The following is a 55570-nucleotide window of genomic DNA, read 5'->3' as shown; positions in this document are numbered from 1 at the left end:
GGAGCAGGGCCCGCCGGAGCCGGAAGGCTGGGGCTTCGGGCTGGGCTTTGCGGTGCTGCGCGATGCCGCCGCCAGTGGCACGCCGCAGCGCGTGGGCACCTGGCGCTGGGGCGGTGCCTATGGCCACAGCTGGTTCGTCGATCCTGCCCGCGGCCTGAGCGTGGTGGCGCTGACCAACACCCTGTACGAAGGCATGGATGGCGCGTTTGTAGATGAACTGCGCGATGCGGTCTACGCCGATCTGGAGGGCATCCGATGAGCGGCCATGCGATCGATGCCGCCAGCCCGTCTGGGGAGGCCACGCGCCTACCGTGGGCCGGACTGCTGGCCCTGGCCGGTGGTGGCTTCATCACGCTGTTGACCGAGACCCTGCCGGCCGGCGTGCTGCGGCCGATGGGCGACAGCCTGGGCGTGAGCGATGCGATGGTGGGCCAGCTGGTGAGCGTGTACGCATTGGGTTCGGTGATGGCCGCACTGCCGATGACCGCGCTGACCCAGCGCCTGCCGCGGCGGCCCTTGTTGCTGGCGGCGATCGCCGGTTTCGTGGTGGTCAATACGCTGACCGCGTTGAGCAGCAGCTATCCGCTGATCCTGGCAGCGCGCTTCCTGGCCGGTGTGAGTGGGGGCCTGCTGTGGTCGCTGGTGGCCGGATACGCGGCGCGCATGGTGGTGCCGTCGCTGCAGGGGCGGGCGATCGCGGTGGCGATGGTGGGTTCGCCGCTGGCACTGTCGCTGGGGGTGCCTGCCGGCACGTTGCTGGGCCAGCAGATCGGCTGGCGCTGGGTGTTCGCACTGATGAGCGTACTGGGCGTGCTGCTGCTGGCTTACGCACGCTGGGCGCTGCCGGCGCTGCCTTCCGCAGGTGCTGGGCAGCGCACGTCGCTGGGCATGGTGTGGCGCATGCCGGGTGTGCGCAGTGCACTGCTGGTGATGATGCTGTACGTGCTGGCGCACAACGTGCTGTACACCTACATCGAACCGCTGGCGGTGGAGGCCGGCGCGGGTGCCTGGCTGGATCGTCTGTTGCTGGCATTCGGCGTGGCGGCGATTGCCGGCATCGGCATTGCCGGTTGGGGCGTGGATCGCCACCTGCGCGCGCTGGTGTGGGCGGCGGTGATCGGCTTCCTCCTGCCGGTGGTTGCCCTGCTGGTGTGGCCGGGCGTGGCCAACGCGCTGCTGCTGGCAACGATCCTGTGGGGCGTGGCGTTCGGCGCCGTGCCGACGCTGTTCCAGACTGCATTGGCGCGCCGAGCGGGGGCGGCTGCGGACCTGGCGCAGTCGATGCTGGTGACCGGCTGGAATCTGGCCATTGCCGCTGGTGGCGTGGCCGGTGGCGTGATGCTGCAGGCCAGTGGTGCGCGCCTGCTGGGATGGCTGCCGTTGCTGCTGCTGGCGGTGTGTGCGGCGTGGCTGCTGGCGCGGCCGAAAGCGTGGCTGTAGACGTCGATCACCAGGGACGGGGTGCTGGCCGTCGGCCGGCACCCTTGCAGCCGAGCGTGGACTCGGCTCCACAGGAAGGTACGTCTAGTCAGCGGCCTCACGTTCGATCGGCACGCTTCGCGGATTCTGCATGTGCTCCCGCGCGGCGCCGTACTGCTGCTGCCGCTTGTGATGGAAGGCCACGAATTCATCGCGTGGCAACGGCCGCGAGAACAGCCAGCCCTGCCCGAACTCCACGTGCCGGCTGTGCAGGTAGGCCAGCTGCGCTTCGGTTTCCACGCCTTCGGCCACGACCCACAGCCCAAGTTCCTTGGCCATGTCGATGATGTGCGGCGTGACCGGGCTGGTCGCGCTTTCGGTGCCGATGGCATCGATGAAGGATTTGTCGATCTTCAGCGCATCCAGCGGCAGCTGCTCCAGGTACTGCAGGCTGGAGAAGCCGACGCCGAAGTCATCGATGGCCACGCTGTGACCGGCACGGCGGGCGGCAGCCAACATGGTGCGGGCGCGATCCAGATCGAGGAAGCCGCGCTCGGTGGCCTCCATCCAGATCTGCTGCGGCAGGATGCCGCTGCCGGCCATGTGCTTGGAGATCATCTTCAGTGCGCGGCCGCTGCTGAGGTCTTCGGCAGCCAGGTTGATCGCGATGTGCGCGCTGCGATCGGCCACCAGCAGTTCACGCATGTCACGCACCACGTTCTCGATCACCAGGTCGGTGACGTCGGCGATCATCCCGGCCTCTTCGGCCAGCGGGATGAACAGATCCGGCCGCACCTGGGTGCCATCCGGGCGCTGCCAGCGCACCAGGGCTTCGGCACCGACGCAGATGCCGGTGTCCAGTTCGATGATCGGCTGATAATGCAGGTACAGCTCGCGGCGCCGGATGGCCGTGGCCAGCTCACCCCGCAACGACAGGCGGCGTCGCGACAGCCAGATCACCAGGCCGGCACCGGCGGCGGCCAGCAACAGGCCCAGCGGAACGTACAACCAGGCCTGCTGGCGGAAGGTAGCGGCCAACGCGGTGCGCGGCGTGGTGGTGATCGCCAGCCATTCCTCGTTGCGCGCGGTGGCGTACAGCGTGTTCTGGTCCAGGCCTTCGCTGGGATTGCGCAGCAGTGCCTGCAGCAGTGCCGGGTCCATGCCCGGCTGCTGGGCCAGCAGCCGGCCATCGGGGCTGGCCAGCGCCAGCCGCACGTGCGGATCGACGATGAGGTCGACGAAGCGGCGCGGGTCGACCAGCGCGTCATAGGAGCCATACAGGATGGCCAGCATCTGGCGACGCCCGCTGGCCGCGGGGCGGACGTCCACGGCGATGCCGGCACCGTCGCTGGTGACATGGTCCGCTTTCGGCTGGTCCACATCGGACAGGAACGGCCCCCAGGACGTGCAGCGCAGCTTGCCATTCTCGAAGTAGCCCAGCTGGTCCACCGAGGGTGTGGTCATCACCAGGGTCTGCATGCGCCGGATGTGCTCGGCGCTGCAGGCGACGTATGCCCCGGCCTCGGCCGACTTCAACGCCGCCAACGCCTCCTGGTAGGACTGGTCGGATCGGCGCAGGGTGCGGCTGGCGATGTCACGCAGGCGCTGCTGTTCGACGCTGATCGCGCGGTCCCAGGTGGCATAGGCCATGACCGCGATCGGCACGGCGGCCGCCAGCAGGGCCAGCGCGGTCCCACCGATGATGACGCGCAGCCGGCTCATGGCCGGGGCTCCAGCGAGGCAGGCAGGGCAGGGCGCATGGTCGGGCCGGTCCTTGGGCAGGTGCGGCTATCTGAGCATGGCGCCGGGCCGGGCGGAATGGGATCAATACGGTATTCGGTCACATTGTGGTGAAAGCGGCTGGCTTTGACGCAATTGGGCCATCAGGCGCTGGCGCTCCGGGCCCTGGAGGACTACCGTCGGACGCCTCGCCCGCCCCTTTCTGCGCCCATGACCGAGCCCGCAACGCCCCCCGAGCACCTGCGCCGCAGCCTGTCCAATCGCCACCTGCAACTGATCGCCATCGGCGGTGCCATCGGCACCGGCCTGTTCATGGGCTCGGGCAAGACCATCAGCCTGGCCGGGCCGTCCATCGTCTTCGTGTATCTGATCATCGGCGCGATGCTGTTCTTCGTGATGCGCGCGATGGGCGAGCTGCTGTTGTCGAACCTGCAGTACAAATCCTTCATCGATTTCTCCACCGACCTGCTCGGCCCGTGGGCCGGATTCTTCTGCGGGTGGACCTACTGGTTCTGCTGGATCGTCACCGCCATCGCCGACGTGATCGCGATCGCCGCCTACGCACAGTTCTGGTTCCCCGGGCTTGAAGCCTGGAAACCGGCGCTGGCCTGCGTGATGCTGCTGCTGGCGCTGAACCTGGTGACGGTGAAGCTGTTCGGCGAAATGGAATTCTGGTTCGCGCTGATCAAGATCGTGGCGATCTGCGCGCTGATCATCACCGGTGCCGGGCTGGTGGCGTGGGGCTTCACCTCGCCCAGCGGCCACACCGCCTCGCTGTCGAATCTGTGGAATGACGGTGGCATGTTCCCGATGGGCCTGGTCGGCTTCTTCGCCGGCTTCCAGATTGCGGTGTTCGCCTTCGTCGGTATCGAGCTGGTCGGCACCACCGCCGCCGAAACCGCCGACCCCGAGCGCAACCTGCCCAAGGCGATCAACTCGATTCCGGTGCGCATCATCATCTTCTACGTGCTGGCGCTGATCGCGATCATGGCGGTCACCCCGTGGCGCCAGGTGGTGCCGGACAAGAGCCCGTTCGTGCAGTTGTTCGTACTGGCCGGCATTCCCGCCGCCGCCAGCCTGATCAACTTCGTGGTGCTGACCTCGGCGACGTCCTCGGCCAACAGCGGCATTTTCTCCACCAGCCGCATGCTGTACGGCCTGGCCGAAGAGGGCCACGCTCCGCGCGGGCTGTCGAAATTGTCGCGCGCGGCAGTACCAGCCCGCGGCCTGCTGTTTTCGTGCCTGTGCCTGCTGGGCGGCACGCTGCTGATCTACCTGATTCCCAACCTGGTGACCGCCTTCACCCTGGTGACGACGCTGGCGACGGTGCTGTTCATCTTCGTCTGGTCGCTGATCCTGGTGGCCTACATGGCCTATCGCCGCCGTTATCCGGAGCGCCATGCTGCATCGATCTTCAAGATGCCCGGCGGTGTCGCCATGTGCTGGGCCTGCCTGGTGTTCTTCGCCGGCGTACTGGTATTGCTGAGCCTCCAGGGCGATACCCGCCAGGCGTTGGTCGCCAGCCCGGTGTGGTTCGTGCTGCTGGGCGTGGGGTATTGGGTGCGAAACAGGACCGCGAAATGATCCAACGTCTTCGTTCCACCAATTGATCCATCGCCTCCGGTGTTTCATCCACGCATGGCGTGGATCTACTGTCACCAACCCTCAACAGCCCAGTGCTGCTCTGGATGTTGACGTTGCCTCTGCAGGAGCAGGGCGCAGCCCTGCCACTCCCCCATTCACCCAGTGTTAGCGGCCGCGGCCGGATCATCCGGCCGCCATGACCCACCGCCCCCTCCTGCTCGTGCTGTTGCTGCTGCCCGGCCTGTGGCCCGGGATGGCCAGCGCGCGCACGGTCTACCGCTGCGTGCAGGGCAACACCGTCAGCCTGGCCACCGCACCGGAGCCGGGATCGCGGTGCACGCCGAAGGAGATCGACGACAACGCCATCCAGACCCCGAACCTGTGGGGCAACATGGGGGTGTTCAGCGGCGTGCTGTACGAGCGCGAGCAGGACGGCGCGCTGGTCTATTCCACCCGCAACCTGCCCGGCTCGCGGGTATTCCTGAAATTCACCGTGGCCACGCCGCCGGGCGAACCGGCCCACGAGGGACTGGGCAAGGTCGGCAAGCCGCAGCTGGCGCAGCACGCAAAGCAATTCAAGGCCGCGGCGAAGGCGACCGGTGTCGACGACGCTTGGCTGCGCGCGATCGCCCACGCCGAAAGCAACTTCGATGCGTTGGCGGTGTCGAGCAAGGGCGCACAGGGCGTGATGCAGCTGATGCCCGATACCGCGCAGGAATACGGGGTAAGCGATCCGTTCTCACCGCAGCAGTCCATCAATGGCGGTGCGCGTTACATGCGCACGCTGCTGCGCCGCTACAACGGCGACCGGCCGCTGGCGGCGGCCGCCTACAACGCCGGCATCGGCGCGGTCACTCGCTACAAAGGGGTGCCGCCGTATTCCGAAACCCTGGCCTACGTCGACAAGGTGATGGCCCTGTACGCCCGCTACCGCGAGGCGATGGGCATCCGTGCCGAGGTGCCGGCGAAGTAGTACCTACTCGAAGGGAAACAACGCATACCGACGGCGCACGCCGACGTCCTCGATCGCCGCCTGCACGTCGTCGCGCTGCAGCACCTGCAGCAGGCGCGCGTGGCGCTCGGCGGCCAATGGCCACAAGGGAATCTGACCATACTGCTGCACCTCCCGCAGGCAGGCCTGGCGGGTCTGCGGATCGCGCAGGCGCGCGATGAGATCGTTGGCCGCTTCCTCCAAACGACCCTGGGCCAGCATTGCGTGCAGGTACTGCTGGCGATCGTTGCCCGTGCGCCCGGCAATGGCGGCGGTGGCGCGCGCTACGCCTTGCGCGTCATGCAGCTGCTGGTAGGCAATGACCCGGACCAGGTCGGCCACGCTTTCGCCATAGGGGCTGGCCCCTTTCAGGTCGGCCAGCAGCGCCAGTGCCTGCGCCGGTTGCTGGGCATCGGCCAGCCAGAGCGCCAGGTTCAACTGCTGGCTGACCGCCGGTTGGCCGCCGACACCGAAGGACATGGCCCGCCGCAGCGTGGCCAGCGCCGCCTCGGTCTGGCCCAGGCGCCGTTGGGCCTCGGCGCGGGTGTTGAGCATCCAGGCCACCAGATCGGTCGCCTCGGGATCGTACAGGTAGTCTTCCGGCGTGGCCGTGGCCCATGCCGCGCTGGCCTCAAGCACGCCCGGGTGGTCGCCAGCCAGCAGCAACGCGCTGACCAGCGGCTGCACATGGGGCAGGTCCGCTGGATGGGCCTGGGCCGCATCGCGCAGCCGGTCCACGTGGCGGGCCAGCGCCGCCTCGACGGACAGCGGATCGGTGCGGGCCGCCATCGCGGCATCGAAGCGGCGATCGATATCCAGATACAGCAGCGGCTCCGGTTGGTCGATGCGGGCGACGGTGCGCTGCAGGGCATCGGCGTGGCCGCTCTCCACCTGCAGTTCGGTCAGCCACACCCACAGCTGCTGGGGATCCTGCTGATTTTCGGTCCAGCGGGCCTCGAACAGCGCCAGCAGCAGCGGCTGCAACGCCGCATCGTTGTCGCGCAACGCCTGGGTGAGATAACGCACCAGGGCGGGCGAGAAGCGCGTACCGGCCTCATCGGCGGTCATCGCCAGCGCCTCGCGCACGGCGCGCGCGGATTCCACGGGGCGATCGGCACGTGCGAAGGCCAACACACGGATGTCCAGCGGGAAGGTCAGGTCAGGGCTGAAGTCCTGCGCCTGCTGCAACAGGCGCAGTGCGTCCTCGGTCCGCCCTTCTTCGATCGCCAGCCATGCCGCAAGCCCGGCAGCCTGGCCCTGCAGAGCATTGCTGCTGCGAGCCAGCCGTGGATCGTGCAGTACGCGTTGCAACAGCGCTTGCACACCAACGCTGTCGCCTCGCCGCGCAGCCTCCCACGCCGCGTCCAGCTGCGTATCCAGCGTGGCCTCGGGCATCGCGCCGGTCAGTTTCGGTGCGGGCAGGGTGGCCGCTGCGGCAGCCGGCGCGATCACCAGGCACAGCAACAGCAACGGCAACAGGAGCCTGGCAGATGGACAACGCTGCATGCGGGTCACCCTTCCATGGAATGTGCTGATTGAAGCTCGATTGCCGCGCCGGTACAAGCGCCAGGGTCGATATGGCCGCAGGCGTGGTGCTGTACCTGCGATTGTCCGGTTGCCGTGGCGATGCTCAGCGCGAGGTCGAGGTGCTGACCAGGTCGTAGCGCTCGATGCGGCCAAATCGTGCGACCTCGGCCTGCACGTCCGCGCGCTGCTTGAGCGCACGCCAGCCTGCATCGACGCGCACATCGCCCGGCAGCGAGGGATAGGTGCGCAGGTCCTGCAGGCTCGCCAGGGTCTCGCCGCGCTCGACCGGCGATCGCAGCTGTTCAATCAGCACCGCAGCGGCACCGTCCAGGTCGCCTTCCTCCAGCAGCATCTCGCGATGGAACAGGCGGGCGTCATCACGCTGGGCGAGGATCACCACGCGCGCAGCGTCCACGGCCTTGGCGTCGCCACGCTCGCGGGCGGCGGCGAACTGCAGCAGCGCTTGAGCCGCCTTGCCATAGCCGGCCAGTCCCGGTAGGTCATTCACCGCGCGGGCGGCGTCCTGCATGCGGCCCAGTGAGCTGAGCACGAAGCCGACATTCATCTGGTGCTCGATGCCATCCGGGCCGAGCGCACCAATCCGTTCAGCCTGCTTGGCCATGGCCAGCGCCTCGTCGTTGCGGCCCAACCGGCGCAGCGCGGTGAGGCGGCTGTTGAGCAGCCACGCCACCCATTCCGCTTCGGCCGCTCCCGGCGATTCACCCTCGGCCGCCGCGCGGGCCATGCCATCGGTCAGTGCCAGCACCTCCGCGTTGCGATCGAGCATCAGCAGGGTGGTGCTGAATTCGGCCATACGTGCGTCTAGCGCCCGGTCGAGCAGGCCGGAAACACGCAGCTGATCGAGGTGGCGCTGCGCGGCCTGCACAGGATCGAAGCGGGCGTCACTGCGATCCACGTAGCGGTCGAAGCGCGTGTCACTGCGCAGGCGGATGATCTCGGCCGGGCTGTCAATGCGGGCCAGGGTGGTGGGAACGTCGTCGCCGCGCCCATTGTCGGCCTGCAGCGTGGCCAGCGTCAGCCACAGGCCGGTCGGTTCCAGGCCACCACTCTTCCAGCCATTGTCGAACAGTGCCTTCAGCAGCTGCAGGCGTTGTTGTGGCTGATCGCGCAGGCGGTACTGCAGGTAGTTGATGGCATGCTGATCGACCGGCAACGGCGCATCGGCATGCTTGAGTGCGTTCACCAGGAATTTCGTTGCGGCCGTTGGCTGGTTGTCCGACAACTCCACCGATACCTGGGTGAGCAGGACCTGTGCATCTTCCGGCAGGGCGTCCTGGGCCCGCTGCAGGTAGCGACGGGCCAGCGCCGGCTTTTTCTGCATCAGCGCGGTCCAGCCGGCGACCTGCGAGGCGCGGCCGCGATGCTCGGCATCGAAGTCGTCCAGCAGCGGATCTTCCATCAGCTGCTCCATGCTGATCAGCGCGCCGAGTGTATTGCCGCTGCGCGCCTGCTGGATGGCTTCATCCCAGCGCGTGGCGTAGGCCGCGTGCACGGCATCAGCGGTGATGGACGGCTTCTGCGGCGCTACCGTGATCGATGCGCGGGCGGGAGCACCGGCCAGTGCCGCCAGCAGCAGAACGGCGAGGGGGACGAGGCGGGGCATGGAGGATCTCCATCCGTGGGAACAACATTGAACCCGCTGCGGCTGGCCAGAACAAGCGCGAGGAATGGAACTCTGGCAGTTGAACGCACGATTGGCCGTGGCGGATCACGCGCGCAGCGTCTATTGTCGGTGCCTCTTCAGGCAGCAGGCAGGGCGGTGCAGCGCGATGGCACGGTGGCAATGGATGGCGGCAGGGGTCGCGTTGGCAACAGCGGTGGCATTGGCCGCAACCTGGTGGGACACACCGCTGCACACGCCGTCTGAACCTGTGGGCCCGGTCCCCACGCCGCTGGCATGGACCGCGCAGATCGAGCCGCTGGCCGGTGATGGCCATCCCGGAGACCGCGATGGTGCATCCTCGCAGGCCCGCTTCGCCGATCCGTATGCGCTGCTGCGCACCGCCGATGGCAGCGTCTATTTCACCGATGCCGGTGACAACAACCGGATCCGCCGTCGCTTGCCCGATGGCCGCGTTGAAACCGTGGCCGGGCAGGGCGAGGGGCGCGTTGATGGCCCGGCGCTGCAAGCGAGCTTCAATACGCCCTCGGGCATTGCTGCCGATGCCCAGGGCAACCTTTACGTGGCTGACACCGGCAATCACGCGATCCGTCGCATCGGCACTGACGGCCAGGTGAGCACGCTGGCTGGCGGCGAACAGGGCTTTGCCGATGGCCCCCCCGCGCGGGCACGCTTCGATGCACCGATGGGCATTGCGGTGGACGCGCAGGGCCAGGTCTACGTGGCCGACACCTACAACGACCGCATCCGGGTGATCGGCACCGATGGCACCGTGCGCACCGTGGCCGGTGGTGCGCGCCCGGGCTTCGCCGATGGCGTGGGTGCCGACGCGCGCTTCGATACCCCGGTTGCGCTGGCCTTCGATGCGCAGGGTGCGCTGCTGGTGGCCGATCTGTTCAACAACGCGGTGCGCCGGGTCGGCGTCGATGGCACGGTCAGCACTCTGCTCGGTGCCGGCGGCGTGATCAATGGGCCGCTGTCACTGGCGACCACGCATGACGGCGTGCTGTACGTGGGTGACCTCGATGGCCGCATCGTGCAGGTGACGCCGCAGGGCCATCAGATCGCGCTGATCGGCAACGGCCGCCTGCCGCGGCTGGCCCGCCCCAGTGGCCTGGCGATGGATGCCGATGGCAGCGTGCTGGTGGCTGATGCGGCCAGCTATCGCCTGCACCGCCTGCGTCCGCTGCCGGTGGGCGAACTTCCGGCGCCGGCGCTGGTCGGCCCCGCCGCCGATGCCGCGTTGCCGAAGACGGGTGGACGTTGGCCGCTGGCTCCGCAGGACGGTTGGCACGAAGTGGTCGGCACGCTGGGCGAAGTGCGGGGCAACTTCAAGGGCGAGAGCCGCCACCACCTGCACGGCGGCTTCGACGTGCGTGGTGATGTCGGCCAGACCGTGCTGGCGATCGCCGAGGGCAAGATCAGCAGCCCGATGGCGGCGTGGAGCCTGGGCGAGCAGGCCGAGGGCCTGGCGGTGGATCGCCTCAAGTACATCCATATGCGGGTGGGCCGCACCCCGCGCGATGAACCGTTCGACGCACGCTGGCAGGCGCTGTATGACGAGCAGGGCAAGCTGGAGCGGATGCGCGTGCGGCGCGGCACCCGCATCCATGTCGGCGACCGGCTGGGCAGCATCAACAACCAGGCGCATGTGCACCTGGCGGTGGGCAGCGGTGGCTTCGAGACCAATGCCGTGGCGCTGGGCTTCCACAACTACGCCGACCACTTCGCGCCGCGTATCACCGATGTCGCCCTGCTGGACGACAACGACCAGCCGATGACCGCCGGCAGCGATGGCGTGGTGATGGTGGCGCGCCAGGGACGCGGCGTGCAGATCGTGGTCGAGGCCTGGGACCAGGTTGACAACAACCTGCCGCGACGCCGCCTGGGCATGTACCAGGTGGGCTTCCAGATCCTCGGGGCCGGCGGGCAACCGTTGCAGGGCTACGAGCAGCCGCGCTGGAACATCGTGTTCAACCGCATGCCACCGCAGAAGGAGGCGGTGCGGGTGGCCTACGCCCCGGACAGTGGCATCACCGTGCACGGCAGTGCGGTGACCCGCTTCCGCTACCTGGCCACCAACACCGTGCGCGATGGCCTGATGGAGACCGGCCGCTGGCAGCCGGCGGCGCTACCGCCGGGCGAGTACATCGTGCGTGCCAGCGTGCGCGACTACAGCGGCAACGAAGGTGTGGGCCCGCGCGAGATCAGAGTCCGGCTGCTGCCATAGCAGCGGCCGGGGCGCCGCAGCGTTCGCGCTCGGCGTCCATGTCTTCCAGCGGCCGTACTTCGATGCTGCCGAAGCGTGCCCACGGGAAGTCGCGCGCGATGCGCATGGCTTCGTCGCGGTCGCGGGCAACGATCAGGTTGAAGCCGGCCAGCAGTTCGCGGGTTTCAGCGAATGGACCATCGAGCACGCGGCTGTGGCCATCACGCACGCGCAGGGTCTGCGCGGTCTCGACCGGCTGCAGTTTCTGCGCCGCCAGCAGGGTGCCTTCGGCCTGCAGCTTGTCGGCGTGCGCCAGACAGTCGCGCATCAGCGTGTTGAATTCTTCGCTGGGCAGGGCCTGCAGCAGGGCAGGCTCGATATAGATCAGAAGCAGGTACTGCTGCATGGCACGGTCCTGGCGGGGGCGGGGTGCCCATGATGGCGCAGGTCTGCGCGTGGGCATGTTGCAGCGCGGGAGGCGCACCTCCGGCAGGAGGCGGCGAACGGCGGAGCCCCTCCGTGGTGGAAGCCGAAGCAGAGTTCATGAGGTTGGCCAGGTGGGTAGACGGGGCGGGGGACGCCGTAAACCCATCCCTGGGGGCTTGGCCGCGGCATCCATGCCGCGGACACCCCCGCCCCGCCTACCCACCCGGCCTTGGACAGGTTCCTGGGTCATCCACCACGGAACATCAAGAACAAAGGCAAACGCGGGTCGCTTCGCTCGCAAAGCCGAGGCCGCCAGCCAACCGCCGTTGCTGTTGCTTTTGCTTCTGCTTCTGCCTTTTCTCTTGATCTTCCCGTGGTGGTTCGGCCACCGGAATCTGTCTGGGGCCGGTCGGGTGGGGTTGGCGGGGTATCCGCGCCATGGATGGCGCGGCTAAGCCCCCATGGATGGGTTCACGGCGTCCCCGCCAATCCCACCCGACCGGCCCACCCACAGGAAACCAGCTTTCAGCGACCAACCCACCCCACCACGGAGGGGCTCCGCCGTTCGCCGCCTCCCGCCGAAGGCGCGCTCTCCGCGGAAGGAAAAAATTTCCAACAGACGTGTCGATTCCCAGCCCCCTGGTTCGTTGTACCCAGTGAAGGGCACGCACCACGCGTCCCCACGGGAGACTGCAATGAAAGTGATGGTGATCGTGAAGGCCAACGCCGACTCCGAAGCCGGCCGCATGCCCAGCCAGCAGGAACTGGCCGAAATGGGCGCATTCAACGAACAACTGGTGGCCGCCGGCATCATGCTGGCCGGTGAAGGCCTGCACGCCACCCAGCGTGGCCGCCGCATTCACTTCGGCAGCGGCGCACCCGCGGTCGAGGCCGGTCCGTTCGGCCCCGCAAGCGAGCAGATCGCCGGCTTCTGGTTGTGGGACGTGCGTTCGCTGGAGGAAGCCGTCGAGTGGGCCAGCCGCGCGCCATTCGGCAGCGGCGGCGCGCTGGAGCTGCGCCCGCTGATTTCCGCTGAAGACTTCGGCGAAGCCTTCACTCCCGAATTACAGCAGCAGGAACAGCGTCTGCGTGCACAGCTGGAAGGCTGATCGCGTTCTCTCCCGCCGGGCGCGGCCCGGCGCTACCGCCCTGATGTACACAACGGAGTATTGCCATGCGACTGATTCCCTTCCTCGGCTTCAGCGGCCAGGCCCACGAGGCGATGGCGTTCTATGCCAAGGCACTCGGTGGCCAGGTCACCTCGGAAATGAAGTACCGCGACATGCCGCCGTCTGATGGCATGCCCGGTTGCAACGAGATGCCGGCGCAAACGCTGGACCACGTTGCACACAGCCAGCTGGAAATCGGCAACGCCATCGTGATGGCGGCCGACGGCCCTGGCGGCGGCGAGGGTGGCTCGACCACCATCAACGTTGACGTTGACAGCATCGAAGAGGCCGAGCGCGTGTTCGCTGCGCTGGCCGAAGGCGGCCAGGTACAGATGCCGATCGCTGAAACCTTCTGGGCACATCGCTGGGGCATGTTGATCGACCGCTACGGCAAGCCGTGGATGGTCAACTGCATGAAGCAGCCCTGATCCCCTCTTTTTTCATCCACAAGGAGCTTCACCGATGAGTGCACCGCAACCGCAGATGATCTTCGTCAACCTGCCCGTGCAGGACCTGAACGCATCCAAGGCCTTCTTCGCCGCGTTGGGCTACAGCTTCAACCCGACCTTCACCAACGACGATGCCGCCTGCATGGTCATCAGCGAGAGCATCTTCGTGATGCTGCTGACCCAGCCGTTCTTCAAGCAGTTCACCACCAAGCCGATTGCCGATGCACACAGCCACACCGAGGTGATCACATGCCTGTCGGCGGACAGCCGCAAGGCGGTGGACGTGATGGTGGACAAGGCGCTGGCCGCGGGCGCCAGCGAGCCGCAGCCGGCACGCGACTACGGTTTCATGTACCAGCGCGGCTTCCAGGACCTGGATGGCCATCTGTGGGAAATCGCGCACATGGATGGTGAGCCGGGCTGAGCGCCGCATCGCGCTTGTGCCGGGGGGGCGTGCATGCTGTGATCCGCACATGCACGATCCCGCACTGACGCAGCGTCTGGAAACCCTCTGGCGGATGGAGTCGCCGGTGTTGATCGCGCGCCTGGCGCGGCTGCTCGGCGGTGACGTCGGCCGCGCCGAGGAGCTTGCCCAGGACACCTGGCTGGCCGCGCTGGAGCGCTGGCCGGCGCAGGGCATCCCGGACAATCCCGGAGCCTGGCTGATGACCACCGCGCGCAACCGTGCCATCGATGTGCTGCGCCAGCACCAGCGCGTGGCGCAGCAGCACGCGCAATGGGGCGAGGAACTGCATCCGGCTGCGTTGCCGGCGCCGGATGACAGCCAGGCGCTGGAGGATGACCTGGGTGATGACCTGCTGCGGCTGATGTTCGTGGCGTGCCATCCGGTGCTGCCGGCCGATGCGCGGGTGGCCCTCACGCTGCGCCTGCTCGGCGGCCTGACCACGGTGGAGATCGCGCGCGCGTTCCTGCAGCCGGAGCCGACCATCGCCCAGCGTATCGTGCGCGCCAAGCGCACCCTGGCGCAGAAGCAGGTGCCCTATGAGGTGCCGCGCGCGGAGGCGATGCCCGAGCGCTTGGCCTCGGTGCTGGAGGCGATCTATCTGGTGTTCAACGAAGGGTATGCGGCCAGCGCAGGCGATGACTGGATGCGCCCGGCACTGTGCGAGGAAGCGCTGCGGCTGGCACGCATCCTCGCCCACCGCTTGCCGGTACCGCCGGTGCTGGGCCTGCTGGCCTTGATGGAATTACAGGCATCGCGGGCGGCGGCACGGGTTGATGCGCGCGGCGCGCCGGTACTGCTCGACCAGCAGAACCGGGCGCAGTGGGACTGGCTGCAGATCGATCGCGGGCAGCAGGTGCTGGCCCGCGCGCTGGCAGCCGGTGGCGGCCAGGACCCCTACGTGCTTCAGGCACGCATCGCGGCCTGCCACGCCGGCGCACGCCGCGCCGACGCCACCGACTGGCCGCGTATCGCCACGCTCTATGCTCAGCTGCTGCAGGTGCTCCCTTCGCCGGTGGTGGCGTTGAACCGGGTGGTGGCGATCCTGCGCAGCGAAGGTGCCTTCGCGGCATGGGCGCAGCTGCAACCCCTGCTGGACGACGCGCGGTTGCGCGACTACGCACCGTTGCAGGTGGTGCGTGGGGAGCTGTTGCAGGCGATGGGGCGTGAGCAGGACGCACGTGACGCCTTTGCCGAAGCCGCCAGACTCAGTCAAAACCAGGCGGAGCGTGGCCTGCTACGGAAGCGGGCCGGTTTGCCCTCCACGGAATAGCCCTGCGAACGCAGCACTTGTCGGCGGGCCCGTGAGCGGCTATGTTTCGCGCCCAGCGGACGCATGAGCGTCCGCGTTTCGTGCGTATTGACCGAGGAGCGGTTGGATGTATTCAAGGACGAAGAGCGCATCGCGCGCTTTTGCGCGCCTGCTTGCCTGTGCCCTGAGCCTGGCCGTATGGCCGATGATGGCCCACGCCGCAGACAAATCACAGCAGGCTTACTGGGCCGGTTTCGCCTACACCGCGGATGCTGCTGCTGTGCAGGCGACCACGCCGCATGCGCATGCCGTGCTGGAAAAGCGCGGCCTGGTTCCGCTCAATCAGACCCTGGCGCAGTCGCTCAAGCGCCGTGCGCCGGCCCACCTGCAGCTGATCGACCAGCCGGTGGCGATGCTGGACGGCACCACCAGCGCCACCGTGCTGGCCGCTGCGCTGGACCGCGAACTGGTCTCGGTCGAGCCGATCGGCGATCAGTACAAGGTGCTGGTGGAAGTGGCGCTGCAGGCGCTGTTCTTCGACTTCCGCGAGCGCCAGGTGATTGCCTCCTATCCGCTCACCCTGCAGCGCATCGACGTGCAGGACTACCGTCCGGACAACGACGATATCGACGCGATCGTTGCCGATCTGCTGTACGGCGGCGCCGATACCAGCCTGTCGCAGGTACTCGCGGGCAGCCTGGCGCAGGCCCGGCTGCCCGACGCCGCCGTGCGTCGCTTGCAGGTGGGGGGGGTGACCTTGTCCGACGCGGTGCGCGCCAAGCTGCCCGACCCGACATGGGAAGCGCCGCTGCGCGCCACCCTGGCCCATGAGCTGTCCAAGACGGTGTCGTCCAACACCGGCGTCGGCCTGCTGCCGCCGGCCTCCGGGCAGGCGATCGGTGGCGCGATGGCGGCCCGCTTTGCCGATGGCAAGGTCTACCAGCTGAAGATTCCCGAACCCGACTACGTCATCCACCTGCAGGTCGATGCACTGAAGAACGGCGTGATTGAAGAAACCCCGGCGATGAAGACGATGCTGTTCGGCGCCTTCTTCACCGCCAAGGTGACCGAGCCGTTCTCCGGCAAGGTCTATTTCGAACAGCCGCTGCGCAAGGGTGCCACCAAGGTGGTGCCGGCCACGCAGTGGCGGGTCGACCAGTGGTCGGCCAGCTACGAAACCCTGCTGGCGGGCTTCGATGCCTTCGCCGGCGCTGCCGCCAAGCGCGCCGATTCGCGCGCCTGGCTGGACGAACAGAAGCCGGGCGGCCGCCCGTTGCAGCAGCAGACCCAAGCCCTCCAGGAGTTGATCAAGTCATGTCGTTGATGCGTACCATCCTGCTCATCCTCATCGCGCTGGTGGTGGCCTCGCCGGTCGCTGCGCAGACCGCGAGTTCGCGTGGTACCGGCTCGGCCAGCTACGGCCTGCGCCTGAGTGCCGATACCCGTGCCCAGGCCCTGAACAAGGCCAAGGTCAATGCCCTGGAGGCGTACATCGCCGAAACCGGCGCGGCCAAGCTGCGCCTGTTCGAAGCACGCCGCGCCGAGTTCATCGGTGAAATCGACCGCTATGTGCTCAGCGCGGTGCAGCTGTCGGACACCGAGGACAAGAAGGCCAAGACCTACAGCGTCACCGTCCGTGCCGAGATCAACACCACCCTGCTGCAGACCAAGCTGGATGCCGGTTCGGCCGTGGCCGGTGCCACTGCAGCCCAGCGCTCGCTGCTGACCTTCCTGTTCATGGCGCGCTCGCAGGACACTGTGCAGTCGTTCCAGGACAAGGAGTACCGACGCGTCGACGCCAGCAGCAGCTACAGCGAGAACACCCGCGAAGGCGACAGCTTCCGTGGCAATTCGGTCAGCACCAACGGCAGCATCAACCAGAACGGTTCGGTGTCGGTTACCAGCGGTGGCAGCACCACCGCGCGCGCCGACAACATCAGCTGGAAGGTGGCCAACGCCGCCGAGGTCAACACAGCGATGACCGGTGCCTTCAGCGCCGCAGGCTACGAAGTGGTTGAAGCCGAATACGTGGAAGGCGAGTCGCGCGGCCTGCTCAGCATCGAGCGTATCCGCAAGGACTTCAGCACCGGCAACGACCTGGCCCCGGCGACCCTGCGTGACACCGCCAATGGCATCCGCGCCGCCAACATCCCTTACATTGCCGTAGGCACGCTCGACGTCGGCATGCGCGATCGCGATCCGGCCAGTGGCAACACCCGCGTGTTCGTCACCGTCACCGGCAAGGTGCTGGACGTGACCGGTCGCTTCCCGCGCACCGTGTCGTCGGTCGGCCCGGTGCAGTTCTCCGGCACCGGCCCGAATGAAACCGTGGCCCGTACCAATGCGCTGCAGCTGGCTGCCGAGAAGGCCGCCCAGCAGATGATCAACGAGCTGAACGTCAAGGCGGTCCGCTGATCCCTGGCCGTTTCCGCCGGGCATGGCCCGGCGCTACCACCGTGTTTCCACGCGCCGCACCGCGGCCGTCTCTCCCAAAGGACTTCTCATGATCCGCAATACCGCTCTTGTCCTGGCCATCGCGGCCGCCACCCTGTCGATGCCGGCCCACGCCGGCCTGGGCAAGCTGAAGGATCTGGCCGGCTCCACCTCCGGTTCTTCCAGCAGCAGCGCCTCCAGCGCTGCCGCGCCGAACGAAGCCGCGCAGGAAGCACTGGTGCGCCGTTTCGTCACCTCGCAGTCGCACTCGCTGCAGGCCCAGACCTCGTTCGCCCGCGCCTTCGGCCTGGCCGAGCAGGTGCAGCTGCTGGAAGCCGAGCGCCAGGCGCTGTCGTCGGGTTCGGTCAGCGTTGATGCGATGAAGAAGTCGGTCTCGGTCAGCGAAGCCGCCCAGGCCGCGATCAACGAGCGCCAGGCCGCGCAGCCGGAACTCAATGCCGAATCCAAGCAGCACTATGCCGAAGGCGTGGTCTCGCTGCTGGCCTCGGCCGCCGAAGCGCAGAAGCTGGGTGGTGAAGCCAGCAACTTCACCGCGGGCATGAAGAACCTGGGCGCAACCCAGCTGGCCACCGTCGGCCGCAAGCTGGCCGCCGGTGCCTGGGTGGCCAAGGAATCGCCGGGCTTCATCCAGGGCCTGTACGGCTCGACCAAGTCGGCCGTGACCTTTGCCAAGAAGAGCAAGGTGAAGGTGCCGTCCAACGCTGACTCGATGCTGGGCCAGCTGGACAAGATGAACTGATCCGAGGGCAATCCCCATGCGTACGACCTCCCGTTTGATCGGTCTGGGCCTGGCCACGGTGCTGCTTGCAGCCTGTGGCAAGCAGGACACCCCGGCCGCCGATGCGCCCACACCCGCCAAGGACAAGGCAACCAGTGCACTGGCCAGCAATGCGCCAGTGGAAGCAGCGCCCCTGCGTGGCACGCCGGATTTCGGCGGCACCACCCAGGTCGCGCGCGAGGCCGATGGCATCGGCAGCACCCCGGAACTGGCGGTGCTGGCGGCGCTGCAGTCGGCGGTGGCGCAGGTCAACGGCGTACGCGTGGCCAGCCAGATGCAGAGCCTGCGTGCAGGCCTGCATGTGGATGTGGATGACGAACACGTCGGCGATATCCGCGCCGACGCGTTCACCCAGCAGATGATCGCCGGCTCGCAGGGCGCGGTGCTGGGCTATGAAATCCTGTCGCAGGAGGAAGTGCGGCAGCTGGACGAGGAAACCATCGCCCGCGTGCGCGCCAGTGACGAGGGCTGGAGCTTCAAGGGGTCAGCGTCGGCCAATGCCTCCGGGCAGGCCTCGCTCAAGGCTTCCGATGGCAGTGGCTCGGCCTCGGCCAGTTACAAGGAAAGCTACGAGGAGAAGATCAACGTCGACGCCAAGCGTGGCGCCAGTTCCTTCGACTCCGATGTCACCCACCGCAGCATGCGCAGCTACTGGAAGGTGCGCGTGCGTGCCCAGATCGCCCAGTACCGCGCACCGGACGAGCAGGGCAAGCCGAAGATCGTGGTCGCGTTGCCGCGTACCAAGGCCGGCAGCTATGCCGTGGGCGATGGCCGCGTGAGTGCCGACGAAGTGGCCGACGCGATCCGTGCGCGCCTGTCCGACACGCTGACCCAGACCCAGCGCTTCATCGTGCTGGACCGCGAGTTCGGCGACGAACTGCAGGCCGAGATCGACCACATCAACAGTGGCAACGTACGCCTGCAGGACACCGCGCGCGTGGGCCAGCAGCTGGCGACCGACCTGATCCTGATCCCGACCATCGAACGTTTCGAGTACCCGCGCAGCGTGCGCAACCTGCGCATGTCCGATCGCCAGGTGACCTCGTACTCCGGTGGCGGCCGTATCACCCTGCGCCTGATCAACGCCACCACCGGCCAGGTGGTGATGTCCGACAGCTTCGACCACCAGCTGGCTTCCACGGGCCCGAGCACCCTGCCGCGGGTGGTCAACGGCCGCAACATGGCGGCGGCGATGATGGAATCGCTGTCCGGCCAGATCGGCACCACGATCGTCACCACGCTGTTCCCGGTATCGGTGGTCTCGGTGGACGGTGACCAGGTGGTGTTGAGCCAGGGCGGCGAAACGCTGCAGGCCGGCCAGCGCTGGCAGGCCGTGCGCCTGGGCGAGGAACTGAAGGACCCGCAGACCGGCCGCTCGCTGGGCCGCAGCGAGCATCCGTGCTGCACCATCCGCATTGACCGGGTGGCCGCACAGACCTCCTACGGCACCCTTGAAGATGGCGTCGACGCGATGCGCGGCGGCTTCCGCCCGGGCCAGATCGAACTGCGCCAGAAGCTGGGCAGCAAGCCGGCTGCCGGCGCGACCGCTTCGGCTGCCCCTGCTGCTGCCGCACGCCCGGCTGCCAAGCCGAAGCCCAAGCCCGCCGCCGCCCCGGCCGAAGACCCGAACTGGTAACACGCTGAAAAAGGGGACGGAGGGGATTAAGCCGTATCTGGCCTGTGCCAGAAGCGCCTTAATCCCCTCCGTCCCCTTTTTGTTTCGGCGGAGCGACAGCGCGCAGACGGTGGCGCGTACCCTGGTCGAACCGCTTACACTCCAGAAGGATTTCCCTGCTGGAGAGAGCAATGAAGCGAGTAGTACTGGGCGTGTTGGCCCTGTCGGTGTCCAGCGCACTGATGGCGGCCACCCCGAAATTCGATGGCGCGCGGATCTCCGCTGACGTCAAGGAACTGGCCTCCGACGCCTACGAAGGCCGCTCGCCGGCCACCGCTGGCGAAGAGAAGACCATCGCTTATCTCAGCAAGCAGTTCGCCGATGCCGGCCTGCAGCCGGGCGGCGACCTCAAGGATGGCAAGCGTCTGTGGACCCAGGCCGTGCCGCTACGCAAGGGCGACATCGTCGGCGCGCCGCAGCTGGCGTTGCACCAGGCTGGCAAGACCATCGCGCTGGAGCAGGGCAAGCAGATCGCCGTGCGCGCGGCCATGAACGGCGCCAGCAACGTCGACATCAGCAAGGCGCCGCTGGTATTCCTCGGTTATGGCGTGAAGGCACCGGAGCGCAACTGGGATGACTTCAAGGGCGTGGACCTGAAGGGCAAGATCGCCGTCGTGCTGATCAACGACCCGGACTTCGAGACCGGCCAGGGCGATTTCGACGGCAAGGGCATGACCTACTACGGCCGTTGGACCTACAAGTACGAGGAAGGCGCCCGCCAGGGCGCGCTGGGCGTGCTGATCGTGCACGAGACCGCACCGGCCTCGTACGGCTGGGCCACCGTGGCCGGCTCCAACACCAACACCATGTTCGACGTGGTGCGCGACAACCCCGCCGACAGCCATCCGCTGCTGGAAGGCTGGATCCAGCGCGACCTGGCGGTGGAGCTGTTCCGCTCGGCCGGGCAGGACTTCGAAGCGCTGAAGAAGAAAGCGCAGCAGCGCGATTTCACCCCGGTGCCGTTGACCGGCGCCAGCCTGGACGCGAAGTATGCGGTGAAGACCGAAGTGATCACCTCGCACAACGTGGCCGCGCGCCTGGAGGGCACCCGCCATCCGGACGAAACGATCATCTACAGCGCGCACTGGGACCACATCGGTGTGGGCGAGCCGGATGCGCGCGGCGACCGCATCTTCAATGGTGCGCTGGACAACGCCAGTGGTACGGCCTCGTTGGTCGAACTGGCCCGCGGTTTCGCCAAGGCCAAGCGTCCCGAGCGTTCGGTGCTGTTCCTGGCCGTCACCGCCGAGGAGAAGGGTCTGCTGGGTTCGGAGTATTACGCCACCCACCCGCTGTATCCGCTGGAAAAGACCGTGGCCGTGATCAACATGGACGGCATGGCGCCGTTCGGCCCGTCGCGTGATTTCGGCATCTACGGCGCGGCACGCTTCGAGCTGCTGGACCAGCTGAAGGACGTGGCCAAGGGCTGGGACATCCGCTACACCCCGGACCCGAAGCCGGAAGCCGGCCTGTTCTTCCGCTCCGATCACTTCCCGTTTGCCAAGCGTGGTGTGCCGGCGCTGTCCTGGTCGGCCGGCCAGGACTGGGTGGACGGTGGCGTGGCGGCAGGCAAGAAGGCCTCGGAGGACTACACCGCCAAGCGTTACCACCAGCAGGGCGACGAATGGCAGCCGGACTGGGTGTTTGCCGGTGCCGCCCGCGACCTGGAAGTGCTGTACACGCTGGGCAACCAGTTGGCCAATTCGCGCAGCTGGCCGAACTGGAGCAAGGACGAGTCGTTCCGCACCGTGCGTGACGCCAGCGCCGACCAGCGCAAGTAAGGGAAAGCGGGGCTCCGCCCCGCCACCCCTGGTAGCGCCGGGCCATGCCCGGCGTTTCCCCACGGGCTTCCATCGCCGCTTTCCGACCCTTCGTCGCAGCCCGCTTGTTTGCCCGGCGGGCCGCTCTATGCTCGGCTCACCCCCTTCCTCCCAGGCGCCGCCGTGTTCGCCAGCCTCTCCCTCCTGTTCCGTCACCTGCTGGCCTGGGCCGCGGCGCTGGTCGTCGCTGGCATGGTCTGGAGCGGCATCTTCAGCGGCATGAACGACGGCCCGGGCTGGATCTTCGGCCTGCTGGCGATGTTCCTGATGATTTCCGCGCTGGGCAGCGCGATCACCCACATGCGCCGGGTCTGGCTGGTCGCCGGCCGGCTGGATGCGACCACGCTGTCCGGGCGCCAGCGCCGCCAGGTGGAACTGCCGATGGATGCCGGCCAGGCCTTCGCCGTTGTTGAAGCCGCCATCGCCGAGCTGCCGCGCGTGGAAGACGTGGAGAGCTCGGCCGGCAGCCTGCAGGTGCGCGCCTACGTGCGCCGTGTCGATCCCTGGAACGGCCGGCAGCCATCGCGCTGGAACCTGCCGGCACGGCTGGCGATCAAGCGCAACAGCGTGCTGGCCACGGTCACGCCGGGGCAGGGCACCAGCACCGTCACCCTGCTGTTCGAACCCGATGCCGGCTGGTGGGCCGATCTGCTGGCGCTGGATGAGGGCAGCAACTACGAGAATGCCGAGGCGGTCACCCGTGCCATCAGCCGCCACGTTGCCGATCAGCGCCGCGACGAGCAGGCCGCGGCCGAACAGACCCAGGTGGAGAAGGAACTGTCGGTGGCACGCCTGAGCCTGCTGCACGCGCAGGTGGAACCGCATTTCCTCTACAACACACTGGCCAATGCGCAGGTGCTGACCCGTACCGACCCGGCGCGCGCCGAGCAGATGCTCGGTCATCTGATCCAGTACCTGCGCAGCTCGCTGCCGCAGGTGGATGAATCGGTGTCCACGCTGGGCGTGGAGCTGGAGCGCACCCGCGCCTACCTGGAGATCCTGCGCATCCGCATGGGCGCGCGGTTGGCGGTGGAGGTGCAGGTACCGAACGAACTGCTTGGCGTGCACCTGCCGGCGATGGCGTTGCAGACGCTGGTGGAGAACGCGATCAAGCACGGCCTGGAACCCAAGCCCGGCGGTGGCACGATCTGGATCCTGGCACGCGGCTTCGACGACCACGTGACCGTGACCGTGGCCGACGACGGCCTGGGCTTCGGCCAGGGCACCAGCGGCACCGGCATCGGCTTGAAGAACCTGCGCGAGCGCCTGCGCCTGACCTGCGGTGAGCAGTCCGGTGTGGCGATCGTGGCCAACTTCCCCAGTGGCGTGGCCGCGACCATGACCCTGCCGCAGCCGCACAAGGAGCGCAGCCATGCCGCTTGAAGCCCTGATTGCCGAAGACGAGGAACTGCTGCGGCAGTCGCTGGTGGAACAGCTGGGCCGGCTGTGGCCGGATCTGAAGCTGGTGGCCGAATGCGAGGATGGCGCCAGCGCACTGGAGCAGCTGTCCGAGACGCAGCCGGACATCGCCTTTCTCGATATCCGCATGCCTGGCATCAGCGGCATCGAGGTGGCGCGTGCGCTGTCCGAGCTGAGTCCACGCACCCAGGTGGTGTTCGTTACTGCCTACGACCAGTACGCCATTGACGCCTTCGAGCAGGGGGCGATGGATTACCTGCTGAAACCGGTCAGCGACGAACGCCTGCTGGCGACCCGCGAGCGCATCCTGTCGCGGCTGCCATCGGCGCGACAGGACGATGCGGTGCTTGAACGCCTGCTGCAGCGTCTGGGACCCACGCAGGGGAACGCGGAACGTCCGCCGCTGGCCTGGATCACCGCCAGCAACGGCCGCGAGACGCAGCTGATCATGCTCGAAGATGTGGCCTACTTCCGCGCCGACAACAAGTACACCACCGTGGTCACCGCTGCGGGTGAGAGCCTGCTGCGCACGCCGCTGCGCGAGCTGCTGGAAGTGCTTGATCCGCAGCACTTCCGCCAGATCCACCGTTCGACCATCGTCAACATGAAGGCGGTGGCGGCGGTGAGCCGTGACGATACCGGGCGCGGCGTGCTGCGCCTGCGTGGACGTACGGAGACGCTGGTTGTCAGCCAGCCATTCATGAGCCTGTTCCGCGGCATGTAGCCGCAGCTACATCCCCCTTGCACCGAGGAATGAACATGCCCCGTCTGCTGATTGCGTGCGTCGTCGTGCTGGCGCTGGCCGGCTGCGAAAAATCCCGCAACACCTCGATCACCCGCACCCAGGCCAACGGCGTGGATACGCTGTACAGCAAGGGTACCGTCGTCGATGGCGAGGCGCGCTTCCAGTGCATTGCCAGCAGTAGTGGCGCCTGCCGCTACCTGGTGCTTGATCCATCCTGCAGCCCCGAAGCCGCGTGCGCTACACCGCCGCTGCGCCGGTTCGCGGTTGCAGCAGGCAGGACCGAGGCCATGCGTGGTCTGCCCAACGGCTTCCGCCAATGCGTCAGCCAGGACCCGATAGAACAATGCCACCGTGAGTGATCACGGTGGCATTGTGGACCCCCCCGTTTTCCTGAGGGTCAGTAGGCAGGTTGCAGCGTCAGTTCGTGATGGTGTTCGGTCTCGCCCACATGGTTCAGCCGGCCGACCAGTTCGGAGTGCTGCTTCATGCGGCCGATCTCGGTCATGATGCGGATGTCCTCATGGCGCAGTTCGCGCTTGGCGGTGACCGCCTGCTTGTAGTCCAGCACTTCCGGGTAGTGCTCGGCCAGGTCCAGCGCCTCGGCGACGTGCTCGACGCTGTCCGCCTTGGAGCTGATACGTGCACGGCTGTTGAACGCCTTCATCCAGCGCTCGAAACCCGCAGTGCGGTCGAACATGTTGGCCATGAACCAGATCACGAACAGGATCGAGATCCACGAGCCGAACACCACGACCACACGGGTGAAGGTGATGTGGTAGTCGTCGCGCCACAGGTAGTTGGTGATAAGCCCGAGGATCAGCAACGAGGCCGCCTGCCAGCCAACGATCGAAGCAATCAGCCACTGGCACTTGGCCTGGGCCAGCACAGCCACTTCATCGCGGATCTGCTGCTCGCTGAGGTTGCGCCAGTGCGCGACCTGTTTATCGAACGGGCTGTTGTAGAGCTCGTTGTCGCGAAGCAGTAGTCCCAAACCCTTGAACAAAGCAATCATGGCTGGCTCCTTGTGGAACGTGCGTCGATCAGCGTTGGACGGTGTGGCGGGTTCAGTTCTAGCACTTCCAGCGAGCCGTGCAATGGGCGTTATGCCAAGTGCCGTAAGGGTTTTGTCTGAATGGGTGAATGTTGCTGCGGCGCAACATCGTGGTGGCGGCCTGCGACAAGATGTCGCAGGGTGAAACGTGCTGCGGCTGCACATGAAACCGTGGCTGAGCACCGAGGCTCGCCGTCGGCGTCGTGATCACCCAGAATCAGGACCGACCGCGCAGCCTGCGGCCGTTCTTCCGCCTCTTCTGGATCTGTGATGCCGGCTCTGCTGCAGCGTTTGTCCCGCCCCGTCACCGCGCCAATCCGGCGCTGGGTGCTGGAGGCCTTTCCCCGAGGCCAGAGTGGCATCGATTACGACCATCCCCCGGGTGATCCGGGGTGGTTCGGCCCGGACAGTGTGACCTGGCGCCTGCACGCCGAATTGCCCTCGATGCTGGCGGGAGGGCTGTGTGCGCTGATGCTGCAGACCCTGCACCCGCGGGCGTTGGCCGGTGTCTACGACCACTCCAATTTCCGCCAGGACCTGATCGGCCGCCTGCGCCGTACCACCGCGTTCGTCGCCGGTACCAGCTATGCCCCCTCAGCCGAGGTGGATGCATTGGTGGCCAAGGTGCGCCGCATCCACGCGCAGATCCGCGGCCAGACTGCGCAGGGCGAGGCCTACGCCGCCGACGATCCGCAATTGCTGACCTGGGTGCATGTGACCGAAGCGTTCGGGTTCCTGCAGGGCTTCCGCCGCTACGGGCGCGAGGTGCCCGGACACATCGCCGATCGCTACTACGATGAGTACCGCTGCGTGGCCGAAGCACTGGGCGCGTTGGACGTGCCGCGCAGCGAAGCAGAAGTGGCCGCTTACTTCTGTGCACGGCAGCCGGAGCTGTATGTGGATGAGCGCTCGCGCGAGGTGCTGGAGGTACTGTCCGGCGTGCGCCTGCCGGTACCGGTGCCCGGGTTGTCGCGCGAGGTGTTTCTGGGCGCCGGAGCGGCGCTGCTGCCGGACTGGGCCGAAGGCATGCTCGAGCGCACTGGCCGCCAGCGCGCGCAGGCGGCGGCGGCGGCGAAGCTGATGCAGGGCATGGCGCCGTTGTTCCGCCGCGCGCTGCCCGATGGCCTGGCCAGCCGCGCCTGCGCGCGCATGGATGTGCCGGTGGAAATCCTTCGCGAGTGGCCGGCCGCGCGTTGGTAGATGCCAACGTTGGTTGGCACGCCTTTCGCGCAGGGCCTCACCCACGCATGGCGTGGATTCCACAGAAGTGCCAACCACGGTTGGCAGCTACCGGAACATGAAACGGGCGCCTTGCGGCGCCCGTTCCGGTTACATCACCACACCTTGACCCGCTTGTCCGGGGCCAGGTACAGCTTCTGGCCTTCCTTTACTTCGAATGCCGGGTACCAGGCGTCGATGTTGCGCACGGTCAGTGCACGGAACTGGCCCGGTGCGTGCACGTCGGTCAGCAGCGAGTTGCGCAGCGCCTGCTCGCGGCTCTTGCTGCGCCAGGCCTGGGCAAAGCCGAGGAAGAAGCGCTGGTCCGGGCTGAAGCCTTCCAGGGTCTGGCCCGGCTTGCCCTGCAGCGAAAGCTGGTAGGCATCGTAGGCGGTGCCAAGGCCGGCCACGTCGGCGATGTTCTCGCCCAGGGTCAGCTTCCCGTTCACATGCACGCCCGGGAACGGTTCGTAGCTGCTGAACTGCGCGGCCAGCGCGTCACCTGCGGCGTTGAACTGCTTCAGGTCTTCGGCGGTCCACCAGTTGTGCAGCTTGCCGGTTTCATCGAACAGCGCGCCAGCGTTGTCGAAGCCATGGCTGATCTCGTGGCCGATCACCGCGCCGATCGCACCGTAGTTCACTGCGTCATCGGCGGCACCGTCGAAGAACGGCGGCTGCAGGATCGCGGCCGGGAACACCAGGCGGTTCTCCAGCGGCACGTTCATCGCATTGATGGTCTGCGGCAGCATCGCCCACTCGCTGTGATCGACCGGCTTGCCCAGCTTGGCGATGTTGCGCTGGTACTCGAACAGCTCGGCGCGCTGCGCATTGCCCAGCGCATCATCGCGGCGGATCTCCAGGCCGGTGTAGTCGCGCCACTTCTCCGGATAGCCCATGCCCACGGTCAGGCCGGCCACCTTGGCCTTGGCGTGCGCCTTGGTCTGCGGTGACATCCACGACAGTGCATCGATGCGCTTGGCGAAGGCGGCGATGATGTTCTTCGCCATCTCGTCCGCGCGTTCCTTGGTCTTGGCGTCGAAGTGCTTCTCGACGTAGCGCTTGCCGATGGCTTCGCCGACGGCATGATTGGCATCGTCCACCGCGCGCTTCCAGCGGTCGCTCTGCTGCGGCGTGCCGCTCAACGCGGTGCCGTGGAAGGCGAAACGGGCATCGGCGAACTTCTTCGGCAGGTAGGCGGCAGCACGATCCAGAGCGTGGAAGGCCAGGTAGTCCTTCCATACCTCCAGCGGCTCGGTGGCGACCAGCTTGGACAGGCCGGCCACGGCCTTGGGCTGCCACACGATGAAGTCCTGCTGGTCGCCCAACGCAGCCGCATCCAGGAAGGCGTTCCAATCCATGCCCGGAGCCTTGGCATTGAAGTCGGCCTGGGTCCACGGGTTGGCGCCCTTGCTCACATCGTTGGTTTCTTCCTGGCTGGCGTGCGCCTGCGCGATCTTCGTTTCCAGCGCGAGGATGCGCTGTGCCTTGCCGGCCGGATCGGCGACACCGGCCAGCTGCAGCATCTGCGCGATGTAGGCCTGGTACTGCTTGCGCAGCTCGGCCATGCGGCCATCACCCAGGTAGAAGTCGCGGTCGGGCATGCCCAGGCCACCCTGCACGAGGTACGGCGCGGTGCGGTCCGGCTGCAGCATGTCCACCGACACCCACAGGCCGAACAGGCGGTCGGTGTAGAAGTTGGTGGCGTTGAGCAGATCGACGTCGGCGCGCACTTCGCCGCCGAGGGTGCGGGCCAGGGCGGCCTTGTCGGCGATCGCATCGATCGCCTTCAGTTGCGGCTGCACCGGCGCGACGCCGTGCTGCTCGATGGCGGCCTCGTCCATGTAGGCGGCGTAGTAGTCGCCGATCAGCTTGTCATCACCGCTGGCCTGGGTGTTGCCAGAGGCACCTTCAAGGATGGCGCGGGTGTCGGCCAGGGTCTTCTCGGCGATGACATTGAAGCTGCCGAAGCGCGAGCGGTCGGCGGGGATCTCGGTGTTCTTCACCCAGGTGCCGTTGGCGAAGCCGAAGAAGTCGTCGCCGGCGGCGATGCTGCGGTCCATGCCGCTGGCATCGAAGCCGAAGCTGCCCAGCATCGGCTTGGCCGCAGCGGGGGCGGCATCGGCCGCTGCGGTGGCCGTGGCGGCCGGATCGGCCGGCCGGTCACAGGCGGCCAGGGACAGGCTGGCAACGATGGCCAGCGCCAGGGTGGGACGGCGCAGCTTGGACATGGACTTCTCTTGCAGCGGAAAACCCCAAGTCTAATCCGCTATGGCGCGGCTGGCCGCCCCCGTGCGGGGCCCGCCCTGTGCAGGATCTGGCTGAACGCGCAGACGCGATCTTCACGCCGTCACCGACGTGGTGCATGCTGGCCCCTGGAGCCCTGCGCGGACACGGGGAGGTGGCCATGCAGGACCGGGTCAGGCGTCAAGAATGGCGTCCGCCGGCCGTTGAGGTCGGGGACGTGGAGGATTCGTTCGCGCATGAAGCCAGCCGACTGCACAAGGAAGATCAACCGATGCCCGCGCTGAAACGGGCGTTGGGCCGGCCACTGCGCGCCATCACCTGGGGCGGCGTGCTGCTGGGCGTGCTGCTGGTGACGGGTCTGGTCACCATGCTGGTCAACGACCACCATCGCCGGCTGGAAGCGGCGCAACGGCAGAGCCGCGCGCTGGCGGTGGGCAGCGAGCGGTTGCTGGCGATGGAGCTGCGCAACCTGGAACGGGCGATGTCCGGCATTGCCGCCGATGCCGCCGAAGTGTTCCGCAGCGTGCCTGCGCAGGCACCGGTCCTGCTCGATGCCTCCATTGCCGGTGTGCTGCGCCGCCATGCCGAACTGCACAGCATCGTGGTGCTGGACAGCTACGGCCGTGCACTGACCGCCGGCAAGGGCGACCTGCAGCTGCCGTTGTGGACCGACCCGCTGCGCCGCGGCCAGGGCAGCGCGCTGTACATCGGGCCGCCGTTGCGGGTCAGCGATGGCGGCTGGGTGGTGCCGCTGGCGCTGCCGATGGCCGGCGATCGCTGGCTGCTGGCGCGCCTGCGCTGCGCCGAACTGCAGCGGATTGCCGGCGGCCTTGATGTCGGCCCGCATGGGCTGGTCTCGATCAGCGATGCCGAGGGCTACATGCTGGCCCGCGTGCCTGATCCACACGGCACGGTCGGGCGCCGCTATGACCTGCCACGGCGCGACCTGCTCGGCAAACAGGTCGTGGTCGAGCTGGGCAGCCTGCCCGGTGTGGTCGATGGCGTGCCGCGCATCACCACCATCAGTACGCTCGACCGCAGTCCGCTGGCGGTCCAGGTGGGTCTGGCTGATGAGGACGTGCTGGCGCCGTGGTGGCCCTATCTGCAGGCATCGGTGGCGATCGTGCTGGCTTACGTGGTGGTGCTGCTGGTACTGCTGTATGCCGTGCGCCGCACTACCCGTCGCCAGCAGTCGATGGCCGAAGAGCTGAAGGCGGGCCACGCCGAGCTGCGCCTGGCCCACCAGGTGGGCCGCGTGTGCACCTGGTACGTGGATGAGGACGCGGCGCTGTTGCGCTGGTCGCCGCTGGCGCGTGAGATTTTCGGGGTGCAGACCGATGCATTGCCGGTGGCCGACTTCTTCGCGCGGGTGCACCGCGAAGACACCGCACGCCTGCAGCAGGCCTTCGACCAGGCTTTTGCCGGCGGCGCGGTGCTCGACCAGGTGTTCCGCCTCGTGCTGCCCGGAGGCGAGGTGCGTTGGGTGGGTGCGCGCGGGCAGCGGGTGGAGGTGGCCGACAGCGAGCGACGCATGATCGGTGCATTGACCGATCTGAGCGAGCGTTATCAGGCACGCGAACAGATGAGCGAAGTGGAACGTCGCTTCCGCCTGCTGTTCGATCGCAACCCGGCACCGTTCTGGGTGTTCGACCCGGACACGCTGCGCTTCATCGAGGTCAACGACGCTGCGGTGCGCCAGTACGGCTACAGCCGTGAGGAGTTCCTGGCGATGAGCATCCTCGACATCCGCCCGCGCGAAGGCTGGGAGGAGGTCAAGGGGGCCATTGCCAAGGCCCGCGTCGGCGAGCTGCAGGACGCAGCGGTGCGCCTGCACCGGCGCAAGGACGGCAGCGTGTTCGAAGTGCGCGCGCACCTGTCCAAGTTGGATTTTGACGGCCAGCCGGCGTGTCTGGTGCTGGCCGAGGATGTCAGCGAGCGACTGGCCTACGAGCGTGACCTGGCCTATCAGGCGCGGCATAACCCCGCCACCGGCCTGCTCAACGTACGCGCGCTGACCCAGCAGCTGGACGAGCAGACGGCGGGCTACACCATCGCGTTCGTGCAGCTGCGCGGCCTGCAGCTGGTCGCCGATACGCTGGGCCGCGAGATCGGCGATGCCGTCCTGCAGTCGATGGCAACCCGGCTCGGCGGCCTGGGCGCGCGCTGCGGCACGCTGGCGTTCCAGCCAGCGGAGGACTTCGTGTTCGCCATCGGTGCCGAGCATGACACCCAGCGCGTGCTGGATGACCTGCTGCAGATCGTGTCGGCGCCGATGCGCGGCAAGGATTCGCTGCACCAGTTCGAGCCGCGCGTGGGTGTGGCCGTGCACGTGCCCGGCGATGGCCACCGTGCCGAGCAGGTGATCGGCATGGCGGCCCAGGCCGCGCACGCGGCGCGCGCCGAGGGCAACGTGGTGGTCTGGTTTGATGCAGCGGTGACCACGCGGCTGGCCGACCGCCTGCGCCTGGCCGGGCGCATCCACGCGGCCATCGACAACGAGTTCCAGCTTTACTTCCAGCCGATCCGACATGCCAGCGATGGCAGCCCGGCGGCGCTGGAGGCGCTGCTGCGCTGGCCGCAGGCCGATGGCAGCTTCATTCCCCCCAATGAGTTCATCCAGCTGTGCGAGGAAACCGGATTGATCCTGGCGCTGGGCCGCTGGGTGATCCGTGCGGCCGCCAAGGCGCAGCGGCGACTGGTCGAAGCAGGGTGGGGCGAGTTGCCGATCGCGGTGAATGTCTCGGCCGTGCAGTTCTTCAACAGCGACCTGGTAGCCGAGTTTACCCGCGCCCAGCAGGAGTTCGGCCTGGCTCGCGGCGCGCTGCACGTGGAGCTGACCGAGAGCAGTCTGATGCGCAAGCCGGCGCAGGCGATGCAGACCATGCAGCGCCTGCATGAGCAGGGCATCAGTGTCTCGCTGGATGATTTCGGCACCGGCTATTCCAGCATGTCCTACCTGCAGCACCTGCCGCTGGACATCCTGAAGATCGATCGCAGCTTCGTGGCGGACGTGGAGACCAATCCGCGCAATGCTTCGATCTGTCGTGCCTTGCTGTCGCTGGGCCACAGCATGGGCCTGACCATCATCGCCGAGGGCGTGGAAACGCCGGGGCAGCTGGAATGGCTGGCCGCGCACGGCTGCGACCAGGTGCAGGGGTATCTGCTGGGGCGGCCGGCACCGCTGGAGAAGATCATCGACGCGCTGGATGAAGTCCCTGCCTGAGCGGTAGCGCCGGCCGCGCCCTTACACCCCGGTTTCCACCAGATGGTCGATGAAACTGCGCACCTTCGGCGCCAGGTGGCTGCGGCTGGTGTAGACCGCGAAGATGCCGATCGGTGCCGCCTCCCACTCGGGCAGGATGCGCACCAGGCGGCCATCAGCCAGTGCGTCGTGCAGCAGGAAATCCGGCTGCAGGATCACCCCCATGCCGGCAATCGCCGCTTCGCGCAGGACGTCGCCGTTGTTGGCGTGCAGCAGGCTGCTCACCGCCACCTTCACTTCGCCACCGGGCCCCTGCAGCGGCCAGTGGTCACCGGCGGCCCAGTAGCTGTAGCTCAGGCACGCGTGTGCCTGCAGCTCCTGCGGCGTCTGCGGCGTGCCACGCGCGGCCAGGTAGGACGGCGCGGCGCACAGGCTCACCCGTGATTCGCCCAGGCGGCGCGCGATCAGCGTCGGGCTGGGCTCGCGGGTGATGCGGATGGCCACGTCGTAGCCTTCCTCGACCATGTCCACCAGGCGATCGGACAGCGCCAGATCCAGTTCCACCTGCGGGAAGCGCTGGCGGTAGCTGGCCATCAACGGGCCGAGGCGGGCGATGCCCCAGCTGACCGGCGCGTTGATGCGCAGCGTGCCGGAGGGCTCCAGCGCCTGCGCGCCGATGCTGGCTTCCAGCGCGTCGAACTCGGCCAGCAGGCGCACGCACTGGGCGTAGTAGGCCGCGCCGGTGCTGGTCGGGCTGACCCGGCGCGTGGTGCGGTGGAGCAGGCGGGTGGACAGGCGCTTTTCCAGCGCGGCGACCTGGCGGGTGACCCCGGCAGTGGACAGGTCCAGCGCCTGCGCGGCGGCACTGAAGCCGTTGCGCTCGACCACCGCCACGAATACGCGCATCGCCTCAAGGGTGTCCATTGTTGCGCCTTTTGAAATAAATACGGTCAATCGATCGTATTTATCGGCCTGTGAAGGCGCAATAACCTGTGCCCACTCCCTTCAAGGTGTTTCCCCATGCACACCACGACCGCTCCTGTTTCTTCATTGGCCCCGTATGGCGCCACCCTGCTGCGCCTGGCCCTGGGCGTGCTATTCCTGGTCCACGCGCTGACCAAGCTGCTGGTGTTCACCCCCGCCGGTACCGCTGCCTTCTTCGAATCGATCGGCCTTCCCGGTGCGTTGGGCTACCTCACCATCGCCGTCGAGCTGGCCATCACCGCTGCATTGCTGCTGGGCATCTACGCGCGTTGGGTGGGCCTGATCGGCGTGCCACTGCTGCTGGGCACCATCGTCACCGTGCACGGCGCCAACGGGTTCGGCTTTGCCAACGCCGGCGGCGGCTGGGAGTACCCGGCATTCTGGGCATTGGCGCTGGTGGTGCTGTTCCTGGTCGGTGATGGCAAGTGGGCCCTGCGTTCGCGCTGATCGCCCCCTGATCCTGCAACTGGAGAATTCCATGTCCCGTCTGCCTTCGTTGTACATCTCGCATGGCTCACCGATGACTGCCCTGCATCCGGGCCAGGTCGGCGTGCGGCTGGCCGAGCTGGCGCAGGATCTGCCGACGCCGCGTGCCATCGTGATGGCCTCGGCGCACTGGCTGGGCCGGCAGCCGCTGGTCGGCGCGCACCCACAGCCGCCGACCATCCACGACTTCGGTGGCTTCCCGCGCGCACTGTTCGAACTGCAGTATCCGGCGCCGGGCGACCCGGCGCTAGCCGAAGAGGTGGCCGGCCGCATCGCCGCCGCGGGCCTGCCGGTGGCCATCGACCCGCAGCGTGGCCTCGATCATGGCGCGTGGGTGCCGCTGCGGTTGCTGCGCCCGCAGGCCGACATTCCGGTGGTGCCGGTGTCGATCCAGCCGCTGCTTGGCCCGGAACACCAGTTCGCGCTGGGCCGCGCGCTGGCGCCGCTGCGCGAACAGGGCGTGCTGCTGGTCGGCTCGGGCAGCATCACCCACAACCTGCACGACTGGGGGGACTACCAGGACGGCAAGGAAGCGCCGTACGTGCGCCCCTTCATCGAGTGGGTGGAGCAGCACCTGGCCGCCGACGATCGCCAGGCGCTGTTCGACTATCGCCGGCAGGCGCCGTTCGCCGAGCGCACACATCCGACCGATGAACACCTGCTGCCGCTGTTCTTCGCGATGGGGGCGGCGGGTGAGGGCGGCTTCGGTGCGCGTCGCATCGATGCCGGTATCGATGCCGGTTTCCTGGCCATGGACCTGTACCGCTTCGACGGAACGGCATGAGCCGGGGCTGACGCGCGGCGATCACCGTCGTCGCGCCTGCAGCCGCATGTGGTAGTTTTTTCCGGGTTTCCGGCGCTGGCCCTCGAGCCTCCCCGCGCGCCGCTTCCTGGAAGAAGCATGCATACCATTGAAGTCGTCCTGGCGATGCTGGTGGCCGTTGTCGCCAGCGGCTACCTGGTTCGCGTCCTGCCGTTCTCGTTGCCGCTGCCCCTGGTGCAGATCGGCCTGGGGGCGGTGATCGCCGGGGTGTTCAACCGTGGCCACGCGCTGGAGCCGGAAGTGTTCTTCCTGCTGTTCCTGCCGCCGCTGCTGTTCCTCGATGGCTGGCGCATCCCCAAACAGGGTCTTTTCCGCGACAAGGGCGCCATCCTCGAACTGGCGTTCGGTCTGGTGGTGTTCACCGTCATCGGTGCCGGTCTGCTGATCCACTGGCTGATTCCGGTGATGCCGCTGGCGGTGTGTTTCGCGCTGGCGGCGATCGTCTCGCCGACCGATCCGGTGGCGGTCGGTGCGATCGCTTCCAAGGCGCCGATTCCCAAGCGCCTGATGCACATCCTGGAAGGTGAGTCACTGCTCAATGATGCGTCCGGTCTGGTCTGCTTCCGCTTCGCGGTAGCTGCGGTGATGACCGGCAGCTTCTCGCTGGCCACCGCTTCGCTGACTTTCCTGTGGGTGGCGGTGGCCGGCCTGGTCGTGGGCGTGGCGGTCACTCTGGGTGTGTCCACCTTCCAGCGCTGGCTGTGGCGCCGTTTCGGCGAGGAGCCGGGCGCGGCAATGCTGGTCAACCTGCTCATCCCGTTCGCGGCGTATCTGCTGGCCGAAGAAATCCATGCCTCGGGCATCCTGGCCGCGGTCGCCGCCGGTATCGCGATGAGCTATGTCGAACTCACCGGCCGTGTCTCCGGCAGCATGCGCGTGCAGCGCGCCGGGGTCTGGAACATGCTGCAGTTCAGCTTCAACGGCATCATGTTCGTGTTGCTGGGTGAGCAGCTGCCGGGGATCGTCGAACGCGCCACTACCACCATGAACGAATCCGGCCACCAGAGTGCGTGGTGGCTGCTGGTGTACGTGGTGGTGATCAACCTGGCGCTGATCACGCTGCGCCTGCTGTGGGTGTGGCTGTCGCTGCGCTGGAACCTGTTGCGCGCGCGGCGCCGCGGCCTGGAGCGGGGCGAGGCACCGAACTGGCGCATCGTGGTGGCCACGTCGGTGGCCGGCGTGCGCGGTGCGATCACCCTGGCCGGTGTGTTGACCCTGCCGCTGTTCCTGCCTGATGGCAGTGCGTTCCCGGCCCGTGACCTGGTGATCTTCCTGGCCGCGGCGGTGATCCTGTTCTCGCTGATCGGCGCCAGCGTGGCGCTGCCGCAGCTGCTGAAGGGCCTGCAGCTGCCGGCCGATTCGGGTGAGCGCAAGGAAGAGGACCTGGCCCGCCGGCTGTCCTCGAAGGCTGCGCTGGCCGGGGTCGAGCGCATGCGCCAGCAGCTGGTGATGAACCAGAACACCGAGAACGTGCAGCTGTACAACGACGCCGCCTCACGGGTGAGCCTGCTCTACCAGCGCCATCTGGAGAAGGACAACGACGGGCCCGACGTGGACCCGGAGAAAGTGCGGCGCATGGAGCTGGGCTATCGCCAGCTGCGCAGCGCCGGCCTGGATTCCGAGCGCGAGGAGCTGTTCCGGCTGACCCGGCGCGGGGTGATCTCCGATGAGATCTCGCGGCGCCTGATCCGCAACCTCGACCTGCTGGAATCGCGCAAGCGCGAATGACCGGTATGCCGACCGGTATGCCGACCCCAGGATCCGCCGGGTGGGTGCGGACCTTGGTCCGCACACCTTTTAGCCCTTATTCCGGCTTCGCTTCCAGGAAATACGCCTCGACCTTGCCCTTGACCTTGATGGTCATCGGGTTGCCGCGGCGGTCGCGGGCCTTGCCGGCCTGCACCCGGATCCAGCCTTCGCTGACCGAGTATTCCTCGACGTTGTCGCGCTCGACGTCGTTGAAACGCACGCCGACGCCGCGCTCCAGCGCCTGCGCATCATGGAAGGGGCTGGCCGGATTGATCGCCAGGTGGTCGGGAGGGGTATCGCTCATCGCTTCATTCACAGTGACGGCCACCAAGGCCGGCTTCAGCGGCACAGGATAAACCGTAGAATGCCGGCCTGCCCCAAGGAGTGCCCGCCATGCCCGATAACAGCGACTATTTCGACTTCGAGGAAGACGCCCACGATTTCGACGAGGACGATTTCGAAGCGCGGGTCTGGAACCTGCTGGTGCTGATCAATCCGGGCGACGACGAGCTGGCCCTGCAGCAGTTCAACCGCTGGCGCGAGCACCTGGGCGAGGACGGGCAGCCGCTGGAAGCGGACAGCGACTGGCTGCCGGCCCTGTTCACTGCGATTGCCTGGCAGTCCGGTTTCGAGGTGGAACGCGATGACCTGGAATCGCTGCAGTCGGCCGTGAACGAGCTGTCGGCACGCTTCAACCTGCAGCTGGACTGGGGCGGCGACCTGGATGATGAGGATTTCGCCGCCGACCTGGATGGCGTGCAGCTGATGTCCACTGCCTTCGACCGCCTGCGCGAGCACAACTACACGCTGTGGAGCGTGGACGCGGGCAGCGACGGTTTCACCGGCGTGATGGCGCTGACCCGCGACGATGACGCGATGCTGGCGCTGTGTTCGCTGCTGAACGTGGAAATCCGGCTGGGCAGCGACCCGTTCTGAGCGGGGCAGGTGGGTGCGGAGCCCGCCTATGGGTGGATGCCAACCTTGGTTGGCATGCCCTGTGCCGATGTGCGGACCAAGGTCCGCACCCACCACAGCAAGCGGTAGCCCCCAACGCCTGCCTACGGCCGGTATTGCGCGCGGGCGTTGGCGATCACTGCTTTGACAAGGGCGCGGTCGGCATGCCGGGAAATCGCCCGCGCGCCCAGCACGATTGCCTGCGCACGCAGCTCGGCGGTGACATCGTAGTGGGCACCGCTGGCCTTGTTCTGGAAGGCCCGCAGCGGAATGCCGAGCTGCGCCGCCATCGCGTGCAGCTCGGCCAGGGTGTCGGCCATCAGGTGCGCCCAGCGCTGTCCGCGCCAGGGATGCACCGCGTCATCGACGTAGACCGTCACCGCCGCGGCCGGTTCAGGCCTGCGGCTTGCTGTCGCTGTCGGCGGCCGGGGCGGCCTCGGCGTCGGTAGCGGCTTCTTCGGCCACGTCGCCCTCGGCGGCTTCACCTTCTTCGCCTTCTTCAGCGTCGACGCCTTCGAACTCGGCGACCAGCTTGTCCAGGTATTCGTCGGCGGTCTGGCCGGAGTCGGCCGCCAGGGTGTCCAGCAGCTTCTGCAGCAGCTCGGAGTATTCCAGGTTGACCGTGCGGCCTTCCTTCTCCTGCACGTTGGCCAGGTGCTTGAGCATGGCCAGCATCGGCACCGGGTTCTCGGCGTTGCCCATGGTCTGGCCACCGATGGCCAGCAGCCACTCACGGCCCTGCAGGCCGATCGCTGCGACCACCTGGCCGTCTTCGCTGGTCAGCACGGCGTGGTTCTGCACCTGCTGCTGGGCGTTCAGACGGAGGAACGGGCGCTTGGCCTGGTGCTTCTTGCGCTTGTCGCGCTTGGCCTTGGAGGACTGGGACATGGAGTGGATCACCTGAAAACGGAAAGACCGCCATTGTAGCGGGTGCGTCGGGTGATGCCCCTGGTGGGTGCGGACCTTGGTCCGCACGCTTTCCCGGATGTGCGGACCAAAGTCCGCACCCACAGATTATTTTGCCGGCCCCTGCGCGGCCTGCACGTCCGGGTCGGCCGTCGGTGCTGACAGCCCGACCTGCGGGCCGGCCCCGGCCAGGGCGGCCGCTTCGGCGGCCTGGGTCATCACCACGATGCTGATGCGGCGGTTGATCGGGTTCTGCGGGTCGGCCTTGTCGAACAGCACCGACGAGGACAGGCCGACCACGCGGGTGATCTTGCTGTCGTCCAGGCCGCCGTCGACCAGCGCACGCCGTGCGGCGTTGGCGCGGTCAGCGCTCAGCTCCCAGTTGCCATAGCCACGCGCGGCAGAATAGGCGGTGATGTCGGTGTGGCCCGTCAGGCTGATCCGGTTCGGCACGTGGTTCAGGTAATTGGCCAGCTCATGCAGGATCTGCTGCGTGTACGGCTTCAGCGTGGCACTGCCGAGATCGAACATCGGCCGGTTCTGCTTGTCCACGATCTGGATGCGCAGGCCCTCCGGGGTCAGGTCCAGCAGCAGCTGGTCCTTGAACGGTTCCAGTGCCTGGCTCTTGCTGATCGCCTCCTGCAGCTCCTTCATCAGCTGCTCCAGCTGCTGCTTGTCGCGCTGCTGCTGGTCCATCGGCTGCGGTACGGCTTCCTTCTGGTTCTGGAAGGGATCGTTGCTGTTGCCGCGGGAGATGTCGGTGGCACCGCCGAGCTTGATCATCGAGGTGCTGGCGCCGCCCGGGCCGGCCATGCCCGGCGCCGGGGTGGCACTCTGCCCGCTCAGCGGGCTGGGATTGCGGAAGTACTCGGAAATGGCCGCACGCTCGGGTTTGCTGGTGCTGGCCATCAGCCACAGCACCAGGAAAAAGGCCATCATCGCGGTCACGAAGTCGGCGTAGGCGACCTTCCACGAGCCGCCGTGGTGGGCGGCGTGGCCGGCCTTCTTGACCCGGCGGACGATGACGGTGGGCTTGGTCTCGGCCATGGCTTACTTGACCGTCTTCAGGTGCTGCTCGAAATCGGAGAAGGCCGGGCGCACGTTCGACGGCAGCGTCTTGCGGGCGAATTCCAGCGCGATCTTCGGGTTGTAGCCGCGCAGGCAGGCCAGCAGGGCGGTCTTCACCGACTCATAGATGCGGCTATCCTGCTCGGCGCGGGCTTCCATTGCCGCCGCCATCGGGCCGACGAAGCCGTAGCCCAGCAGGATGCCGAGGAAAGTACCCACCAGCGCGCCGGCCACGTGGCCACCCACTTCGACGATGTCGCCGCCGATCGATCCCATGGTGATGACGATGCCCAGCACCGCCGCGACGATGCCGAAACCGGGCAGTCCGTCGGCGACCTTGGTCAGCACCTGCGACGGTGCCATGGCCTCGGCGTGGTGCTTTTCCAGCTCCAGTTCCAGCAACGGCTCCAGCTCGTGCGGCTCGATGTTGCTGCCGATCATCAGGCGCAGGCAGTCGGTGATGAAGTCGATCAGGTGGTGGTCGGCCTGCACCTTGGGGTAGTTGCCGAACAGCGCGCTCTCGGCCGGGCGCTCGACATGGTCTTCCAGCGCCATGAAGCCTTCGCGGCGCGCCTTGTTGAGCAGTTCGTAGAGCAGGCTGAGCACATCGATGTAGTCCTGCTGCTTGTAGCGTGGGCCCTTGAACACGCCCACCATCGCCTGCAGGGTCTGCTTTACGGTCTTGGCCGGGGTGCCGACCAGGAACGCACCCAGCGCGGCACCGCCGATGATGACCAGCTCGTAAGGCTGCCACAGCGCCCCCAGCCGTCCATGTGCGCCGAGGTAGCCGCCCAGCACGCTGATGATGACGACCAGGAATCCAACGATGATGAGCATGGCGCGACGCAAGGAGCGGGGATATCTCCTTGTCGGCCCGTCACCTGGTTTTCTGAAGAGGGAATTCTGTGAAATCCGTCAGCGGGGTATTTCAGCCCGCCACGCCGCTTTCTGCGCCGCCACGCTGCAGCGGATCGGGCCATGGCTCGCCGTTACCCGTGAACGAAAGTGAGACGGAGTTCAGGCAGTGGCGCTCGTAGGTCGGCGGCGGGCCGTCCGGGAACACGTGGCCCAGGTGGCTGCCGCAGCGCGCGCAGGTGATCTCGGTGCGGACCATGCCGTGGCTGGTATCGCGGATCTCGCGCACGTGCGCCGGATCGAACGGGGCGAAGAAGCTGGGCCAGCCGGTGCCGGAATCGAACTTGGTGCTGGAGCGGAACAGCGGCAGCGCACACAGCCGGCAGCAGTAGACGCCCTCACGCTTGTTGTCCAGGAACACGCCGCAGAACGGTGCCTCGGTGCCGTGCTGCAGCAGCACGCGGCGTTCCTCGCTGCTGAGGCCGGCGATCAGCGCCTCGGTCTGGGTGGCAGTGGGGGGCGTCAGGTCGAAGGCAGTCATGCCGGCTCTCCGTGGGGTCGATGGCCTGGGGATGCGGGCAAACGTGGGGGTGCCGGCGGCGCCTTGCAAGTGTGATGGCCGTTCATGGGCAGCACACGGGCGCAGGCGCATGGTGAATGCGATCCATGCCGGAGCGTGCCATGAAACCGTGCCTTCCCCTCCTGTTGATCGCCCTGCTGCCTGCGCTGGCGCTGGCGCAGGTGCCAACGGCCGACCCGACCGCCACCCGCAGTGCCACCACCGTGGCGCCCGCCTCGGTGGCACCGCCTCCGCAGCCGGCGCGCCCGCAGCCGCAGGTGCTGCCCTCGCCGCAGCCGGTGCAGCCGATCAAGTCCACCGGCCCGGCCCAGGTTGCGCCGGCGCCGGCCTTGAATCCGTCGGACAAGGTGTATGACCGCAACGGCCGCATCATCCCGGGCGTGCGCCCGGCAGGCCCCAACCGCGTATTCGACTCGCGCACCGGCCGCTATTACGACAGCGTGCCGCAGGGCAGCGGCCAGCAGATCCGGTAGCGCCGGGCGGTGTACCTGAACTGCCGAAAACAGCCTGCGGGCGCTCACCACTTTTTCGCCTGCGATTAACCGTTCCGGGACCACCGTGGCCCTGCGCCGGCATTCCGCCGCCGCTTCTCCTTTGTCCACTGGATCGCGATCATGAAAAACCAGCAGAACCGTCATCCCGGCAAGGAACCGCAGGGCCGCAACCCGCAGCAGCAACAGCAACAACAGCAACAACAGATGGATCAGCAGCAGCCGCACAAGGGTGGCAAGCAGCAGGAGCAGCGCTCGCAGAAGCACCCGCAGCAGCGCTGACAGAGCCGGGGTCAGAGCCCGCTGTGCGGGATCTGACCCCTCACCACGGCATCGGGGTCGGATCCCGCACAGCGGGCTCTGGCCCCATCGGACGGCCCCGCTTCAATCCGGGACCGGCAGGGTCAGCGTCTCTTTCACCTCTTCCATGACGATGTAGCTCTTCGACTCACGTACATGCGGCAGCGTCAGCAGGGTGCTGCCGAGCAGCTTGCGATAGGAGGCCATTTCGCTGATCCGCGCCTTCAGCAGGTAATCGAAGTCGCCCGACACCAGGTGGCACTCCAGCACGTTGGGCAGTTTCAGCGCGGCGCGGCGGAACTCTTCGAAAATGTCACCGGACTTGTAGGCCAGGCTGATTTCCACGAACACCAGCAGGCTGGCTTTCACCGCGGCCGGGTCCAGATGGGCGTGGTAGCCGGTGATCACACCCTCGCGTTCCAGCCGTCGCACACGCTCGGTGCAGGGAGTGGTCGACAGGCCGACCCGTTCACCCAGTTCGGTGAAGGACATCCGGCCCTCGGCCTGCAGGATGCGCAGGATCTTGCGGTCGATCTTGTCCAGTTCGCGGGTACGGGTGGCCATGGCCGTCAACCTTGGGGAATGAATTGCAGGAGAACATCCTGCCGGTTGATTTCAAAACAGGCAAATCAACTGGTATTGGCTGTCTATACTTCCCCAATTATGGTCCCGGCACGCTCCAGTGCAGGGAATGATCGGGTTGGAGAAGTCCCATGCGAGTCCTAGTTCTCGGCAGCGGCGTGATCGGCACCACCAGTGCCTGGTACCTGCGGCAGGCCGGGTTTGAAGTCACGGTCATCGACCGCCAGCCCGGCCCTGCGCTGGAAACCAGCTTCGCCAACGCCGGCCAGCTGTCGTTCGGCTACACCTCGCCGTGGGCAGCCCCGGGCGTGCCGAAGAAGGCGATCGGCTGGCTGTTCGAGAAGCACGCGCCACTGGCGATCCGCCCGGGCATGGACCTGGCCCAGTACCGCTGGCTGTGGCAGATGCTGCGCAACTGCACCCACGAGCGCTACGCGATCAACAAGGCGCGCATGGTGCGCATGTCCGAGTACAGCCGCGATTGCCTGAACGAGCTGCGCGCGCAGATCGGCATCGAATTCGAAGGCCGCGACTTGGGCACTACCCAGCTGTTCCGCACCCAGCAGCAGCTGGATGCCTCGGCGCAGGATATCGAGATCCTGGCCCAGTACGGCGTGCCGTACGAGGTGCTGGACCGCGCCGGCATCATCCAGGCCGAACCGGCCCTGGCCCACGTCGATGGCCTGGTCGGCGCGCTGCGCCTGCCGCGCGACCAGACCGGTGATTGCCAGCTGTTCACCCGCCGCCTGGCGCAGCTGTGCGTCGATGCCGGTGTCGAGTTCCGATTCGACCAGGACATCACTGGGCTTGAGTTCGACGGCGACCGCATCACCGGCGTGCGCATCGACGGCAAGCTGGAAACCGCCGATCGCTTCGTGGTCGCGCTGGGCAGCTATTCGCCGGCGCTGGTCGCCCCGCTGGGCATGCGCCTGCCGGTGTACCCGCTGAAGGGCTATTCGCTGACCCTTCCGATCACCGACCCGGCGATGGCACCGACCTCGACCATCCTCGATGAGAGCTACAAGGTGGCGGTGACCCGCTTCGACGACCGCATCCGTGTCGGCGGCATGGCCGAAGTGGCCGGCTTCGACCTGTCGCTGTCGCCGCGCCGTCGCGAGACCCTGGAGCTGGTGGTTCGTGATCTGTACCCGAAGGGCGGTGACCTGTCGCGCGCTCAGTTCTGGACCGGGCTGCGTCCGGCCACGCCGGACGGTACGCCGGTGATCGGCGCCACGCCGTTCCGCAACCTGTATCTCAACACCGGCCACGGCACGCTGGGCTGGACCATGGCCTGCGGTTCGGGCCGCTACCTGGCCGATCTGATGAGCGCGCGCCAGCCGCAGATCAGCACCGAAGGCCTGGATATCTTCCGCTACGGCCAGTACGGCCACGCCCCGCAACACGAGAACCGCACATGCGTCCTGCCCGCGCGCTGATCGATCTGGGCGCCCTGCGCAGCAACTACCGGTTGGCCCGCGAACTCGGCGGTGGCAAGGCCCTGGCGATCATCAAGGCCGATGCCTATGGCCACGGCGCAGTGCGCTGTGCACAAGCCCTGGAAACCGAGGCCGATGGCTTCGGCGTGGCCACCATCGAAGAAGCGCTGGAGCTGCGCCAAGCCGGCATCCGTGCGCCGATCCTGCTGCTGGAAGGCATCTTCGAGCCCAGTGACATGGCCTTGGTGGCCGAACACGATTTCTGGTTCGCGGTCGGCTCGCCGTGGCAGCTGGAGGCGCTTGCCGCCTTCGACAGCCCGCGCCCGCTGACGGTGTGGCTGAAGCTGGACAGCGGCATGCACCGCCTCGGCCTGGACGTGGACAGTTTCCGCGCCGCGCACCAGCGCTTGTCCGCGCTGCCGCAGGTCGAGCGCATCGTGCTGATGACCCACCTGGCGCGTGCCGACGAGCTGGACAGCGAGCGTACCCACGAGCAGGCCGCGACCTTCGCCCATGCCATCGAGGGCCTGGAAGGCGAAACCAGCGTGTGCAATTCGCCCGCGCTGCTGGGCTGGCCGGATGTGCGCAGCGACTGGGTACGCCCGGGCCTGATGCTGTACGGCGCCAATCCATTGCCGGAACACAGCGGGCTCACCGAACGCCTGCGCCCGGTGATGACGATGCAGTCCAAGGTGATCGCCGAGCGCTGGATCGAGCCCGGTGAGCCGGTGGGCTATGGCGCCCGCTTCGTGTCCAAGGCACGCACCCGTGTCGGTGTAGTGGCGCTGGGCTACGCCGATGGCTACCCGCAGTTCGCGCCCAATGGCACCCCGGTGTTGATCGATGGGCGCCCCGGCGGGCTGATCGGCCGGGTGTCGATGGACATGCTGACGGTGGACCTGACTGCGCATCAGCAGGCCGGGGTCGGCAGCGTGGTGGAGCTGTGGGGCACCGCGCCGACACTGGCGGAACTGGCACCACGCTGTGGCGTAAGTGCCTATCAGCTGCCGTGTGGCGTCAAGCGCGTGGCACGCGTCTATCAGGACTGAGGGGTTGCCGGCCAGCGGCCGGCACTACCGGAATCCGAAGGTAGTGCCGGCCGCTGGCCGGCGCCGTGCATGCGTGTCGACCAAGGTCGACGCCTACCAATGGGCTCTACCGTGCAGCAGTGGCCTGGGTCGTCAGCTCCCGCTTCACCCAGTCGTCGATCAGGCGCTTCTCGTAGCGCAGCGGGTCGCTGTCGCTCTTCAGCCCCAGGTTGTGCAGGTAGCCGGTATCGCTGAGCTTGGCTTCACCTTCGTCGACGATGCGGCCGCTGGCGTCCTTCAGCGAGTAGTGCAGGGTGATCCGCGGTGGATAGATGTCGCGCATGATCCGGATGTCACTGCCGCGCGGGCCGTGCCAGGGTTCATAGTCGCCAGCGCGCTTGATGTCGACCAGGGTCACGTCCAGGGTCTGCCCGGGTTGCAGTGGCTTGGCCGCCGTGGTCTGCACGTAGCTGGCCAGCTGCTGCACCCAGTTGCCGCGTTCGGCCTCGAAGCGGTTGGTGCTCTGGCGGATTTCGGTGAATTTGGCCGGGTCGTCCCACTTCACGCTGACCGGGCCGTTGGCCTGCAGCGCGCGCGGTGCCTCCGGATCGGTCACGGCGCGCGGCGCGGCGTTCGCGCTGCCCACCACAAGGGCGCCTGCCAGCAGCAGGCCAGTGGCCAATGAGCGGTTCATGACGGTCTCCTGCGTCCCGGCGAGGGGACGATGTTGATCACGGATCGAGTGTGATCCTGCGGCGGGGCGACAGCAATGGCCTGTTGCGTTGTGCGCAAGGGCGGTTGCCACCAATTCATCGTCGTCAACCATGACTGACGGCGCTTGACGCTGTGAATACGCTCTTTGGAAGATGCTGTGCCTCCATCCGGCCCGTCCAGACGCCCTTGTCCACACTGCCGCCCCTAGTGGAGCGCCCACCGATGATGGTGCCGGCGCCCGAACCCGACCTGCATCATGGCGTGCTTGAGCGCATCAACGCCGGTTTCTGCGTGATCCAGGTGCTGTTCGAGGGTGACCGCGCGGTGGACTACCGCTTCATCGAGGTCAACGATGCCTTCGAGCGCCATACCGGGCTGAAGGATGTCCGCGGCCAGCGCATGACCGCGCTCGAACCCAGCCACGAACAGGACTGGTTCCGCATCTACGGGGATGTGGCCCGCAGCGGCCGCCCGGCGCAGTTCGAGATGGAAGCGCGTGCGCTGGGCCGCTCGTTCGCGGTGGACGCGGTGCGTGTGGGCCGGCCCGGCGAAGACAAGGTCGGCATCCTGTTCTTCGACATCACCGCGCGCAAGCAGATGGAAGTGGAGCTGGGCGAGAGCGAAGCCCGTTTCAGCGCGTTGGCCGATGGCCTGCCGATGCCGGTCTGGGTGCTCGACGAGCGGGGTCACGCCCGCTTCGTCAACAGCGCCTTCAGCGAGTTCTTCGGCGGCGACGAGACACGTGTACCGGAGGACGTCTGGCGTGGCCTGGTGCACCCGGACGATGCCTCGGTGTTCGAGTACGAACTGCAGGAGGCACTGAAGGCGCAGCGCTCCATGCATGCGCTGGTGCGTGCGCGACGGGCCGATGGCCAGTGGCGCTGGCTGGAGATGAATGCCCGTCCGCGCTTCTCGCGCATGGGGCGCTTCATCGGCCTGGCCGGCAGCAGCCCGGACGTGACCGAGCGCCGCGAGATCGAGCTGGCCCGCGAGGAGTTGCTGCAGTCCGAGCGCGCCGCGCGCAGCGCCGCAGAGAACATGGCACGGTTGAAGGATGAATTCCTGGCCACGCTGTCGCACGAACTACGCACGCCACTGACCACCATCCTGGGCTGGAGTGAACTGCTGCTGCAGCGCGTGGACAACACCAGCCCGCTGTTCAAGGGCCTGAACGTGATCGCCAACAGCGCCGCGGCGCAGAAGCGCCTGATCTCGGACATGCTCGATCTCAGCAGCATGCTGCTGGGCAAGGTGCAGCTGGAAGTGGAGGTGCTGGACCTGCGCGACGTCCTCAACGAGGCGGTGGGTGCGCAGGAGCTGGTGGCCGAAGGCAAGGCACTGGACGTGCACCTGCAGCTGCCCGGGCAGTCCAGCCTGGTGCTGGGCGATGCCACCCGCCTGCAGCAGGTGTTCTGGAACCTGTTGTCGAACGCGATCAAGTTCACTCCGGCCGAAGGCCGCATCGACCTGGCATTGCAGGCCGACGGCAATCACTGGGTGGTTACCGTGCGTGACACCGGCGACGGCATCGCGCCGGAATTCCTCAACCACCTGTTCAGCCGCTTCCGCCAGGCCGATGGCACCACCACCCGCCGCCATGGCGGCCTGGGCCTGGGCCTGGCGATCGTGCAGCAGCTGGTTGAACTGCACGGCGGCACCGTCACTGCCGCCAGCGACGGCCACGGCCATGGCGCCACGTTCACCGTGCGCCTGCCCATGTACCTCCCCGATGCAGAGCGGCGACCGCTGCGCGAAGTGATCAGCGGGCCGATCCTGGAGCCGGTGATCGTCGAGCCATATCCGCTGCGTGGCATGCACGTGCTGGCGGTGGAGGACCAGCCGGAAGTGCTGGAGTACCTGCGGCGCATGCTGGAAGAGCAGGGGGCCAGCGTGTCGGCGGCCAGTTCGGCTGGTGAAGCGCTGGCGCTGCTGGCCGACACCGGTCACCTGCAGTATCAGGTGATGCTGACCGACATCGGCATGCCGGGCATGGATGGCTATGGGCTGGTGCGCACGCTGCGCGAGGACATGGGCGTGGATGCTGCGACCCTGCCTGCCGTAGCCGTGACGGCGCTGGCGCGTGCCGACGACCGGCGCCGCGCGCTGGCATCGGGTTTCCAGGAGCACGTGGCCAAACCCTACTCGGTGGCGCAGCTGGTGGCGGCAGTACGCAAGGTGCAGGTGCCGCGCGCCGACAGCGCGCTGCACTGAGCATTCACGGGTGATCGGCGACCCTGCACGCAGGAGGTCGCCGATGTCCCGTACAGCTCCCCGTATCCATACCGATCCGGCGCAGATCGCGCGTCTGGAAGCCCTGTTGCCGCAGCTGGAAGGCGAAACGCAGGTGGAACTGACCCTGCACGATGGCCGGCGCCTGCTCGGCACGGTGGCGGTGAAGCCGACCGTGCAGCAGTACCGCAACCAGGCCGGCGATGAAGGCAGCAACGGCCAGTTGCGCCTGGACGACTACGACACGCCGGTGCAGCAGCATCACGTCTGGCTGGATGAGATCGCCAGCATCCGCAGGTTGCCGCCGCGGGTCTGACGGCAACCTGCCGATCTCCCATCCACGCGTGGCGTGGATCTGCTGATGGACTGCGCCACGCCATGCGTGGATGGATGCATCACACCGACGCCATGCGTGGTCGCCGTCCATCAATGCTCGAACAACGTCGGCGTCGCCTCGAATCGCCGGGCGTAGGCGCGTTCTTCCGCGACCCGGGCCACTTCGTCGTCGGCCAGGTCCGGTGCGCCATACACCGCATAGGCCACGCTGCCGTCGGCGCCATGGCCGACCTGGTGCAGCCGGTAGCGCGAGTGGCCGCCGCCGGTGTCCTCGGGGTAATGCACGGGCGGATGGCTGCCTTCCAGGTCCATTTCACTGTTGTCGACCACGCCACCGACGAACAAGGCTCGCATGCAGGTTCTCCTGGGTTTCCGGGGGGAGCCTCTACCCTGAACGTTCCAATGTTGCTGGCACATCAAGGCCCCGTTCGGGTTTTGCAAAGTGGCCTGGCGGGGACGGCCCGGCCAAGCCGGTACAATGGACGGCCCTCACGCTTGAAGTACCCGCGCCGATGGCCTCCAGCGACGACGCCCCCCTGCAGACCCTGCTCCTGCCGTTCTCCCAAGGCGCCCTGCGCTGGCCGGAGGGCCCGGTGGCCTTCCTGCGTGCCCGCGACGGCTGGCCGCTGCGTGAAGCGGCCGGCAACCGCGAAGTGCACTGCGAACAGAGCTTCGCCCCGTTTGCCGAGCCGCTGCAGCAGGCCGCCGGCTGGACCGTCAGCGGCCAGCTGGATGACGTGGCCGGCAAGGGCCGCTACCCGCTGGTGCTGGTGCTGCCGCCGCGTCAGCGCGAAGAGGCCCGTGCGCTGTTCGCCCGCGCGCTGGCGCTGGTAGCCGACGGCGGCCGCATCGTCGCCTGCCAGTCCAACAACGAAGGCGCGCGCTCCGGTGAAGGCGACCTCAAGCAGCTGGCCGGCCTCGGCGGCAGCCTGACCAAGAACCATTGCCGCGCGTACTGGACCGCGCCGATGCAGGGCCAGCATGACGCCGACCTCGCCAAGCGCTGGTCGGCGCTGGACGCGGTGCGGCCGATCGTCGGTGGCCGCTTCCTCAGCCGTCCGGGCGTGTTCGCCTGGGACCGCGTCGATCCGGCCTCGGCGCTGCTGGCCGAGCACCTGCCGGCCGACCTGGCCGGTCGCGCGGCCGACCTCGGTGCCGGCTACGGTTACCTGTCGCGCGAGTTGCTCGAGCGCTGCCCGAAGATCACCGCGCTGGACCTGTACGAGGCCGAGCAGCGTGCGCTGGCGCTGGCCGAACTGAACCTGGCGCCGCCGCCACGCGCGCTGCCGCTGCGCTTCCTGTGGCGCGACGTCACCGCTGGCATCGAGCCGGGCTACGACGTCATCATCAGCAATCCACCGTTCCACACGCCGTCGCGGGCCGACCGCCCGGACATCGGCCAGCGCTTCATCGCCGTGGCCGCGCAGGCGCTGCGCCCGGGCGGGCGCCTGTACGTGGTGGCCAACCGCCACCTGCCGTACGAGTACACCCTCAACGACAGCTTCGGCACGGTGCGCGTGATTGCCGAGCGCGACGGCTTCAAGCTGGTCGAGGCAGTAAAGGGGAAGGGCAAGTGAAGCTGGTCAAGCACATCGCCAACCTGGGCTACGGCAGCCGCAAGCAGGTGCAGTGGATGTTCCGCGAGGGCCGCGTTACCGATGCCGAGGGCGAGGTGCTGTACGCCGACGACCAGGTGCCGCACGAAGCCATCCGTGTCGATGGCGAGCCACTGGACCCGCCGGTGGGGCTGTCGATCGCACTGCACAAGCCGGCCGGCTACACCTGTTCGACCAAGGACACCGGCCGCCTGATCTACGACCTGCTGCCACCTCGCTTCCGCGACCGCGACCCGGTGCTGTCCACCGTCGGCCGCCTGGACCGCGAGACCAGTGGCCTGCTGCTGCTGACAGACGACGGCGGCCTGCTGCATCGGGTCATCTCGCCGAAATCGAAGCTGCCCAAGGTCTACGAAGTGGAACTGAGCGACGATCTGCGCGGTGATGAGGTGGCGTTGTTCGCCAGCGGCACGCTGATGCTGGAGTCCGAGAAGACGCCCCTGCTGCCGGCTGAACTCGACGTGCTGGATGCGCGTCATGCACGGCTGGTGCTGCACGAAGGCCGTTACCATCAGGTACGCCGCATGTTCGCCGCCGCCGGCAACCACGTGCAGGCCCTGCATCGCAGCCGCGTCGGCGGGCTGGACCTGCAGGGATTGGACGAGGGGCAATGGCGACAGCTCACTTCCACCGACCTGGATACGCTGTTCGCTCCATGACTGCCATCGCTGCGCTGCCGTTCCTCCCCGACGCCGTCATCTTCGACATGGACGGCCTGATGATCGACAGCGAGCGGGTCTCGCTGGCCTGCTGGAGCGAGGCCGCCGATGAATTCGGCCTGGGCCTGGATGATGCGGTGTTCCTGCGCATGGTCGGCCTCGGTGACCGCGATACGCACGCGTTGCTGCACGCGCAGGGCATCGAGGACAGCGTGATCGAGGCGGTGGCGGCACGCTGTCATGAGTTGTACGAAGCGCGCACGCAGACCGGCCTGCCACTGCGGCCGGGCATCCTGGAGCTGCTGGAACTGCTGAAGGCGCATGCGGTCCCGCGCGCGGTGGCGACCACCACGCGGCAGCCGCGCGCCAACCGCAAGCTGGCCGCCGCTGGCCTGCTGCCGTACTTCGATGCAGTGATCACCAGTGGCGATGTGGCGCGGCCGAAGCCTGCACCGGACATCTACCTGCTGGCCGCGCAGCGGCTGGGCCAGGCACCGCAGCGCTGCCTGGCGCTGGAAGATTCACCCGCCGGTACGCGGGCTGCACTGGCGGCCGGCATGACCGTGATCCAGGTGCCGGACCTGGTGCATCCGGATGAGGAACTGCGCGCACTCGGCCACCGCATCGTCGGTTCGCTGGTGGACGCGCACGCGCTGCTGCTGCCGTTGCTGCCGAAGTAACCGGTAGGTGCCGACCGTTGGTCGGCACACCTGGCCCCATCAGACCCGCCCGAACACCAGTGCGGCGTTGGTACCGCCGAAACCGAAGCTGTTGGACATCACCGTATCCAGCGTCTGCTCTCGGCTTTCGCGCAGGATCGGGAAGTCGGCCACCTTCGGGTCCAGTTCGCCGATGTTGGCCGAACCGGCCACGAACCCATCGCGCATCATCAGCAGGCAGTAGATCGCCTCGTGCACGCTGGCGGCACCCAGCGAATGGCCGGACAGTGCCTTGGTCGAGGACAGCGGCGGCACGGCATCGCCGAACACTTCGCGGATCGCATTGAGCTCGGTGACGTCGCCCAGCGGGGTCGAGGTGCCGTGGGTGTTGAGATAGTCCAGCGGGCGATCGACGCCCTGCAGTGCCATCTTCATGCAGCGCACCGCGCCTTCACCGGACGGGGCGACCATGTCGGCGCCATCGGAGGTCACGCCATAGCCGATCAGTTCGGCATGGATATGCGCACCGCGTGCGACGGCGTGGTCGTAATCCTCCAGCACCAGCATGCCGCCGCCACCGGCGATGACGAAGCCATCGCGGTCCTTGTCGTAGGGACGCGAGGCACTGGCCGGGGTGTCGTTGAAGCTGGTCGACAGTGCACCCATCGCATCGAACATCACGCTCATCGACCAGTGCAGGTCTTCGCCGCCACCGGCGAACATGATGTCCTGTGCGCCATGGCGGATCATGTCCGCGGCCGCGCCGATGCAGTGGGCCGAGGTCGCGCAGGCGGCCGACAGCGAGTAGCTGACGCCCTTGATCTGGTAGGCGGTGGCCAGGCAGGCCGAGACCGTCGAGCACATCGTGCGAGGCACCATGTACGGGCCGACCTTGCGCACGCCACGTTCGCGCAGCAGGTCGACGGCACCGATCTGCCATTCGCTGGAGCCGCCACCGGAACCGGCGATCAGGCCGGTACGCAGGTTGCTGACCTGCTCGGGGCTGAGTCCGGCATCGGCGATGGCATCGCGCATGGACAGGTAGGCAAAGGCGGCCGCATCGCTCATGAAGCGCTTCTGCTTGCGATCGATCAATGCGTCCAGGTCGAGGTCGACACGGCCACCGACCTGGCTGCGCAGGCCGGCTTCGGTGTGGTCAGCCAGCGAGGTGATGCCCGAGCGGCCTTCGCGCAGCGCGGCCGAAACGGTGTCCAGATCATTGCCGAGGCAGGACGTGATGCCCATGCCGGTGATGACGACGCGACGCATCAGAAACTCCCGGTTTCAGTGAACAGGCCGACGCGCAGGTCGCGCGCGTTGTAGATTTCGCGATCATCCACGTACATGCGGGCATCCGACTGGGCCATCACCAGTTTGCGGTTGATCACCCGGCTGATGTCGATCTCGTAGCGCACGAGCTTGGCGTCCGGCAGTACCTGGCCGGTGAACTTCACCTCGCCACAGCCCAGCGCACGGCCCTTGCCGGGGGCGCCCAGCCAGGTCAGGAAGAAGCCGGTCAGCTGCCACATAGCATCCAGGCCCAGGCAGCCGGGCATCACCGGGTCGCCGATGAAGTGGCAGCCGAAGAACCAAAGGTCCGGGCGGATATCCAGCTCGGCGCGTACCATGCCTTTGCCATGCGGTCCGCCGTCCTCGCGGATTTCAGTGATGCGGTCGAACATCAGCATCGGATCGTTGGGCAAACGGCCGGCAGCGCTGCCGAACAGTTCACCGCGTGCGCTGGCCAGCAGCTGTTCGCGGTTGAACGCGTGGAGACGGGTCATGAAGCACAATCCTGGAAGCGGGGAAACAGGGAAACAAGTCCTCGAGAATGCCCGTGGAGCCTGCGTCGATCAAACATTTCAACCGTACGCAACCGTAGTGTTTTCAAGGGAATACGCGCATCCTGTTGATGTGCAACGACCATACTTCGGCGTGTGGCCCGCACGGCCCACCCCCGCCCCGTCCGCCTGACATGACCCGACTGCGCAAGATCATCCACGTCGACATGGACGCGTTCTACGCGTCGGTGGAGCAGCGTGACGATCCGTCACTGAGGGGCAAGCCGGTGGTGGTGGCATGGCGCGGCGCGCGTTCGGTGGTGTGCGCGGCGTCGTATGAGGCGCGCGTGTTCGGTGTGCGTTCGGCGATGCCCGCCGTGCGAGCCGAGCGCCTGTGCCCGGACGCGATCTTCGTGCCGCCTGACTTCGCACGTTACAAGGCGGTGTCACAGCAGGTCCGCGCGATCTTCCTGCGGCATACCGACCTGGTTGAGCCGCTGTCGCTGGATGAAGCCTACCTGGACGTGACCGAGCCGAAGAGTGGCATCGAGCTGGCCACTGACATCGCCCGCACCATCCGCACGCAGATCCGTGAGGAAACCCACCTGACCGCTTCAGCGGGGATCGCACCGAACAAGTTCCTGGCCAAGATCGCTTCGGACTGGCGCAAGCCCGATGGCCAGTTCGTGATTCCCCCGCAGCGGGTGGATGCCTTCCTGCTGCCGCTGCCGGTGAACCGGGTGCCTGGCGTCGGCAAGGTGATGGAGGGCAAGCTGGCCGCGCAGGGCATCGTCACCTGCGGCGACCTGCGGCAGTGGGCGCTGGTCGATCTGGAAGAGGCTTTCGGCAGCTTCGGCCGCAGCCTGTACAACCGTGCGCGTGGCGTTGATGAGCGGCCGGTGGAACCGGACCAGCAGGTGCAGTCGATCTCTTCGGAGGACACCTTCGCCGAGGACCTGCGGCTGGAAGATCTGGGCGAGGCGATCGTGCAGCTGGCGGAGAAGACCTGGAATGCCACCCGCAAGACCGAGCGTGTGGGCCACACCGTGGTGCTGAAGCTGAAGACCGCGCAGTTCCGTATCCTCACCCGCAGTTTCACTCCCGACCGGCCCCCGGAATCGATGGAGGAGCTGCGTGATATCGCGCTGGCACTGCGCACCCGCGTGGATCTGCCGGCGGAGACGCGTTACCGCCTGGTCGGCGTCGGGCTCGGCGGCTTCCGCGAAAAGGAGGCGGTGGTGCAGGGGGAACTGTTCGAGCACGAAACGAACGATTCCCCGCAAAGCTGATCTACGTGTCGACCAAGGTCGGCACCCACCAAGAGCAGGTCATTCCATCCAGACAGATTGCGGAGATCTGTCGAAGGCGGGGTGGGTCCGGTTGCGGGGGCGTGAGCCGCATGGATGCGGCGACCGAGCTTGCATGGACGTACTTGCAGCGCCCCCCGCAACCGGACCCACCCCGCCATCCCACGGAATCCAGCTGTTGCTGCTGCCGTTGAGGGTGCCGGCCTGTGGCCGGCACTACCGCAGGTGCAGGGCGCAGCCTGCAGAAGAACCCCCTACCTCATGGCCACTGCATCTCGCCCTTGGCGACCTTTGCGCTCAGTTCCAGCGATGCCTCGCCGGCCAACGTCGGGTAACGCGCCTGCATCGCCTTCACCAGCGCCGCACTGTCCTTGGCTTTTGCCGCTTCGGCGTCGAATGCGCGGATGTAGTCAGCGGTGAAGCGCAGTGCGCTGGCATCCAGCGCCGCACCCGGCGCGTAATGCCCGGGCACCACCACCTTCGGCTTCAGTGCCTGCAGCCGCTGCAGGGTCTGCAGCCAGTCGGTGTGCGACTTCGGCGTCTGCGTGTCGGCCATCCACACGTGCTCGCCGGCCACCACCGGAATGCCGCCGACGATCGCACGCAGTGACGGCACCCACAGCACCGTGCGGTCCGGTGTCGGCCCCTTCAACCCGATCAGCGGCAGCCGCTGGCCCTCCAGCTGCAGCGCATCGCCGTCCAGCACCTCCGGCACCACGATGCGCGCCGGCACGTCGGCGCCCATTTTCGGTCCCCAGAAGGCCTGCTTGCCGGCCTGGGTCTGCTGGATATGGGCGACGGTCTGCGCCGTGGCGACGATGCGTGCCTGCGGGAATGCGTCCTGCAGCGTAGCCAGGCCAAAGTAGTAGTCCGGATCGCCGTGGCTGATGTAGATCGTGGTCAGCTTCTTGCCGCTGGCGCGGATCAGCTCGACCAGTTTGCGCGCATCGCTGGCACCGAACTGCGCATCGACCAGGATGGCATCATGGCGGCCTTCGATCAGAACCGAGGACACCGAGAACATCGCCTGCGGGCCGGGATGGAAGGTCTGCAGGTGCAGCTGGGATTTCGTCGCGGTGGCCGGCGCGACGGTGGCCGGTGCGGCCAGCAGCGGAGCACTGGTGAAGCTGGCGGCCAGGGCGAGGGGAAGCAGAAGGGCAGCGGTACGCATGGGAATTCCTTGTGTAGAGCCGAGCCAATGCCCGGCTGCATGTTCGCGTAGAGCCGAGCGCGGGCTATGCCGGGCGTGTCCCTGCCCGGCCCCCTGCGGGCCGTCGCAAGCGACGTTGGCAACGGCTCCTGCCGTTGCCTTCGGCTCTACAAGGGACGTACGTGGATCAATACGCTGCGGTGATGATCTGCTTCGGGTACTGGTGCGCCTCCAGCTCGGCGACGAACGCCGCGCCGTAGTCGGCGTAGCTGATGCGGCTGTGGCCGCTGGCATCGGCGAGGAAGGCCTTGGGCTGCACGCGGTACTGGCCACGTTCTTCGCCCGGGCCGATTTCGGCGGCCGGCGAGAAGAAGGTCCAGTCCAGGTCATCCACCGCCTGCAGGCGCTTGAACGCCTCACGGTGGGCCAGCGCGTACGGCTTGTAGGCCTCCGGGAAGTTGGGGGTATCGACCAGCTGCACGCCAGGCGCGACTTCCAGGCTGCCGGCGCCACCGACCACCACCAGGCGCGGCACACCGGCCCTGCGTGCGGCGGCGGCCAGCTGCGCGGCCACTTCGCCGACGCGGCCGATGTCATCGCCCGGGCGCGGACCGTAGGCACTGGCCAGCACGTCGTGGCCGGCGATGGCGGCGACCAGGGCGTCCTGGTCATCCAGCGAGGCGATCACCGGATGGGCACCGGCCAGTTCGGCAGGCAAGTCCTGCGCGCTGCGCACGATGACGGTGAGTTCATGGCCGTGAGCCAGCGCGTGGCGGGCGATCTGGCGGCCGATGTTGCCGGTGGAACCAACGAGGGCGATCTTCATGGCAGGACTCCGTGGGGCGGTGTGGGGTGGGAATGGGGCCACTCTAGGTCGCTGCGGTCGCTCGAAAAACAGCGTATAACGCGTTTGTTTGTTGCATGGATCGAGCAGATGGATCGATTGACCGCCATGACCGTATTCGTTGAGGTCGCCGAGCGCGGCAGCCTGACCGTGGCGGCCGAGGTGCTGGACATGTCGAGGGCGATGGTCAGCCGCTACCTGGCCGAGGTCGAGGGTTGGCTGGGGGCGCGCCTGCTGCATCGGACCACCCGCCGGGTCAGCCTGACCGGTCCGGGCGAGGCGGCATTGGCGCGCTTCCGGCAGATGCTGGCGATCGGCGAGGAGCTGCAGGGCGAGCTGGCCAGTGATGACCCCGAACCGCATGGCACCCTGCGGGTGACTGCCAGCGTCTCGTTCGGGCAGAGCCACCTGGCGCGGGCGGTGGCGGGCTTTGTCGCACGTCATCCAGCGGCGCGCATCGAGCTGCTGCTGGTCGATCGCATGGTGAACCTGGTCGAGGAGCGTGTAGACCTGGCGGTGCGCATCGCCCGCCAGATCGACCCCAGCCTGATCGCGC

Annotated in this window: 54 protein-coding genes (2 of these 54 cut by a window edge); 34 read left to right on the top strand and 20 right to left on the bottom strand. The window is 67.5% G+C overall.

Annotated elements, in window-relative coordinates:
- Positions 1 to 259, top strand: the end of a protein-coding gene (locus tag ABH900_RS15805) for a serine hydrolase domain-containing protein (protein ID WP_429624088.1). 920 nt of this gene lie to the left of the window's left edge; 259 of the gene's 1179 nt are visible here — the last part of the coding sequence; the start codon falls outside the window, past its left edge; the stop codon is at positions 257 to 259.
- Positions 256 to 1440, top strand: coding sequence for an MFS transporter (locus ABH900_RS15800; RefSeq protein ID WP_429624087.1), 1185 nt, complete (start codon positions 256 to 258; stop codon positions 1438 to 1440). Before ABH900_RS15805 ends, ABH900_RS15800 begins: the two co-directional genes overlap by 4 nt.
- An 84-nt stretch (positions 1441 to 1524) precedes the next feature.
- Here ABH900_RS15800 and ABH900_RS15795 read toward each other — a convergent pair whose 3' ends face one another.
- Complete coding sequence (locus tag ABH900_RS15795) at positions 1525 to 3141, bottom strand: EAL domain-containing protein (protein WP_429624086.1); 1617 nt, start codon at positions 3139 to 3141, stop codon at positions 1525 to 1527.
- 228 nt (positions 3142 to 3369) lie between these two features.
- Here ABH900_RS15795 and cycA point away from each other — a divergent pair, with 228 nt between their 5' ends.
- The gene (cycA, locus tag ABH900_RS15790; protein ID WP_429624085.1) at positions 3370 to 4743 is read left to right on the top strand and encodes a D-serine/D-alanine/glycine transporter; all 1374 of its coding nucleotides are present in this window, start codon (positions 3370 to 3372) and stop codon (positions 4741 to 4743) included.
- A gap of 196 nt (positions 4744 to 4939) precedes the next feature.
- Positions 4940 to 5716 carry a lytic transglycosylase domain-containing protein gene (locus ABH900_RS15785; RefSeq protein WP_429624084.1) on the top strand — a complete coding sequence of 259 codons (777 nt, stop codon included), beginning with the start codon at positions 4940 to 4942 and terminating at the stop codon, positions 5714 to 5716.
- A 3-nt stretch (positions 5717 to 5719) separates the two neighbouring features.
- On the opposite strand, the gene ABH900_RS15780 is transcribed toward ABH900_RS15785, so the two are convergent.
- Together ABH900_RS15780 and ABH900_RS15775 are read right to left on the bottom strand one after the other, a co-directional pair.
- Complete coding sequence (locus ABH900_RS15780) at positions 5720 to 7240, bottom strand: hypothetical protein (protein ID WP_429624083.1); 1521 nt, start codon at positions 7238 to 7240, stop codon at positions 5720 to 5722.
- 124 nt (positions 7241 to 7364) lie between these two features.
- A complete protein-coding gene (locus ABH900_RS15775) occupies positions 7365 to 8885 on the bottom strand; it encodes a hypothetical protein (protein ID WP_429624082.1) in 1521 nt (506 codons plus the stop codon).
- Between the two features lie 166 nt (positions 8886 to 9051).
- Between ABH900_RS15775 and ABH900_RS15770 the strand changes: the two genes are divergently transcribed.
- Positions 9052 to 11133: an NHL repeat-containing protein gene (locus tag ABH900_RS15770; RefSeq protein ID WP_429624081.1), complete on the top strand. Its 2082-nt coding sequence runs from the start codon at positions 9052 to 9054 to the stop codon at positions 11131 to 11133.
- On the opposite strand, the gene ABH900_RS15765 is transcribed toward ABH900_RS15770, so the two are convergent.
- Complete coding sequence (locus ABH900_RS15765; protein WP_429624080.1) at positions 11111 to 11518, bottom strand: YciI family protein; 408 nt, start codon at positions 11516 to 11518, stop codon at positions 11111 to 11113. The two genes, ABH900_RS15770 and ABH900_RS15765, sit on opposite strands and share 23 nt — an antisense overlap.
- A gap of 715 nt (positions 11519 to 12233) precedes the next feature.
- Here ABH900_RS15765 and ABH900_RS15760 point away from each other — a divergent pair.
- The 12 genes from ABH900_RS15760 to ABH900_RS15705 all read left to right on the top strand — a co-directional run bounded on the left by ABH900_RS15760 (position 12234) and on the right by ABH900_RS15705 (position 24121).
- Entirely contained in the window at positions 12234 to 12647 is a 414-nt protein-coding gene (locus tag ABH900_RS15760; RefSeq protein WP_429624079.1) for a YciI family protein, read from the top strand.
- Positions 12648 to 12712: 65 nt separating this feature from the next.
- Positions 12713 to 13135 carry a VOC family protein gene (locus ABH900_RS15755; RefSeq protein ID WP_169412373.1) on the top strand — a complete coding sequence of 141 codons (423 nt, stop codon included), beginning with the start codon at positions 12713 to 12715 and terminating at the stop codon, positions 13133 to 13135.
- Between the two features lie 34 nt (positions 13136 to 13169).
- Positions 13170 to 13580: a VOC family protein gene (locus ABH900_RS15750; RefSeq protein WP_429624078.1), complete on the top strand. Its 411-nt coding sequence runs from the start codon at positions 13170 to 13172 to the stop codon at positions 13578 to 13580.
- A 49-nt stretch (positions 13581 to 13629) separates the two neighbouring features.
- On the top strand, positions 13630 to 14892 hold the full coding sequence (locus ABH900_RS15745; RefSeq protein WP_429624077.1) for an RNA polymerase sigma factor: 1263 nt from the start codon (positions 13630 to 13632) through the stop codon (positions 14890 to 14892).
- Positions 14893 to 14998: 106 nt separating this feature from the next.
- On the top strand, positions 14999 to 16195 hold the full coding sequence (locus ABH900_RS15740) for a hypothetical protein (protein WP_429624076.1): 1197 nt from the start codon (positions 14999 to 15001) through the stop codon (positions 16193 to 16195).
- On the top strand, positions 16186 to 17286 hold the full coding sequence (locus ABH900_RS15735) for a hypothetical protein (RefSeq protein WP_429624075.1): 1101 nt from the start codon (positions 16186 to 16188) through the stop codon (positions 17284 to 17286). Before ABH900_RS15740 ends, ABH900_RS15735 begins: the two co-directional genes overlap by 10 nt.
- A gap of 88 nt (positions 17287 to 17374) precedes the next feature.
- On the top strand, positions 17375 to 18064 hold the full coding sequence (locus ABH900_RS15730; RefSeq protein WP_429624074.1) for a hypothetical protein: 690 nt from the start codon (positions 17375 to 17377) through the stop codon (positions 18062 to 18064).
- A 16-nt stretch (positions 18065 to 18080) separates the two neighbouring features.
- Entirely contained in the window at positions 18081 to 19739 is a 1659-nt protein-coding gene (locus ABH900_RS15725; protein ID WP_429624073.1) for a CsgG/HfaB family protein, read from the top strand.
- Positions 19740 to 19909: 170 nt separating this feature from the next.
- Positions 19910 to 21559 carry a M28 family metallopeptidase gene (locus tag ABH900_RS15720; RefSeq protein WP_429624072.1) on the top strand — a complete coding sequence of 550 codons (1650 nt, stop codon included), beginning with the start codon at positions 19910 to 19912 and terminating at the stop codon, positions 21557 to 21559.
- A 162-nt stretch (positions 21560 to 21721) separates the two neighbouring features.
- Entirely contained in the window at positions 21722 to 22981 is a 1260-nt protein-coding gene (locus ABH900_RS15715; RefSeq protein WP_429624071.1) for a sensor histidine kinase, read from the top strand.
- Positions 22971 to 23741: a LytR/AlgR family response regulator transcription factor gene (locus tag ABH900_RS15710; RefSeq protein ID WP_429624069.1), complete on the top strand. Its 771-nt coding sequence runs from the start codon at positions 22971 to 22973 to the stop codon at positions 23739 to 23741. The genes ABH900_RS15715 and ABH900_RS15710 overlap by 11 nt, the downstream gene beginning before the upstream one ends.
- A 35-nt stretch (positions 23742 to 23776) precedes the next feature.
- Positions 23777 to 24121, top strand: a complete 345-nt coding sequence (locus ABH900_RS15705; protein WP_429624068.1) for a hypothetical protein — start codon at positions 23777 to 23779, stop codon at positions 24119 to 24121.
- A 38-nt stretch (positions 24122 to 24159) separates the two neighbouring features.
- Here the strand turns inward: ABH900_RS15705 and ABH900_RS15700 are convergent, their stop codons facing one another.
- A complete protein-coding gene (locus ABH900_RS15700; RefSeq protein WP_429624067.1) occupies positions 24160 to 24774 on the bottom strand; it encodes a hypothetical protein in 615 nt (204 codons plus the stop codon).
- A gap of 309 nt (positions 24775 to 25083) precedes the next feature.
- On the opposite strand from ABH900_RS15700, the gene ABH900_RS15695 reads away from it, so the two are divergent.
- Positions 25084 to 26013 carry an oxygenase MpaB family protein gene (locus ABH900_RS15695; protein WP_429624066.1) on the top strand — a complete coding sequence of 310 codons (930 nt, stop codon included), beginning with the start codon at positions 25084 to 25086 and terminating at the stop codon, positions 26011 to 26013.
- A 134-nt stretch (positions 26014 to 26147) separates the two neighbouring features.
- Here ABH900_RS15695 and ABH900_RS15690 read toward each other — a convergent pair whose 3' ends face one another.
- A complete protein-coding gene (locus ABH900_RS15690) occupies positions 26148 to 28259 on the bottom strand; it encodes a M13 family metallopeptidase (RefSeq protein WP_429624065.1) in 2112 nt (703 codons plus the stop codon).
- 176 nt (positions 28260 to 28435) lie between these two features.
- Here ABH900_RS15690 and ABH900_RS15685 point away from each other — a divergent pair, with 176 nt between their 5' ends.
- Positions 28436 to 31498: a bifunctional diguanylate cyclase/phosphodiesterase gene (locus ABH900_RS15685; protein WP_429624064.1), complete on the top strand. Its 3063-nt coding sequence runs from the start codon at positions 28436 to 28438 to the stop codon at positions 31496 to 31498.
- Between the two features lie 21 nt (positions 31499 to 31519).
- Here the strand turns inward: ABH900_RS15685 and ABH900_RS15680 are convergent, their stop codons facing one another.
- Positions 31520 to 32401, bottom strand: coding sequence for a LysR family transcriptional regulator (locus ABH900_RS15680; protein ID WP_429624063.1), 882 nt, complete (start codon positions 32399 to 32401; stop codon positions 31520 to 31522).
- Positions 32402 to 32497: 96 nt separating this feature from the next.
- Here ABH900_RS15680 and ABH900_RS15675 point away from each other — a divergent pair, with 96 nt between their 5' ends.
- From ABH900_RS15675 to ABH900_RS15665, 3 genes are all read left to right on the top strand, one after another.
- Positions 32498 to 32908 (top strand): DoxX family protein, encoded by a 411-nt coding sequence (locus ABH900_RS15675; protein WP_429624062.1) that lies wholly within the window; start codon positions 32498 to 32500, stop codon positions 32906 to 32908.
- A gap of 31 nt (positions 32909 to 32939) precedes the next feature.
- Positions 32940 to 33731 (top strand): dioxygenase family protein, encoded by a 792-nt coding sequence (locus tag ABH900_RS15670; protein WP_429624060.1) that lies wholly within the window; start codon positions 32940 to 32942, stop codon positions 33729 to 33731.
- 117 nt (positions 33732 to 33848) lie between these two features.
- Complete coding sequence (locus ABH900_RS15665) at positions 33849 to 35498, top strand: Na+/H+ antiporter (RefSeq protein WP_429624058.1); 1650 nt, start codon at positions 33849 to 33851, stop codon at positions 35496 to 35498.
- Between the two features lie 76 nt (positions 35499 to 35574).
- Here ABH900_RS15665 and ABH900_RS15660 read toward each other — a convergent pair whose 3' ends face one another.
- Entirely contained in the window at positions 35575 to 35823 is a 249-nt protein-coding gene (locus ABH900_RS15660) for a DUF3297 family protein (protein WP_180868872.1), read from the bottom strand.
- Positions 35824 to 35912: 89 nt separating this feature from the next.
- Between ABH900_RS15660 and ABH900_RS15655 the strand changes: the two genes are divergently transcribed.
- Positions 35913 to 36455, top strand: a complete 543-nt coding sequence (locus ABH900_RS15655) for a DUF6630 family protein (RefSeq protein WP_429624056.1) — start codon at positions 35913 to 35915, stop codon at positions 36453 to 36455.
- Positions 36456 to 36577: 122 nt separating this feature from the next.
- Here ABH900_RS15655 and ABH900_RS15650 read toward each other — a convergent pair whose 3' ends face one another.
- The 5 genes from ABH900_RS15650 to msrB form a co-directional block, all read right to left on the bottom strand.
- A complete protein-coding gene (locus ABH900_RS15650) occupies positions 36578 to 36853 on the bottom strand; it encodes a DUF4031 domain-containing protein (RefSeq protein WP_429624054.1) in 276 nt (91 codons plus the stop codon).
- 13 nt (positions 36854 to 36866) lie between these two features.
- Positions 36867 to 37361 carry a hypothetical protein gene (locus ABH900_RS15645; RefSeq protein ID WP_429624053.1) on the bottom strand — a complete coding sequence of 165 codons (495 nt, stop codon included), beginning with the start codon at positions 37359 to 37361 and terminating at the stop codon, positions 36867 to 36869.
- 126 nt (positions 37362 to 37487) lie between these two features.
- Positions 37488 to 38426, bottom strand: coding sequence for a flagellar motor protein MotB (motB, locus tag ABH900_RS15640; RefSeq protein ID WP_429624051.1), 939 nt, complete (start codon positions 38424 to 38426; stop codon positions 37488 to 37490).
- A 3-nt stretch (positions 38427 to 38429) separates the two neighbouring features.
- Entirely contained in the window at positions 38430 to 39284 is an 855-nt protein-coding gene (gene motA / locus ABH900_RS15635) for a flagellar motor stator protein MotA (RefSeq protein WP_008264562.1), read from the bottom strand.
- Positions 39285 to 39375: 91 nt separating this feature from the next.
- Entirely contained in the window at positions 39376 to 39843 is a 468-nt protein-coding gene (msrB, locus tag ABH900_RS15630) for a peptide-methionine (R)-S-oxide reductase MsrB (RefSeq protein ID WP_005415117.1), read from the bottom strand.
- A gap of 140 nt (positions 39844 to 39983) precedes the next feature.
- Here msrB and ABH900_RS15625 point away from each other — a divergent pair, with 140 nt between their 5' ends.
- On the top strand, positions 39984 to 40355 hold the full coding sequence (locus ABH900_RS15625) for a classical arabinogalactan protein 4 (protein WP_429624049.1): 372 nt from the start codon (positions 39984 to 39986) through the stop codon (positions 40353 to 40355).
- Between the two features lie 141 nt (positions 40356 to 40496).
- Positions 40497 to 40655, top strand: coding sequence for a lana protein (locus tag ABH900_RS15620; RefSeq protein WP_133933693.1), 159 nt, complete (start codon positions 40497 to 40499; stop codon positions 40653 to 40655).
- Positions 40656 to 40757: 102 nt separating this feature from the next.
- Here ABH900_RS15620 and ABH900_RS15615 read toward each other — a convergent pair whose 3' ends face one another.
- Entirely contained in the window at positions 40758 to 41237 is a 480-nt protein-coding gene (locus ABH900_RS15615) for a winged helix-turn-helix transcriptional regulator (RefSeq protein ID WP_429624047.1), read from the bottom strand.
- 149 nt (positions 41238 to 41386) lie between these two features.
- Between ABH900_RS15615 and ABH900_RS15610 the strand changes: the two genes are divergently transcribed.
- Entirely contained in the window at positions 41387 to 42691 is a 1305-nt protein-coding gene (locus ABH900_RS15610; protein WP_429624045.1) for a D-amino acid dehydrogenase, read from the top strand.
- Positions 42670 to 43740, top strand: a complete 1071-nt coding sequence (alr, locus tag ABH900_RS15605; protein WP_429624044.1) for an alanine racemase — start codon at positions 42670 to 42672, stop codon at positions 43738 to 43740. The genes ABH900_RS15610 and alr overlap by 22 nt, the downstream gene beginning before the upstream one ends.
- A gap of 106 nt (positions 43741 to 43846) precedes the next feature.
- On the opposite strand, the gene ABH900_RS15600 is transcribed toward alr, so the two are convergent.
- Complete coding sequence (locus ABH900_RS15600) at positions 43847 to 44413, bottom strand: DUF3016 domain-containing protein (RefSeq protein WP_429624042.1); 567 nt, start codon at positions 44411 to 44413, stop codon at positions 43847 to 43849.
- 242 nt (positions 44414 to 44655) lie between these two features.
- On the opposite strand from ABH900_RS15600, the gene ABH900_RS15595 reads away from it, so the two are divergent.
- Positions 44656 to 46644 carry a PAS domain-containing hybrid sensor histidine kinase/response regulator gene (locus tag ABH900_RS15595; RefSeq protein ID WP_429624040.1) on the top strand — a complete coding sequence of 663 codons (1989 nt, stop codon included), beginning with the start codon at positions 44656 to 44658 and terminating at the stop codon, positions 46642 to 46644.
- Positions 46645 to 46687: 43 nt separating this feature from the next.
- Positions 46688 to 46978 carry a DUF3247 family protein gene (locus ABH900_RS15590; RefSeq protein WP_429624039.1) on the top strand — a complete coding sequence of 97 codons (291 nt, stop codon included), beginning with the start codon at positions 46688 to 46690 and terminating at the stop codon, positions 46976 to 46978.
- A gap of 110 nt (positions 46979 to 47088) precedes the next feature.
- On the opposite strand, the gene ABH900_RS15585 is transcribed toward ABH900_RS15590, so the two are convergent.
- Positions 47089 to 47352, bottom strand: a complete 264-nt coding sequence (locus ABH900_RS15585) for a hypothetical protein (protein WP_005407925.1) — start codon at positions 47350 to 47352, stop codon at positions 47089 to 47091.
- Positions 47353 to 47510: 158 nt separating this feature from the next.
- Between ABH900_RS15585 and ABH900_RS15580 the strand changes: the two genes are divergently transcribed.
- From ABH900_RS15580 to ABH900_RS15570, 3 genes are read left to right on the top strand one after another with little or no spacing between them, the layout of a single operon-like run.
- On the top strand, positions 47511 to 48575 hold the full coding sequence (locus ABH900_RS15580; protein ID WP_429624037.1) for a class I SAM-dependent methyltransferase: 1065 nt from the start codon (positions 47511 to 47513) through the stop codon (positions 48573 to 48575).
- A complete protein-coding gene (locus ABH900_RS15575) occupies positions 48572 to 49273 on the top strand; it encodes a pseudouridine synthase (RefSeq protein WP_429624035.1) in 702 nt (233 codons plus the stop codon). Before ABH900_RS15580 ends, ABH900_RS15575 begins: the two co-directional genes overlap by 4 nt.
- Positions 49270 to 49953 (top strand): HAD family hydrolase, encoded by a 684-nt coding sequence (locus ABH900_RS15570; protein ID WP_429624034.1) that lies wholly within the window; start codon positions 49270 to 49272, stop codon positions 49951 to 49953. Before ABH900_RS15575 ends, ABH900_RS15570 begins: the two co-directional genes overlap by 4 nt.
- Positions 49954 to 49992: 39 nt before the next feature.
- On the opposite strand, the gene fabB is transcribed toward ABH900_RS15570, so the two are convergent.
- Positions 49993 to 51201, bottom strand: a complete 1209-nt coding sequence (gene fabB / locus ABH900_RS15565; protein WP_429624032.1) for a beta-ketoacyl-ACP synthase I — start codon at positions 51199 to 51201, stop codon at positions 49993 to 49995.
- On the bottom strand, positions 51201 to 51716 hold the full coding sequence (fabA, locus tag ABH900_RS15560) for a 3-hydroxyacyl-[acyl-carrier-protein] dehydratase FabA (protein WP_429624030.1): 516 nt from the start codon (positions 51714 to 51716) through the stop codon (positions 51201 to 51203). Before fabA ends, fabB begins: the two co-directional genes overlap by 1 nt.
- 191 nt (positions 51717 to 51907) lie before the next feature.
- Between fabA and dinB the strand changes: the two genes are divergently transcribed.
- Complete coding sequence (gene dinB / locus ABH900_RS15555) at positions 51908 to 53002, top strand: DNA polymerase IV (protein ID WP_429624028.1); 1095 nt, start codon at positions 51908 to 51910, stop codon at positions 53000 to 53002.
- A 277-nt stretch (positions 53003 to 53279) separates the two neighbouring features.
- Here the strand turns inward: dinB and ABH900_RS15550 are convergent, their stop codons facing one another.
- Positions 53280 to 54191 carry an MBL fold metallo-hydrolase gene (locus ABH900_RS15550; RefSeq protein ID WP_429624027.1) on the bottom strand — a complete coding sequence of 304 codons (912 nt, stop codon included), beginning with the start codon at positions 54189 to 54191 and terminating at the stop codon, positions 53280 to 53282.
- A 166-nt stretch (positions 54192 to 54357) separates the two neighbouring features.
- Complete coding sequence (locus ABH900_RS15545; RefSeq protein WP_429624026.1) at positions 54358 to 54996, bottom strand: NAD(P)-dependent oxidoreductase; 639 nt, start codon at positions 54994 to 54996, stop codon at positions 54358 to 54360.
- 108 nt (positions 54997 to 55104) lie between these two features.
- Here ABH900_RS15545 and ABH900_RS15540 point away from each other — a divergent pair, with 108 nt between their 5' ends.
- Positions 55105 to 55570, top strand: the 5' portion of a protein-coding gene (locus ABH900_RS15540; RefSeq protein WP_429624024.1) for a LysR family transcriptional regulator. It continues 464 nt past the right edge of the window; only the first 466 of its 930 coding nucleotides appear in the window; the start codon lies at positions 55105 to 55107; the stop codon falls past the right edge of the window.

The organism is Stenotrophomonas sp. AN71 (assembly GCF_050435725.1).
Lineage (GTDB): Bacteria > Pseudomonadota > Gammaproteobacteria > Xanthomonadales > Xanthomonadaceae > Stenotrophomonas.
Note: the sequence above shows the minus strand (reverse complement) of the source record. Positions and strands in the feature narration are given on the sequence as shown.

Bases quoted from the DNA above. Each gene is read 5' to 3' on its own strand.
- ABH900_RS15570 (WP_429624034.1), top strand. From the start codon at position 49,270: ATGACTGCCATCGCTGCGCTGCCGTTCCTCCCCGACGCCGTCATCTTC.
- ABH900_RS15625 (WP_429624049.1), top strand. From the start codon at position 39,984: ATGAAACCGTGCCTTCCCCTCCTGTTGATCGCCCTGCTGCCTGCGCTG.
- ABH900_RS15775 (WP_429624082.1), bottom strand. From the start codon at position 8,885: ATGCCCCGCCTCGTCCCCCTCGCCGTTCTGCTGCTGGCGGCACTGGCC.
- ABH900_RS15755 (WP_169412373.1), top strand. From the start codon at position 12,713: ATGCGACTGATTCCCTTCCTCGGCTTCAGCGGCCAGGCCCACGAGGCG.
- ABH900_RS15745 (WP_429624077.1), top strand. From the start codon at position 13,630: ATGCACGATCCCGCACTGACGCAGCGTCTGGAAACCCTCTGGCGGATG.
- ABH900_RS15675 (WP_429624062.1), top strand. From the start codon at position 32,498: ATGCACACCACGACCGCTCCTGTTTCTTCATTGGCCCCGTATGGCGCC.
- ABH900_RS15785 (WP_429624084.1), top strand. From the start codon at position 4,940: ATGACCCACCGCCCCCTCCTGCTCGTGCTGTTGCTGCTGCCCGGCCTG.
- ABH900_RS15550 (WP_429624027.1), bottom strand. From the start codon at position 54,191: ATGCGTACCGCTGCCCTTCTGCTTCCCCTCGCCCTGGCCGCCAGCTTC.
- ABH900_RS15615 (WP_429624047.1), bottom strand. From the start codon at position 41,237: ATGGCCACCCGTACCCGCGAACTGGACAAGATCGACCGCAAGATCCTG.
- ABH900_RS15585 (WP_005407925.1), bottom strand. From the start codon at position 47,352: ATGCGAGCCTTGTTCGTCGGTGGCGTGGTCGACAACAGTGAAATGGAC.
- ABH900_RS15695 (WP_429624066.1), top strand. From the start codon at position 25,084: ATGCCGGCTCTGCTGCAGCGTTTGTCCCGCCCCGTCACCGCGCCAATC.
- ABH900_RS15740 (WP_429624076.1), top strand. From the start codon at position 14,999: ATGTATTCAAGGACGAAGAGCGCATCGCGCGCTTTTGCGCGCCTGCTT.
- ABH900_RS15800 (WP_429624087.1), top strand. From the start codon at position 256: ATGAGCGGCCATGCGATCGATGCCGCCAGCCCGTCTGGGGAGGCCACG.
- ABH900_RS15770 (WP_429624081.1), top strand. From the start codon at position 9,052: ATGGCACGGTGGCAATGGATGGCGGCAGGGGTCGCGTTGGCAACAGCG.
- ABH900_RS15665 (WP_429624058.1), top strand. From the start codon at position 33,849: ATGCATACCATTGAAGTCGTCCTGGCGATGCTGGTGGCCGTTGTCGCC.
- ABH900_RS15725 (WP_429624073.1), top strand. From the start codon at position 18,081: ATGCGTACGACCTCCCGTTTGATCGGTCTGGGCCTGGCCACGGTGCTG.
- ABH900_RS15750 (WP_429624078.1), top strand. From the start codon at position 13,170: ATGAGTGCACCGCAACCGCAGATGATCTTCGTCAACCTGCCCGTGCAG.
- ABH900_RS15710 (WP_429624069.1), top strand. From the start codon at position 22,971: ATGCCGCTTGAAGCCCTGATTGCCGAAGACGAGGAACTGCTGCGGCAG.
- fabB (WP_429624032.1), bottom strand. From the start codon at position 51,201: ATGCGTCGCGTCGTCATCACCGGCATGGGCATCACGTCCTGCCTCGGC.
- fabA (WP_429624030.1), bottom strand. From the start codon at position 51,716: ATGACCCGTCTCCACGCGTTCAACCGCGAACAGCTGCTGGCCAGCGCA.
- ABH900_RS15545 (WP_429624026.1), bottom strand. From the start codon at position 54,996: ATGAAGATCGCCCTCGTTGGTTCCACCGGCAACATCGGCCGCCAGATC.
- ABH900_RS15620 (WP_133933693.1), top strand. From the start codon at position 40,497: ATGAAAAACCAGCAGAACCGTCATCCCGGCAAGGAACCGCAGGGCCGC.
- ABH900_RS15655 (WP_429624056.1), top strand. From the start codon at position 35,913: ATGCCCGATAACAGCGACTATTTCGACTTCGAGGAAGACGCCCACGAT.
- ABH900_RS15700 (WP_429624067.1), bottom strand. From the start codon at position 24,774: ATGATTGCTTTGTTCAAGGGTTTGGGACTACTGCTTCGCGACAACGAG.
- dinB (WP_429624028.1), top strand. From the start codon at position 51,908: ATGACCCGACTGCGCAAGATCATCCACGTCGACATGGACGCGTTCTAC.
- alr (WP_429624044.1), top strand. From the start codon at position 42,670: ATGCGTCCTGCCCGCGCGCTGATCGATCTGGGCGCCCTGCGCAGCAAC.
- ABH900_RS15580 (WP_429624037.1), top strand. From the start codon at position 47,511: ATGGCCTCCAGCGACGACGCCCCCCTGCAGACCCTGCTCCTGCCGTTC.
- ABH900_RS15685 (WP_429624064.1), top strand. From the start codon at position 28,436: ATGCAGGACCGGGTCAGGCGTCAAGAATGGCGTCCGCCGGCCGTTGAG.
- ABH900_RS15610 (WP_429624045.1), top strand. From the start codon at position 41,387: ATGCGAGTCCTAGTTCTCGGCAGCGGCGTGATCGGCACCACCAGTGCC.
- ABH900_RS15690 (WP_429624065.1), bottom strand. From the start codon at position 28,259: ATGTCCAAGCTGCGCCGTCCCACCCTGGCGCTGGCCATCGTTGCCAGC.
- ABH900_RS15795 (WP_429624086.1), bottom strand. From the start codon at position 3,141: ATGAGCCGGCTGCGCGTCATCATCGGTGGGACCGCGCTGGCCCTGCTG.
- ABH900_RS15720 (WP_429624072.1), top strand. From the start codon at position 19,910: ATGAAGCGAGTAGTACTGGGCGTGTTGGCCCTGTCGGTGTCCAGCGCA.
- msrB (WP_005415117.1), bottom strand. From the start codon at position 39,843: ATGACTGCCTTCGACCTGACGCCCCCCACTGCCACCCAGACCGAGGCG.
- ABH900_RS15670 (WP_429624060.1), top strand. From the start codon at position 32,940: ATGTCCCGTCTGCCTTCGTTGTACATCTCGCATGGCTCACCGATGACT.
- motA (WP_008264562.1), bottom strand. From the start codon at position 39,284: ATGCTCATCATCGTTGGATTCCTGGTCGTCATCATCAGCGTGCTGGGC.
- ABH900_RS15705 (WP_429624068.1), top strand. From the start codon at position 23,777: ATGCCCCGTCTGCTGATTGCGTGCGTCGTCGTGCTGGCGCTGGCCGGC.
- ABH900_RS15730 (WP_429624074.1), top strand. From the start codon at position 17,375: ATGATCCGCAATACCGCTCTTGTCCTGGCCATCGCGGCCGCCACCCTG.
- ABH900_RS15660 (WP_180868872.1), bottom strand. From the start codon at position 35,823: ATGAGCGATACCCCTCCCGACCACCTGGCGATCAATCCGGCCAGCCCC.
- ABH900_RS15680 (WP_429624063.1), bottom strand. From the start codon at position 32,401: ATGGACACCCTTGAGGCGATGCGCGTATTCGTGGCGGTGGTCGAGCGC.
- ABH900_RS15765 (WP_429624080.1), bottom strand. From the start codon at position 11,518: ATGCAGCAGTACCTGCTTCTGATCTATATCGAGCCTGCCCTGCTGCAG.
- motB (WP_429624051.1), bottom strand. From the start codon at position 38,426: ATGGCCGAGACCAAGCCCACCGTCATCGTCCGCCGGGTCAAGAAGGCC.
- ABH900_RS15590 (WP_429624039.1), top strand. From the start codon at position 46,688: ATGTCCCGTACAGCTCCCCGTATCCATACCGATCCGGCGCAGATCGCG.
- ABH900_RS15595 (WP_429624040.1), top strand. From the start codon at position 44,656: ATGATGGTGCCGGCGCCCGAACCCGACCTGCATCATGGCGTGCTTGAG.
- ABH900_RS15600 (WP_429624042.1), bottom strand. From the start codon at position 44,413: ATGAACCGCTCATTGGCCACTGGCCTGCTGCTGGCAGGCGCCCTTGTG.
- ABH900_RS15760 (WP_429624079.1), top strand. From the start codon at position 12,234: ATGAAAGTGATGGTGATCGTGAAGGCCAACGCCGACTCCGAAGCCGGC.
- ABH900_RS15780 (WP_429624083.1), bottom strand. From the start codon at position 7,240: ATGCAGCGTTGTCCATCTGCCAGGCTCCTGTTGCCGTTGCTGTTGCTG.
- ABH900_RS15735 (WP_429624075.1), top strand. From the start codon at position 16,186: ATGTCGTTGATGCGTACCATCCTGCTCATCCTCATCGCGCTGGTGGTG.
- cycA (WP_429624085.1), top strand. From the start codon at position 3,370: ATGACCGAGCCCGCAACGCCCCCCGAGCACCTGCGCCGCAGCCTGTCC.
- ABH900_RS15645 (WP_429624053.1), bottom strand. From the start codon at position 37,361: ATGTCCCAGTCCTCCAAGGCCAAGCGCGACAAGCGCAAGAAGCACCAG.